The 53767-nt window shown below is 64.8% G+C and carries 61 protein-coding genes and 1 pseudogene (2 of these 62 running past the window's edge); 34 read left to right on the forward strand and 28 right to left on the reverse strand.

The window, feature by feature from the left end; all coding sequences use genetic code 11:
• Positions 1 to 829 carry the 5' portion of an ABC transporter substrate-binding protein gene (locus F7P65_RS04830; protein ID WP_150290622.1) on the reverse strand. It extends 659 nt beyond the left edge of the window, so the window shows 829 of its 1488 coding nt (coding positions 1–829); its start codon is at positions 827 to 829; its stop codon lies beyond the left edge, outside the window.
• A 140-nt stretch (positions 830 to 969) separates the two neighbouring features.
• Here F7P65_RS04830 and F7P65_RS04835 point away from each other — a divergent pair, with 140 nt between their 5' ends.
• The 3 genes from F7P65_RS04835 (at position 970) to F7P65_RS04845 (ending at position 2878) form a co-directional block, all read left to right on the forward strand.
• On the forward strand, positions 970 to 1908 hold the full coding sequence (locus tag F7P65_RS04835; RefSeq protein ID WP_150290623.1) for a right-handed parallel beta-helix repeat-containing protein: 939 nt from the start codon (positions 970 to 972) through the stop codon (positions 1906 to 1908).
• Between the two features lie 47 nt (positions 1909 to 1955).
• Positions 1956 to 2159 (forward strand): hypothetical protein, encoded by a 204-nt coding sequence (locus F7P65_RS04840; protein ID WP_150290624.1) that lies wholly within the window; start codon positions 1956 to 1958, stop codon positions 2157 to 2159.
• Between the two features lie 110 nt (positions 2160 to 2269).
• Positions 2270 to 2878 carry a hypothetical protein gene (locus F7P65_RS04845; protein ID WP_205451925.1) on the forward strand — a complete coding sequence of 203 codons (609 nt, stop codon included), beginning with the start codon at positions 2270 to 2272 and terminating at the stop codon, positions 2876 to 2878.
• A 33-nt stretch (positions 2879 to 2911) separates the two neighbouring features.
• Here the strand turns inward: F7P65_RS04845 and F7P65_RS04850 are convergent, their stop codons facing one another.
• Positions 2912 to 4309 carry a helix-turn-helix domain-containing protein gene (locus F7P65_RS04850; protein ID WP_150290625.1) on the reverse strand — a complete coding sequence of 466 codons (1398 nt, stop codon included), beginning with the start codon at positions 4307 to 4309 and terminating at the stop codon, positions 2912 to 2914.
• Between the two features lie 148 nt (positions 4310 to 4457).
• On the opposite strand from F7P65_RS04850, the gene F7P65_RS04855 reads away from it, so the two are divergent.
• From F7P65_RS04855 to F7P65_RS04895, 9 genes are all read left to right on the forward strand, one after another.
• Complete coding sequence (locus F7P65_RS04855; RefSeq protein WP_150290626.1) at positions 4458 to 6050, forward strand: isocitrate lyase; 1593 nt, start codon at positions 4458 to 4460, stop codon at positions 6048 to 6050.
• Positions 6051 to 6301: 251 nt separating this feature from the next.
• A complete protein-coding gene (locus F7P65_RS04860) occupies positions 6302 to 6988 on the forward strand; it encodes a glutathione S-transferase family protein (protein WP_150290627.1) in 687 nt (228 codons plus the stop codon).
• A 103-nt stretch (positions 6989 to 7091) separates the two neighbouring features.
• Entirely contained in the window at positions 7092 to 8546 is a 1455-nt protein-coding gene (gene leuC / locus F7P65_RS04865) for a 3-isopropylmalate dehydratase large subunit (RefSeq protein ID WP_150290628.1), read from the forward strand.
• Positions 8547 to 8655: 109 nt separating this feature from the next.
• The gene (gene leuD / locus F7P65_RS04870; protein WP_150290629.1) at positions 8656 to 9264 is read left to right on the forward strand and encodes a 3-isopropylmalate dehydratase small subunit; all 609 of its coding nucleotides are present in this window, start codon (positions 8656 to 8658) and stop codon (positions 9262 to 9264) included.
• 57 nt (positions 9265 to 9321) lie between these two features.
• Positions 9322 to 9639 (forward strand): DUF1476 domain-containing protein, encoded by a 318-nt coding sequence (locus tag F7P65_RS04875; protein ID WP_150290630.1) that lies wholly within the window; start codon positions 9322 to 9324, stop codon positions 9637 to 9639.
• A gap of 18 nt (positions 9640 to 9657) precedes the next feature.
• Positions 9658 to 9891 carry a BolA/IbaG family iron-sulfur metabolism protein gene (locus F7P65_RS04880; RefSeq protein ID WP_150290631.1) on the forward strand — a complete coding sequence of 78 codons (234 nt, stop codon included), beginning with the start codon at positions 9658 to 9660 and terminating at the stop codon, positions 9889 to 9891.
• Between the two features lie 57 nt (positions 9892 to 9948).
• The gene (grxD, locus tag F7P65_RS04885; protein WP_150290632.1) at positions 9949 to 10281 is read left to right on the forward strand and encodes a Grx4 family monothiol glutaredoxin; all 333 of its coding nucleotides are present in this window, start codon (positions 9949 to 9951) and stop codon (positions 10279 to 10281) included.
• Between the two features lie 323 nt (positions 10282 to 10604).
• The gene (locus F7P65_RS04890) at positions 10605 to 10973 is read left to right on the forward strand and encodes a BlaI/MecI/CopY family transcriptional regulator (protein ID WP_150290633.1); all 369 of its coding nucleotides are present in this window, start codon (positions 10605 to 10607) and stop codon (positions 10971 to 10973) included.
• Entirely contained in the window at positions 10970 to 12454 is a 1485-nt protein-coding gene (locus F7P65_RS04895) for a M56 family metallopeptidase (RefSeq protein ID WP_150290634.1), read from the forward strand. The genes F7P65_RS04890 and F7P65_RS04895 overlap by 4 nt, the downstream gene beginning before the upstream one ends.
• 3 nt (positions 12455 to 12457) lie before the next feature.
• Here F7P65_RS04895 and hemW read toward each other — a convergent pair whose 3' ends face one another.
• Entirely contained in the window at positions 12458 to 13633 is a 1176-nt protein-coding gene (hemW, locus tag F7P65_RS04900; protein ID WP_150290635.1) for a radical SAM family heme chaperone HemW, read from the reverse strand.
• On the opposite strand from hemW, the gene F7P65_RS04905 reads away from it, so the two are divergent.
• Positions 13632 to 14288: a CAP domain-containing protein gene (locus F7P65_RS04905; protein ID WP_162854535.1), complete on the forward strand. Its 657-nt coding sequence runs from the start codon at positions 13632 to 13634 to the stop codon at positions 14286 to 14288. The two genes, hemW and F7P65_RS04905, sit on opposite strands and share 2 nt — an antisense overlap.
• A gap of 25 nt (positions 14289 to 14313) precedes the next feature.
• Here F7P65_RS04905 and rdgB read toward each other — a convergent pair whose 3' ends face one another.
• Together rdgB and rph are read right to left on the reverse strand one after the other, a co-directional pair.
• Complete coding sequence (gene rdgB, locus F7P65_RS04910; RefSeq protein ID WP_150290636.1) at positions 14314 to 14943, reverse strand: RdgB/HAM1 family non-canonical purine NTP pyrophosphatase; 630 nt, start codon at positions 14941 to 14943, stop codon at positions 14314 to 14316.
• A 1-nt stretch (position 14944) separates the two neighbouring features.
• Positions 14945 to 15661 carry a ribonuclease PH gene (gene rph, locus F7P65_RS04915; RefSeq protein WP_150290637.1) on the reverse strand — a complete coding sequence of 239 codons (717 nt, stop codon included), beginning with the start codon at positions 15659 to 15661 and terminating at the stop codon, positions 14945 to 14947.
• Between the two features lie 193 nt (positions 15662 to 15854).
• On the opposite strand from rph, the gene F7P65_RS04920 reads away from it, so the two are divergent.
• The 5 genes from F7P65_RS04920 to F7P65_RS04940 all read left to right on the forward strand — a co-directional run bounded on the left by F7P65_RS04920 (position 15855) and on the right by F7P65_RS04940 (position 19070).
• Positions 15855 to 16367 carry a DUF6438 domain-containing protein gene (locus F7P65_RS04920; RefSeq protein WP_150290638.1) on the forward strand — a complete coding sequence of 171 codons (513 nt, stop codon included), beginning with the start codon at positions 15855 to 15857 and terminating at the stop codon, positions 16365 to 16367.
• A gap of 44 nt (positions 16368 to 16411) precedes the next feature.
• Positions 16412 to 17455, forward strand: a complete 1044-nt coding sequence (gene hrcA, locus F7P65_RS04925; RefSeq protein WP_150290639.1) for a heat-inducible transcriptional repressor HrcA — start codon at positions 16412 to 16414, stop codon at positions 17453 to 17455.
• A complete protein-coding gene (gene grpE / locus F7P65_RS04930; protein WP_150290640.1) occupies positions 17452 to 18006 on the forward strand; it encodes a nucleotide exchange factor GrpE in 555 nt (184 codons plus the stop codon). Before hrcA ends, grpE begins: the two co-directional genes overlap by 4 nt.
• Before the next feature lie 158 nt (positions 18007 to 18164).
• Positions 18165 to 18788 carry a PadR family transcriptional regulator gene (locus tag F7P65_RS04935; protein WP_150290641.1) on the forward strand — a complete coding sequence of 208 codons (624 nt, stop codon included), beginning with the start codon at positions 18165 to 18167 and terminating at the stop codon, positions 18786 to 18788.
• A 3-nt stretch (positions 18789 to 18791) separates the two neighbouring features.
• On the forward strand, positions 18792 to 19070 hold the full coding sequence (locus F7P65_RS04940; protein WP_150290642.1) for a DUF2218 domain-containing protein: 279 nt from the start codon (positions 18792 to 18794) through the stop codon (positions 19068 to 19070).
• A gap of 23 nt (positions 19071 to 19093) precedes the next feature.
• Here the strand turns inward: F7P65_RS04940 and ruvC are convergent, their stop codons facing one another.
• From ruvC to F7P65_RS04965, 5 genes are all read right to left on the reverse strand, one after another.
• Positions 19094 to 19585 carry a crossover junction endodeoxyribonuclease RuvC gene (gene ruvC / locus F7P65_RS04945; protein WP_150290643.1) on the reverse strand — a complete coding sequence of 164 codons (492 nt, stop codon included), beginning with the start codon at positions 19583 to 19585 and terminating at the stop codon, positions 19094 to 19096.
• A 25-nt stretch (positions 19586 to 19610) separates the two neighbouring features.
• The gene (locus tag F7P65_RS04950; RefSeq protein WP_150290644.1) at positions 19611 to 20354 is read right to left on the reverse strand and encodes a YebC/PmpR family DNA-binding transcriptional regulator; all 744 of its coding nucleotides are present in this window, start codon (positions 20352 to 20354) and stop codon (positions 19611 to 19613) included.
• Positions 20355 to 20450: 96 nt separating this feature from the next.
• Positions 20451 to 20777, reverse strand: coding sequence for a heavy metal-binding domain-containing protein (locus F7P65_RS04955; RefSeq protein ID WP_205451927.1), 327 nt, complete (start codon positions 20775 to 20777; stop codon positions 20451 to 20453).
• Positions 20778 to 20800: 23 nt separating this feature from the next.
• Positions 20801 to 21043, reverse strand: a complete 243-nt coding sequence (locus tag F7P65_RS04960) for a DUF2312 domain-containing protein (RefSeq protein WP_150290645.1) — start codon at positions 21041 to 21043, stop codon at positions 20801 to 20803.
• 39 nt (positions 21044 to 21082) lie between these two features.
• A complete protein-coding gene (locus F7P65_RS04965) occupies positions 21083 to 21382 on the reverse strand; it encodes a DUF1244 domain-containing protein (protein WP_150290646.1) in 300 nt (99 codons plus the stop codon).
• A 117-nt stretch (positions 21383 to 21499) separates the two neighbouring features.
• Between F7P65_RS04965 and pyk the strand changes: the two genes are divergently transcribed.
• The gene (gene pyk, locus F7P65_RS04970; protein WP_150290647.1) at positions 21500 to 22951 is read left to right on the forward strand and encodes a pyruvate kinase; all 1452 of its coding nucleotides are present in this window, start codon (positions 21500 to 21502) and stop codon (positions 22949 to 22951) included.
• Positions 22952 to 22955: 4 nt separating this feature from the next.
• Here the strand turns inward: pyk and F7P65_RS04975 are convergent, their stop codons facing one another.
• Together F7P65_RS04975 and ykgO are read right to left on the reverse strand one after the other, a co-directional pair.
• On the reverse strand, positions 22956 to 23576 hold the full coding sequence (locus tag F7P65_RS04975; protein WP_150290648.1) for an HAD family hydrolase: 621 nt from the start codon (positions 23574 to 23576) through the stop codon (positions 22956 to 22958).
• Positions 23577 to 23702: a type B 50S ribosomal protein L36 gene (ykgO, locus tag F7P65_RS04980; protein ID WP_004210176.1), complete on the reverse strand. Its 126-nt coding sequence runs from the start codon at positions 23700 to 23702 to the stop codon at positions 23577 to 23579.
• A gap of 200 nt (positions 23703 to 23902) precedes the next feature.
• Between ykgO and F7P65_RS04985 the strand changes: the two genes are divergently transcribed.
• Both F7P65_RS04985 and F7P65_RS04990 read left to right on the forward strand, forming a co-directional pair.
• Positions 23903 to 24502 (forward strand): DUF4136 domain-containing protein, encoded by a 600-nt coding sequence (locus tag F7P65_RS04985; protein ID WP_162854536.1) that lies wholly within the window; start codon positions 23903 to 23905, stop codon positions 24500 to 24502.
• Positions 24499 to 25632 carry a M14 family metallopeptidase gene (locus tag F7P65_RS04990; RefSeq protein WP_150290650.1) on the forward strand — a complete coding sequence of 378 codons (1134 nt, stop codon included), beginning with the start codon at positions 24499 to 24501 and terminating at the stop codon, positions 25630 to 25632. The genes F7P65_RS04985 and F7P65_RS04990 overlap by 4 nt, the downstream gene beginning before the upstream one ends.
• Before the next feature lie 27 nt (positions 25633 to 25659).
• On the opposite strand, the gene F7P65_RS04995 is transcribed toward F7P65_RS04990, so the two are convergent.
• The 3 genes from F7P65_RS04995 to F7P65_RS05005 form a co-directional block, all read right to left on the reverse strand.
• Positions 25660 to 26379, reverse strand: coding sequence for a dienelactone hydrolase family protein (locus F7P65_RS04995; RefSeq protein ID WP_150290651.1), 720 nt, complete (start codon positions 26377 to 26379; stop codon positions 25660 to 25662).
• 26 nt (positions 26380 to 26405) lie between these two features.
• On the reverse strand, positions 26406 to 27422 hold the full coding sequence (locus F7P65_RS05000; RefSeq protein WP_150290652.1) for a 50S ribosomal protein L11 methyltransferase: 1017 nt from the start codon (positions 27420 to 27422) through the stop codon (positions 26406 to 26408).
• 62 nt (positions 27423 to 27484) lie between these two features.
• Entirely contained in the window at positions 27485 to 28819 is a 1335-nt protein-coding gene (locus F7P65_RS05005) for a methyl-accepting chemotaxis protein (protein WP_420853304.1), read from the reverse strand.
• Between the two features lie 202 nt (positions 28820 to 29021).
• Between F7P65_RS05005 and sdhC the strand changes: the two genes are divergently transcribed.
• From sdhC to aat, 5 genes are all read left to right on the forward strand, one after another.
• On the forward strand, positions 29022 to 29417 hold the full coding sequence (gene sdhC / locus F7P65_RS05010) for a succinate dehydrogenase, cytochrome b556 subunit (protein WP_150290653.1): 396 nt from the start codon (positions 29022 to 29024) through the stop codon (positions 29415 to 29417).
• Positions 29417 to 29806 (forward strand): succinate dehydrogenase, hydrophobic membrane anchor protein, encoded by a 390-nt coding sequence (gene sdhD, locus F7P65_RS05015; RefSeq protein ID WP_150290654.1) that lies wholly within the window; start codon positions 29417 to 29419, stop codon positions 29804 to 29806. The genes sdhC and sdhD overlap by 1 nt, the downstream gene beginning before the upstream one ends.
• Positions 29806 to 31620, forward strand: a complete 1815-nt coding sequence (gene sdhA / locus F7P65_RS05020) for a succinate dehydrogenase flavoprotein subunit (protein ID WP_150290655.1) — start codon at positions 29806 to 29808, stop codon at positions 31618 to 31620. Before sdhD ends, sdhA begins: the two co-directional genes overlap by 1 nt.
• Positions 31621 to 31789: 169 nt before the next feature.
• On the forward strand, positions 31790 to 32215 hold the full coding sequence (locus F7P65_RS05025) for a UrcA family protein (RefSeq protein ID WP_150290656.1): 426 nt from the start codon (positions 31790 to 31792) through the stop codon (positions 32213 to 32215).
• 106 nt (positions 32216 to 32321) lie between these two features.
• The gene (gene aat, locus F7P65_RS22295) at positions 32322 to 33077 is read left to right on the forward strand and encodes a leucyl/phenylalanyl-tRNA--protein transferase (protein WP_150290657.1); all 756 of its coding nucleotides are present in this window, start codon (positions 32322 to 32324) and stop codon (positions 33075 to 33077) included.
• Positions 33078 to 33112: 35 nt separating this feature from the next.
• Here aat and F7P65_RS22560 read toward each other — a convergent pair.
• From F7P65_RS22560 to F7P65_RS05050, 4 genes and pseudogenes are all read right to left on the reverse strand, one after another.
• Positions 33113 to 33514: pseudogene (locus F7P65_RS22560) on the reverse strand (DUF2155 domain-containing protein); the annotation flags it as partial.
• Entirely contained in the window at positions 33511 to 33909 is a 399-nt protein-coding gene (locus F7P65_RS05040; protein WP_150290658.1) for an NADH:ubiquinone oxidoreductase subunit NDUFA12, read from the reverse strand. The pseudogene F7P65_RS22560 and the gene F7P65_RS05040, both read right to left, overlap by 4 nt.
• 60 nt (positions 33910 to 33969) lie before the next feature.
• Entirely contained in the window at positions 33970 to 34509 is a 540-nt protein-coding gene (locus tag F7P65_RS05045) for a DUF192 domain-containing protein (RefSeq protein WP_150290659.1), read from the reverse strand.
• Between the two features lie 57 nt (positions 34510 to 34566).
• Positions 34567 to 35091, reverse strand: a complete 525-nt coding sequence (locus F7P65_RS05050) for a regulatory protein RecX (RefSeq protein WP_150290690.1) — start codon at positions 35089 to 35091, stop codon at positions 34567 to 34569.
• 200 nt (positions 35092 to 35291) lie between these two features.
• On the opposite strand from F7P65_RS05050, the gene F7P65_RS05055 reads away from it, so the two are divergent.
• Both F7P65_RS05055 and F7P65_RS05060 read left to right on the forward strand, forming a co-directional pair.
• Positions 35292 to 37013 carry a fatty acyl-AMP ligase gene (locus tag F7P65_RS05055; RefSeq protein ID WP_150290691.1) on the forward strand — a complete coding sequence of 574 codons (1722 nt, stop codon included), beginning with the start codon at positions 35292 to 35294 and terminating at the stop codon, positions 37011 to 37013.
• A gap of 118 nt (positions 37014 to 37131) precedes the next feature.
• Complete coding sequence (locus F7P65_RS05060) at positions 37132 to 39423, forward strand: putative bifunctional diguanylate cyclase/phosphodiesterase (protein ID WP_150290660.1); 2292 nt, start codon at positions 37132 to 37134, stop codon at positions 39421 to 39423.
• On the opposite strand, the gene F7P65_RS05065 is transcribed toward F7P65_RS05060, so the two are convergent.
• The 4 genes from F7P65_RS05065 to cysS form a co-directional block, all read right to left on the reverse strand.
• On the reverse strand, positions 39420 to 40172 hold the full coding sequence (locus F7P65_RS05065; protein ID WP_150290661.1) for a ParA family protein: 753 nt from the start codon (positions 40170 to 40172) through the stop codon (positions 39420 to 39422). The genes F7P65_RS05060 and F7P65_RS05065 overlap by 4 nt on opposite strands.
• Before the next feature lie 147 nt (positions 40173 to 40319).
• Positions 40320 to 41690 carry a class II 3-deoxy-7-phosphoheptulonate synthase gene (locus F7P65_RS05070; protein WP_150290662.1) on the reverse strand — a complete coding sequence of 457 codons (1371 nt, stop codon included), beginning with the start codon at positions 41688 to 41690 and terminating at the stop codon, positions 40320 to 40322.
• 123 nt (positions 41691 to 41813) lie between these two features.
• Positions 41814 to 42173, reverse strand: coding sequence for a Rap1a/Tai family immunity protein (locus tag F7P65_RS05075; protein ID WP_240334208.1), 360 nt, complete (start codon positions 42171 to 42173; stop codon positions 41814 to 41816).
• Positions 42174 to 42291: 118 nt separating this feature from the next.
• A complete protein-coding gene (gene cysS, locus F7P65_RS05080; RefSeq protein WP_150290663.1) occupies positions 42292 to 43809 on the reverse strand; it encodes a cysteine--tRNA ligase in 1518 nt (505 codons plus the stop codon).
• 308 nt (positions 43810 to 44117) lie between these two features.
• Between cysS and F7P65_RS05085 the strand changes: the two genes are divergently transcribed.
• From F7P65_RS05085 to F7P65_RS05095, 3 genes are all read left to right on the forward strand, one after another.
• The gene (locus F7P65_RS05085) at positions 44118 to 44810 is read left to right on the forward strand and encodes a Bax inhibitor-1/YccA family protein (protein ID WP_162854538.1); all 693 of its coding nucleotides are present in this window, start codon (positions 44118 to 44120) and stop codon (positions 44808 to 44810) included.
• Positions 44811 to 44813: 3 nt separating this feature from the next.
• The gene (locus tag F7P65_RS05090) at positions 44814 to 45086 is read left to right on the forward strand and encodes a TFIIB-type zinc ribbon-containing protein (RefSeq protein WP_150290665.1); all 273 of its coding nucleotides are present in this window, start codon (positions 44814 to 44816) and stop codon (positions 45084 to 45086) included.
• Between the two features lie 127 nt (positions 45087 to 45213).
• Positions 45214 to 46662, forward strand: a complete 1449-nt coding sequence (locus tag F7P65_RS05095; RefSeq protein ID WP_150290666.1) for a mannose-1-phosphate guanylyltransferase/mannose-6-phosphate isomerase — start codon at positions 45214 to 45216, stop codon at positions 46660 to 46662.
• A 42-nt stretch (positions 46663 to 46704) separates the two neighbouring features.
• Here the strand turns inward: F7P65_RS05095 and polA are convergent, their stop codons facing one another.
• Positions 46705 to 49491, reverse strand: a complete 2787-nt coding sequence (gene polA, locus F7P65_RS05100; protein ID WP_150290667.1) for a DNA polymerase I — start codon at positions 49489 to 49491, stop codon at positions 46705 to 46707.
• A gap of 124 nt (positions 49492 to 49615) precedes the next feature.
• Between polA and F7P65_RS05105 the strand changes: the two genes are divergently transcribed.
• A complete protein-coding gene (locus F7P65_RS05105) occupies positions 49616 to 49906 on the forward strand; it encodes a hypothetical protein (protein ID WP_150290668.1) in 291 nt (96 codons plus the stop codon).
• A 39-nt stretch (positions 49907 to 49945) separates the two neighbouring features.
• Positions 49946 to 50689: an energy transducer TonB gene (locus F7P65_RS05110; protein WP_150290669.1), complete on the forward strand. Its 744-nt coding sequence runs from the start codon at positions 49946 to 49948 to the stop codon at positions 50687 to 50689.
• Positions 50690 to 50701: 12 nt separating this feature from the next.
• Here the strand turns inward: F7P65_RS05110 and arsC are convergent, their stop codons facing one another.
• The 4 genes from arsC to aroQ all read right to left on the reverse strand — a co-directional run bounded on the left by arsC (position 50702) and on the right by aroQ (position 53429).
• Entirely contained in the window at positions 50702 to 51055 is a 354-nt protein-coding gene (arsC, locus tag F7P65_RS05115; RefSeq protein WP_150290670.1) for an arsenate reductase (glutaredoxin), read from the reverse strand.
• Positions 51052 to 52404 carry an acetyl-CoA carboxylase biotin carboxylase subunit gene (accC, locus tag F7P65_RS05120; RefSeq protein ID WP_150290671.1) on the reverse strand — a complete coding sequence of 451 codons (1353 nt, stop codon included), beginning with the start codon at positions 52402 to 52404 and terminating at the stop codon, positions 51052 to 51054. The genes arsC and accC overlap by 4 nt, the downstream gene beginning before the upstream one ends.
• Positions 52405 to 52418: 14 nt before the next feature.
• Complete coding sequence (accB, locus tag F7P65_RS05125) at positions 52419 to 52904, reverse strand: acetyl-CoA carboxylase biotin carboxyl carrier protein (RefSeq protein WP_150290672.1); 486 nt, start codon at positions 52902 to 52904, stop codon at positions 52419 to 52421.
• An 84-nt stretch (positions 52905 to 52988) separates the two neighbouring features.
• Positions 52989 to 53429: a type II 3-dehydroquinate dehydratase gene (gene aroQ / locus F7P65_RS05130; protein ID WP_150290673.1), complete on the reverse strand. Its 441-nt coding sequence runs from the start codon at positions 53427 to 53429 to the stop codon at positions 52989 to 52991.
• 98 nt (positions 53430 to 53527) lie between these two features.
• Here aroQ and thiS point away from each other — a divergent pair, with 98 nt between their 5' ends.
• Positions 53528 to 53767, forward strand: the beginning of a protein-coding gene (gene thiS / locus F7P65_RS05135; RefSeq protein WP_150290674.1) for a sulfur carrier protein ThiS. 762 nt of this gene lie beyond the right edge of the window; 240 of the gene's 1002 nt are visible here — the first part of the coding sequence; its start codon is at positions 53528 to 53530; its stop codon lies beyond the right edge, outside the window.

Raw genomic sequence — 53767 nt, forward strand, 5'->3', positions numbered from 1 at the left:
GCAGCTTGGCCCTGTCCCCATTCTGGCCCATCACTGCCAGCCCCAGCAGCCCCTGCACCGGATCGATCCGTACATCGTCGCGATCCACCCCCGCCGGGACGAGCAGCGGCAGGTCGGCAAAGCGTCCGCCCAGCACCAGCGCCGCCTTGCCCTGCTGGAAGCGCACGATGGCGAGCGCGGGCCGCTCGGCGCGCAGGATGCGGGTCTGCCAGGCCGGCACCGGCAGTTCGTCGCCGGATTCGTTGGTCGCCCGCTCGACCGGCACCAGCTTCAGCGCCTTGCCCTGCGCCAGCCGCCGATAGGGACCGGTCCCGCCGTCGCGCGAGAGTACCGCCATTTGCGGCTGGGCCAGCATCTGGAGCAGATAGGGCCGGGGCGCGGCCAGCCGGATTTCGATCACCTCTCCGGTCATCGCCACCACATCCTGCACCGCGTCGAGCGGTCCGTCCGGGTCCAGCCGCCGCAGCATGTCGATGCGCGACATCAATATCCGCCCGACATCCTTCGCCGTCACCTTGTTTCCATCGGGCCAGAAGGCGCGGCGCAGGCGGAAAATATAGCTGCGCCCCTCATCCTGTACGATCCAGCGCTGGGCGAGGGCGGGCAGGATCTCCCCGCTGGCGTCGAAGGCGACCAGTCCCTGCGCCGTTGCCTCCAGGAACAGCTTCGATCCGGGATCGGGCAGATAGTCCAGAGGTTTGGCGAAATCGGCGGGCGTGCCGACGACGCTCACCGTCACCGGCCCGCTCCCCTCGTCCGAGCAGCCGCCGAGGGCTGCGCCAAGCAGGGCGAAACAGGCGAAAGCGTTGCGGGGAAGTGGCAAGGACATGTCCTTACAGGGCTTAACGCGCATCTGCATTCCCGCCAACCGTTCATCACCTTCCACCGCAATGTCCCATAGCGAAACAGCTTTTTGTTAACCATGAGTCCGCCTTGGCCGGACTGCGCAACATGCCTATAACTTTGGTTATGCGCGTCTTTTCGACCATTTTGCTGCTGTCCGCCGCCGTGACGGCCACTGCGCTGGCGCAGGGCGTGGCGTCGCCCTTCACCGTGGCGGAAAGCGGACGCAGCTATGCGACGCTCAATGAGGCGATCCGCGCCATCGGCGACGGTCGCGGCACCGTCATCGTGGCGCCGGGCCGTTACGCCCAATGTGCGGTGCAGCAGGGCGGCGACGTCACCATCCGCGCGCAACAGCCCGGCAGCGCGATCCTCGATGGGGTGGCCTGCGAACAGAAGGCGGCGCTGGTGCTGCGCGGTCGCGCGAGTTCGGTCGACGGCCTGATCTTCCAGAATCTGCGCGTCCCCGACGGCAATGGCGCGGGCATCCGGCTCGAAAGCGGCGACCTGACCGTCACCAACAGCCTGTTCCGCAACAGTGAGCAAGGCATATTGACCGGCGATGCGCCGGGCAACGGCATCCGCATCGACAGATCGACCTTCCGCCATCTGGGCCGCTGCGACCGCGATCTCGCCTGTGCGCACGGCATTTACACGGGCCGCTATGCCAGTCTGGCCGTCACCCGTTCGCGCTTCGATCAGGGCGATGGCGGCCATTATCTGAAAACCCGCGCCCGCCGGGTGGCCATTACCGACAACAGCTTCGACGACAGTGCGGGGCGCCTCACCAATTATATGATCGACCTGTCCAACGGCGCGAGCGGGACGATCAGCGGCAATGAAATGGTGCAGGGCAAGGATAAGGATAATTACAGCGCCTTCATCACCGTCGCGCCCGAAGGCCGGGAGCAGGACAGCGCGGGCCTGACGATCGCCCATAACAGCGCGTCCTTCGTGCCGGGCTTGCAGCGCAGCAGCAGCTTCGTCGCCAATTTCACCGACGATGCGGTGAGGATCGGCCCGAACCGTCTCGCCACCGGGATCAAGGTTTCGGACCGGCGTTAAGCCGGGCGTGCTTGCATCCCTTCGTGCACAGGCCGATAATCCGGCCCATGCGCACAACCTACAGCTCGGCGACCGTCCGCCTTTATTACCTCAGCGACGCCGATGGCGGCGGCGCGGCGACGACGCTCTTCTACGGCCCGCTGAACGAGGCTTTGGCGATCGCGGAGCAACAGCCGCAGGATGTGCAGGACGGCCTGTTCCTCGCCACCGACAATGATGTGGTGGCTTATCTCGATCTCATCGAGGGTTAGCGTCCTCCCGCCTCCGCAGCCGGAACCAACCCCGCCGAAGCCGGTTTGATCCGGCATGGGCGGCGGGCGCCGATGGCGGCTGGGTTTGAGGCCGCGAGGAGAGAGATGCCATGGTCACATTGACCCCGCTGGAAGTCGGTCTGGCGCTTCTGGCCCTTGTTCTGATCGTGGCGATCGCGATCATGATCGTCAACAACCGCCGCCGCGCCGATCTTCGCGCCAAATTCGGACCGGAATATGGGCGGACCGTCGAAATGGCCGGCAGCGCGCGCAAGGCCGAGGCCGAATTGCATGAGCGCGAAAAACGGGTCGCGGCGTTCACGATCCGCCCGCTGTCGCCGCCGCAGGCCGACGCCTTCACCGATGCCTGGGTGCGGGTGCAGGCGCAATTCGTCGACGATCCGCAGGGCGCGGTGTCGCGGGCCGATGCGTTGCTGACCGAAGTGATGGAGGTGCGGGGCTATCCCATCTCCGATTTCGAACAGCGCTCGGCCGATCTGTCCGTGGATCATCCCGAAGTCGTCCAGAATTACCGGACCGCTCATGACATCGCCGTCCGCCATGCGCGGGGCGAGGCGGATACCGAAGATTTGCGCCGGGCGATGATCCATTATCGCGCGCTGTTCGACGATCTGGTGCATGAGCCGGTGGACCATCGCATGGCGCCCCCGGTTTCACGGCTCCGGCAGGACGATGCGCGCCGTTCCGATCCGCGCTGAAGCCACGAAGGCGCGAGCGGGTCGGCGCACCCTTCATCCGTCCGCGAAGCCAAAGGGCGCATGGGTCCGCCGGAAATCGTCCGGCAGCATATCCCGGCCGATCGGCGGCGCGGAACGGGCCATGCACTGGCTGCGGTGGCAAAGGCGGCAGGTGACGCCAATGGGGGTCGGCTCCCCAGGCGTCGATCCCGCCGCATAGATCAGCCGGTGGGCATGTTCGGCGGCGCAGGCCAGCGCGATGGCGCGCTCGATCCGGGGCGCGGCCCAGCCGCCGCCGCCCGCCGTCACCGTCCGCGCGATGGAAAAGAAGCGCTGGCCGTCGGGCAGTTCCAGCCATTGGGTCCGCACCTCGCGCGGGCGTTCGAAAACATGGTGCACCGACCAGAGCGGGCAGGAGCCGCCATGGCGCGCAAAGGGAAAGCCGGCGCTGTCCAGCCGCTTGCTGACATTGCCCGCCTGATCCACCCGCAGGAAGAAGAAGGGCACGCGTTCCTGCCCCGGCTTTTGCAGGGTGGTCAGCCGGTGCGCGGTCTGTTCGAAACTGGCGCCGAACTGCCGGGCCAGCGCCTCCACATCATAGCGCCGCGCCTCCACCGCCTTGGCGAAGGGGCCGTAGGGCATCAGGATCGCCGCCGCCGCATAGTTGGCGAGCGCCCGGCGTGTCAGCCGCCGCCCGCTTTCGCTGGCGAACTGGCTGTCCTTCAGCAAGGCCTCGAAATCGCGGCGCATTTCCAGATAGGCGATCTGGAGCGCCAGTTGAAAGGCGGTGCTCGCCCCATCCAGCGCATCGTCCAGCAGCACCGCGTCTCGATGGCGATCGAGCCGCCGCATCGACCCCGCCATCACCTCGGTCGGGAGCCGCCGCACGCGCAGATTATGTTTCGTTTTCAGCCATCCGGCGAGGCCGCCCGCAGCCTCGGCCTCCGCCGCCAGTTTCTCGCCCGCATCGTCCAGCAGCGGAAAACTGTTGCGCCTCGCCCCCAGGAAACGCCGCGATTCGGCCACGGGGTCGGGGGCTTCGATGACATGCTGACGATCCACGCCCTTGTCGGCCAGTGCCAGTTGCTCCTCGCGATACGCCGTGTGCAGCCGCAGCAAAGCCTCGGTTATTCCCGGATAATTGACCGCGACGTCTCCCGTCGCCAGCGCGGGCAGGTCGATGTCCGCGAACATCGGGTCCTTGAGCACGGCCTGCAACCGGGCGGTGTGCTCCGCGCCGCCATCCCCGGCCAGTTCGCTCATGTCCATCTTGTAGGTGCGGGCGAGACGGAGCAGCATGTCGGCGGTCAGGGGGCGTTGGTTGCGTTCAAGCAGTGCGACATAGCTGGCGGAAATTTCGAGGTCCGCCGCCATGTCGGCCTGGGTCAGTCCCAGTTCGCGCCGCAGCCTGCGCAGGCGTGGTCCCATGTAAACCGGACGATCCTTGGCCATCTGTAAAGCGCTCCTGTGCAGCCTTTACAACTTTACACGCAAATCTTGTAAATTTCTACAACTGAACTTCGCGCCCTCTGCCGCACCCGCTGACAGCCCCGTAAACCGGCTCCATCAGTTCGCCTCTCATTGGATGGAATCGACGCTCATGACCTACAGCCAGGAAATCACGAAGGCCGGCACGACCATTGGCGGCCAGGGCCATTGGGACGGCATCGCGCCCGAATCGGTCGCCCGCATGCGCCTTCAGAACCGTTTCCACACCGGCCTCGACATTGCCCGCTACACCGCTGGCATCATGCGCCGCGACATGGCGGCCTATGACGCCGATCCGGCCAACTACACCCAGTCGCTGGGTTGCTGGCACGGCTTCATCGGCCAGCAGAAGATGATCAGCATCAAGAAGCATTTCGGCACGACCAAGGGCAAATATCTCTATCTGTCCGGCTGGATGGTCGCCGCGCTGCGCAGCGAATTCGGTCCGCTGCCCGACCAGTCGATGCATGAGAAGACCAGCGTTCCGATGCTGATCGAGGAACTCTACACCTTCCTCAAGCAGGCCGACGCCCGCGAGCTGGGCATGATGTTCCGCGACCTCGACGCCGCCCGCGAAGCCGGTGACGAAGTCAAGGCGCAGAAGATTCAGCACGACATCGACAATTACGAAACCCATGTCGTCCCGATCGTCGCGGACATCGACGCGGGCTTCGGCAATGCCGAGGCGACCTATCTGCTGGCCAAGAAGTTCATCGAAGCGGGCGCCTGCTGCATCCAGATCGAAAATCAGGTCTCGGACGAAAAGCAGTGCGGTCATCAGGACGGCAAGGTCACGGTCCCGCATGAGGACTTCCTCGCGAAGATTCGCGCGGTCCGCTACGCTTTCCTAGAACTGGGCATCGACGACGGCATCATCGTCGCGCGCACCGACTCGCTGGGCGCCGGTCTGACCAAGCAGATCGCCTACAGCAAGGAAGATGGCGATCTGGGCGACCAGTATAACAGCTTCCTCGACGTCGAGGAGGTCACCGACATCACCACCCTGCGCGGCGATGTCGTTCTGGCCCGCGACGGCAAGCTGTTCCGCCCGAAGCGCCTGCCGTCGAACCTGTTCCAGTTCCGTGCCGGAACCGGCGAGGATCGCTGCGTTCTCGACTGCATCACCTCGCTCCAGAACGGCGCGGATCTGCTGTGGATCGAGACGGAAAAGCCGCATATCGAACAGATTGCGGGCATGGTCGACCGTATCCGGGACGTCATTCCCAATGCGAAGTTGGTCTATAACAACTCGCCGTCGTTCAACTGGACGCTCAACTTCCGCCAGCAGGTCTTCGACGCCTGGTCCGCGGCAGGCAAGGATGTCGGCGCCTATGATCGCGCCAAGCTGATGAGCGCCGATTATGACGCGACCGATCTGGGTCGTGAAGCCGATGAGAAGATCCGCACCTTCCAGAAGGATGCGGCGGCGCGGGCCGGTATCTTCCATCATCTCATCACCCTGCCGACCTATCACACGGCGGCCTTGTCGACGGACAATCTGGCCAAGGACTATTTCGGCGAGGCGGGCATGCTCGGCTATGTCGAGGGCGTCCAGCGCAAGGAAATCCGTCAGGGAATCGCTTGCGTCAAGCATCAGAACATGTCGGGTTCCGACATTGGCGACGACCACAAGGAATATTTCGCGGGTGAAGCCGCGCTCAAGGCCGGCGGCGTCCACAACACGATGAACCAATTTGCAGCCTAAAGGCTGCGGGGGAACCAATTTGCAGTCTAAAGGCTGCGGGGGAACCGGTTTGCGGCTTGAAAGCTGCTGACGAGATCTGGTCGCGGGGGTGCATGCCCCGCCTCAGGGTGGAAGGACTGGACGGCCCGGAATTGCACGCTCCGGGCCGTTTTTTTCATAAGCGCAGCTTGTGAAGCCCTCGGCCGTTCCGGCTTTTGTCCCGATGCGGAGACGTCTATCCTCCATGCGTCTTGCAGCCAGGGGAGAAGCCGATGCCCTACACCCTCATCACCGCCAACCGCAATTATTCGAGCTGGTCGTTGCGCCCCTGGGTGCTGATGAAGGCGCTCGGCATCCCCTTCACCGACCGGATCGAGCCGTTCGCCGCCGCCGAAAATTATGCGGCCTTCCGCGATTTTTCGCCTACGGGACAGGTGCCTGTGCTGATCGACGGCGACCGGACAGCGTGGGATTCGCTCGGCATCACCTTGTATCTGGCGGATCGTCACCCCGCTGTCTGGCCGCAGGACGAAGCCGCGCGGGGCTGGGCGCAATGTGCCGTTGCCGAAATGCACAGCGGCTTTGCGGCGCTGCGCAACGATTGCCCGATGAATGTGGGTGTGCGGGTGGAAACGCATCTGCCCTCGTCCGCCCTCAACCGCAATATTGCCCGGCTGGTTGAATTGTGGGGCGAGGGGTTGTCCCGGTTCGGCGGGCCGTTTCTGGGCGGGTCGGCCTTCACCGCCGCCGATGCCTTTTATGCGCCGGTGGTGTTTCGGGTGCGGACCTACGGGTTGGACGTCGGCCCGGTCGCCATGGCCTGGGTCGATCATATGCTGGCGCTGCCTGCGCTGCGCGAATGGGAAGCAGCGGCGCTGGCCGAAACATGGCGCGAGGACAGCCATGAAGCGGAGGTCGGCGCGGCTGGTCGCATAATCGAGGATCATCGGGCCGTATAAGTGTCTGGCGCTGCGCGATCCCAGGGCGGCTATCGGCGAAAACAGGAAATATTGGCCGCTTTCCCCCTTTTCCGCTGTCCTGTCTGGGTCTAGGGGGAGGGCTATGACCCAGCTCCGCACCTTGTATGAGAAGATTTGGGACGCGCATGTCGTTGAGCGTCGTCCTGACGGAACCTGCCTGATCTACATCGACCGCCACCTTGTCCATGAGGTGACGTCGCCGCAGGCGTTCGAGGGGCTTCGCCTTGCGGGGCGCAAGGTGCGCCGGGCCGACCTGACGCTGGCGGTGCCGGATCATAACCTGCCCACGACCCCGCGACGCGACGCGGCGGGCAACCGTATCCCGATCGCCGATCCCGAAAGCGCGCAGCAACTCGCCGCGCTGGAACGCAATGCGCCGGAATTCGGCGTCCGCCTGATCGGTGACGCGGACGTCGAACAGGGCATCGTCCATGTCGTGGGACCGGAACAGGGCTTCACCCTGCCGGGCACGACCCTGGTGTGCGGCGACAGCCATACCAGTTCGCATGGTGCGCTGGGCGCGCTGGCCTTCGGCATCGGCACGTCGGAGGTCGAGCATGTGCTCGCCACCCAGACGCTGCTCCTGAAGCAGTCGAAGACGATGGAAGTCGTGGTCGAGGGCGAACTGGGCTTCGGCGTCACCCCCAAGGATGTGGCGCTGGCGATCTGCGGCCGCATCGGCACGGCGGGCGGCACTGGCTATGTCATGGAATATCGCGGCTCCGTCTTCCGCGACATGTCGATCGAAGGTCGCCTGACCGTCGCCAACATGTCGATTGAGGCGGGCGCGCGATCGGGCCTGTTCGCGCCCGATGAAAAGACCTTCGCCTATCTGGAAGGTCGTCCGATGGCGCCCAAGGGCGCCGAATGGGATGCCGCCGTCGCCTATTGGAAGACGCTGGCGACCGACGAAGGCGCGGTGTTCGACAAGACCATCGTGATCGACGCGGCCGAAATCGTTCCCAATGTCACCTGGGGTACCAGCCCCGAGGATGTCGTGCCGGTGACGGGCGTTGTCCCCGATCCAGAGAGCTTTGCCGACGCCTCCAAGCGCGCCGCCGCGCAGAAGTCGCTCGACTATATGGGCCTCACCGCCGGTCAGCGGATGGAGGATGTCGCCATCGAGCATATCTTCATCGGCAGCTGCACCAACAGCCGGATCGAGGATCTGCGCGCCGCCGCCGATCTGCTCAAGGGGCGCCATATTGCCGCCGGCATCAAGCACGCCATGGTCGTCCCCGGCTCGGGTCTGGTCAAGCGCCAGGCCGAGGCCGAAGGGCTGGACCGCGTCTTCACCGACGCCGGTTTCGAATGGCGTGAGCCGGGCTGTTCCGCCTGCCTTGGCATGAACCCGGACAAGGTGCCAGCGGGCGAGCGCTGCGCCTCGACCAGCAACCGCAATTTCATGGGCCGTCAGGGGCCGGGCTCGCGGACGCATCTCGTCTCGCCCGTCATGGCCGCTGCCGCCGCGATCACCGGACACCTCACGGACGTGCGCGAACTGATGGGTGAAAAAAGGGGAGAGATGGTCGCATGAAGAAGGTTTTCTGGCTGCTGGCGCTGGGTGCGCTGGCGAGTGCCGCCATGGCGGCAACCCTGGGGCGCGCGGAAGAAAAGTCCCATTTCCAGATCAAGCAGGCGCATTGATGGAAAAGCTGAATATCGTTGACGGCCGGGCCTATCCGTTCGGGATGAAGAATGTCGACACCGATATCGTCATTCCGGCGCATTGGCTCAAGACGATCAGCCGCTCAGGGCTGGGCAAGGGCGCGTTCGAAGTGCTGCGCAAGGAACCGGGCAATGTCTTCGACGATCCCGAATATGCCGGTAGCCCGATCCTGATCGCGGGCGACAATTTCGGCTGCGGTTCCAGCCGCGAGCACGCCGCCTGGGCACTCGCGGACCTCGGGATCAAGGTGGTGATTGCGCCGAGCTTCTCGGACATTTTCTCCGGCAATGCGTTCAAGAACGGCATTTTGACCGTGGTGCTGCCGCAGGAAGCGATCGACCGGCTGATGGAGGTGGCCCAGGGGCTCAATGGCACTCCCGATCCGATCCATGTCGATCTGGAGCATCAGACCGTCACGACGCAGTTCCAGGACCGTTTCCAGTTTGAGATCGATCCCTTCCGCAAACACTGCCTGCTGGGCGGTCTGGACGAGATCGGCCTGACATTGGGGCAGGCGGATACGATCAGCGCTTTCGAGGCCAGGGACGGCGGAGCGCGGCCATGGCTCGTTCCCGCCGTTGCGTAAGCGGCCCGATCTTCCTATTTCGGACGAAACGATCCAATTTCTTTACAGGGCACAGGCATGACGACCTTCGACGACCGCGAAAAGGCCTTTGAAAATATGTTCGCGCACGACCAGGAGATGCAGTTTCGCATCCAGGCGCGGCGCAACCGTCTGCTCGGTGAGTGGGCCGCGGCGAAAATGGGCCTGACACCGGAAGAAACCGACGCCTATGCCAAGGCCGTCGTGCAGGCCGATTTCGAGGAAGCGGGCGACGAGGACGTCATCCGCAAGCTGGTGGGCGACATGACCCAGGCGGGCGTCGAGATTGACGAGGCCGATGTCCGCGCCGCGCTGGACGAGCAGCAGGTCATCGCCCGCCGCATGTTCATCGAATAAGTACGAGGACCCCTGACCGTGCCGATGGCTGCCGATGACATTGCGGAGATGATCCGCGCCGCGATCCCCGATGCGGAGGTCGAGATCACCGACCTTGCCGGGGATGGCGACCATTATGCGGCGCGCGTCGTGGCGGAAAGCTTCCGGGGCATGAGCCGCATCGCGCAACAGCGGGCGGTCTATGCGGCGCTGGGCGGGCGCATGGGCGGCGTGCTCCATGCCTTGCAACTGACGACCGCCGTTCCCAACTAACCGCGATCAGACATAGTGTGCGCCCTTGCATGGCGCCTGACAGGAATGGACCATAGAATGACCGACGCCGTGCAGCAGCGGATCGCCGAAATCGTCAACAGCAATGATGTCGTGCTTTTCATGAAGGGCACGCCGCTCTTCCCGCAATGCGGTTTTTCCAGCCGGGCGGTAGCGATCCTGGATCATCTGGGCGTCGCCTATGAAAGCGTCGACGTCTTGCAGGATCAGGGCGTGCGGCAGGGGATCAAGTCCTTTTCCGACTGGCCGACCATTCCGCAGCTTTATGTGAAGGGCGAATTTGTCGGCGGCAGCGACATCATGATGGAAATGTATGAAGCCGGCGAATTGCACCAGCTGATGACCGATCAGGGTGTCGCTCCGGCGAACTGAGACGGTTCGAGATCCGCAAAGACAAGCGGTCCGGTATTCCGGGCCGCTTTTTTTGTGTGGGATGAAAAGCCGGGTGGGAGGATGCGGCGGAGACTGGTGCCTGCATCCTCCCGGATCGTTGAACGGCTTGGGAACGCTCCAAGCGTCGCAAGCCCCGTGCCAGCTTCGGGAAAGACCGAAAATCCGTTCCTGCGAGGGTTAATGCGGCTTCAACGGCAGCGCGCCTCGTAAAAGATGCCGACAGTGCGCGCCTGGCTTCTTGACTACAGGCGTAGTCAATGCGATTACATCTGTAGTTGTCGAGTCCCTGGGTTGAACGCGCCATGACCGAAAAGATCAGCGAAGCGGAACTGGTGGTGATGGAGGCGCTGTGGGAACGCGCGCCCCAGACGGCCGCCGATGTGGCGGAACGTGTCGCCGCCGGACGCGACTGGAGCGTCCAGACCGTCAAGACGCTGTTGTCCCGCTTGATGGCGAAGGATGTCATCGCCGCCGATCAGGACGGCCGCCGCTTTTTATATCGCCCGCTTGTCGCGCGAGAGGCGTATGTTGCCAGTGAGTCGGGACGGCTGGTGAACCGTCTGTTCGGCGGGCGCGTCTCGCCGCTTGTGGCCCAACTCGCCAGCCAGGACCAGTTGACGGCTGAGGATATCGCCGAACTTGAGGAAATCCTGAGAGGATTGAAATCATGAGCGTCTGGATCGCCGAAACGCTGATTGCCACGACCCTGCTGATGGCGCTGGTCATGCTGTTGCGGCGACCGGTGGCACGCTGGCTGGGGGCGGGGGCGGCCTATTGGCTGTGGGCGCTGCCTCTGGCGCGCATGGCGCTGCCCGCGCTGCCGCAGGAAGTCGCCAGCCCTTCGCCCCTGCACAGGGCGGCGGAGCAGGCGGGGCTTCCGAGCTTGCTCGACGCGGCGCCTGCACTGGCAATCCAGCCCCAATCGAGCATCCCCTGGCTGGAGATCGGCGCATCGATCTGGCTGGTGGGCGTCGTCCTCTTCCTCGCGGTGCAGGCGGTGGGCTATGTGCGCTTCCGCCGCTTCATCCTGACGGGTGCGACGCCCATCGGAGAGGACGGACGCCTCCGCATCGTCACCAGCCCCCAGGCGGGCGGACCGCTCGCTTTCGGGGTGCTGCGGCCTTATGTCGTGCTGCCCGCCGATTTCGTCCTGCGCTTCGACAGTCAGGAGCAGGCCATGGCGATCGCCCATGAACGCGCCCATCATCAGGGTGGCGATCTGGCCGCGAATATGGCCGCGTTGCTGCTGCTTGGTCTGCACTGGTGCAATCCCATCGCCTGGATCGCCTATCGCGCCTATCGGGCCGATCAGGAACAGGCTTGCGACGCGCGCGTGCTGGCGCTTTACGGGCAGGATCAGGCCCATGTCTATGGCCGCGCCATATTGAAGGCCGCCGGTGGGCGCCAGTTCGCCGGGGCCTGTCATCTCAATCGCATCACTGCGTTCAAAGGGAGGCTGAAAATGCTGTCTGCCCATGAAATGTCGCTGCGCCGGATCAGTTGGGGCATGGCGGCGGTCGCTCTGCTGATTGTGTCGGGCCTGGTCCTGACGGCCTCGGGCAGCCGCGCGGTGCAGCAGGTCGCGGCGATGACCGGCAAGGTCGATTCGATGGATTTCGGCCGCCTGACCGATCTGGTCGCGCAGCCCGCCTCCGCCAGTGAGATGGCGGTGCCTGAAAGGCAGTCGACGCCCCAACCCGCTTCGCCTGTCAAGGTGGCGGCGGAAGCCGACAGCCTGCCGCCGGCGCCTCCTGCTCCGCCAGCGCCTCCGTTGCCCGCCGCCGACATGGCGCCGCCCGCGCCGCCGGTTCCGCCCATCCCGCCGGTCGGCGTGCGTGATGAGGGCTGGTCGCGCGCCATACCGACCGATGCCGAAATCCGCCGGATGGTGCCGCATGTCGATGTCGCCAATGGCTGCGAGGACGGCAGGAACGTGACCCGGCGGGAGACGGTGGATGCCGATGGCCAACGCCATATCCGCGTCCGCATCTGCGAAGCGCAGATTTCCGCGCAGGCCCACCGCGCTGCCCGCGCGGGACTGATCGCCGCACGGGCGCAGGTCGCCGCCGCCGCCAGGATGTCGGACAAGATCAGGGCCGACGTGCTGCGTGACCTCGACAGGGAAATCGCGCAGATGGATGGGGAGGAGTAGGGGTTAGACCGCCACGATCTCCGGCAGGATGGCATCGAGCAGCAGCATCCCTGCCGGTTCGACGGTCAGCCTCTGTCCCCGCTGCCGGACGAGGCCATGACCCGTGAGCCGCGTGACCGCTCCGCCGTCGACCAGGGCCTCGACCGTCAGGCCCGACATCCGCGCGATTTGGCCCAGGTCCACGCCTTCCGCCAGCCGTAATCCCATCAACAGCGCTTCCCGCGCCCGGTCTTCGGCCGCAAGCGGCTCCTCGCTTTGAAGTCCATGGCCGTTGCGGGTGACGGCCTTCATCCAGTTTTCCGGCTTTTTGTGCCGCAGCGTCGCCAGCCCGCCGCGCCGGCCATGCGCGCCCGGTCCCACACCCGCATAGTCGCCATAGCGCCAATAGGTGAGGTTATGGCGGCTTTCCTGCCCCGGCCGGGCGTGGTTGCTGATCTCGTAGGCGGGAATGCCCGCCGCCGCCGTCATCGCCTGCGTCTGCTCATAGAGGGTGGCGGCATGATCCGGGTCGGCGGGGGTCAGCTTGCCCTGCGCCACCAGCGTCGCGAAACGGGTGCCCGGCTCGATGGTCAGTTGATAGAGCGAGAGATGATCGGTGCCGAAGGACAGGCCCTGCGCCAGTTCCGCTTCCCAATCCGCCTCGCTCTGGCCGGGACGCGCATAGATGAGGTCGAAATTCACCCGCCCGAACACCGATTGCGCGACGTCCAGCGCCGCCAGCCCTTCGCGCACATCATGGGCGCGGCCCAGAAAATGCAGCGCTTCATCCTCCAGCGCCTGAAGGCCGAGCGACACCCGGTTCACGCCCGCCGTCGCCAGATCAGCGAAGCGCGCGGCCTCGACCGAGCTGGGATTGGCCTCCAGCGTGATCTCGATGTCGCTGGTGGGACGCCAGTAGCGTCCCGCCGCGTCGATCAGCGTTTCCACGATCCGGGGCGGCATCAGTGAGGGCGTGCCGCCGCCGAAAAAGATCGAGGAGAGCGGCCGTCCGCCGTTCAGCGCCGCTTCATGGGCCAGATCGTCTAGCAGCGCATCGCGCCAGCCATCCTCGTCAATGTCCGCCCGAACATGGCTGTTAAAATCGCAATAAGGACATTTGGAAACGCAAAATGGCCAATGCACATATAGGGCTATGGGATCGGCCGAAGGCGCAGCAGGTTTAAAAGGGGTCGGGGACATGAGTGGGGGGCTTCTTAACCGGTTTGGACCGGCGCGGCTAGCGTGGGCAGGCGTTTTGCTGGCGGTTGCGGGTCAGGGCGATGCGGCGCCGTCGCGTGGGGCAGGTCCCCTGCCGCCCGCCATGCCCGCCTCCTATTATGGAATGGAGGAAGCGGCGCGCGACGACAGCCTACTGCGCGAGGTTGCGCTGGGCATGCAGAATGAGGAGCGTGAATCGCTGGGACTCGCCCCATTGGCATGGGACAGCGCCTTGGCGGCGGACGCGGCGCGCTATGCGCGGGAGATGGCGCGGACCAATATCTTCCGCCATTCGGCCCGGACCAGCCGCGCGGTTCCCAGCGGCGAAAATCTCTGGATGGGGTCAAGGGGCCTTTATGATTATGAGGTGATGCTCGGCTCCTTCCTCGATGAGAAGCGCTATTTCCGGCGGAGCGGGAAGCTGCCCGATCTCAGTTCGACCGGGCGCTGGGAAGATGTGGGCCATTATACCCAGATCATCTGGCGCGGCACGCGCAAGGTCGGCTGCGCGCTCGCCGAAGGGCCGAGCTACGACTATCTCGTTTGTCGTTATTTTCCGGCGGGCAACCAGTTCGGCATGGGGCCGCTGGATCGCGATCCGGCAACGCCGCCGCAATTTGCCGGGGGTGAGGAGTAGGGCGCCTGCCCCTCACCCGCGCAATTTAGAATATCGCCGCCACCAGCTGCGCGAACGCATCGGCACGGTGGCTCATGGCATGTTTTTTCGCCGGCTCCATTTCGCCGAAGCTGATGGCGTGGCCATGCGGCTGGAAGATCGGATCGTAACCGAAGCCCTTGTCGCCGCGCGGTGGCCAGGTGATCGTGCCGTCCACCCGGCCTTCGAACGCCTCGACATGACCATCGGGCCAGGCGAGGGCGAGGGCGCAGACGAAATGCGCGCCATGGCCCGCTTCCGGTCCCTGGGCCTCGATATTGTCCCAGACCAGCTGCATGGCGAGGCCGAAATCCTTGGTTTCCCCAGCCCAGCGGGCGGAGAAGATCCCCGGATCGCCGTTCAGCGCCTCGACGCACAGGCCGCTGTCGTCGGCCAGCGCGGGCAGGCCGGACAGGTCGGCCGCCTGCATCGCTTTCAGCTCCGCATTGGCGATGAAGGTCGTGCCGGTCTCGTCGGGTTCGGGCAGGTCCAGCGCGGCGGCGGACACCGTTTCAATGCCATAGGGCGCCAGCAGCTCCCCAATCTCGCGCACCTTGCCGGGATTGTGGCTGGCGATCACCAGCTTGCCCGGCCCCAGCTTGCGGATCGCCTGTTCCTGTCCGAACTCGTCGCTCATCTTATCGTCCCGTAGCCTTATCCTGCGCCGCGAAGATCTGCGCGCAGCCGATACGGGCGAGGCGCAGCAGGCGGAGCAGCTCTTCCTCATCATAGGTAGCGCCTTCTGCGGTCGCCTGCACTTCCGCAAATTTGCCATCGCCGGTCAGGATCAGGTTGGCGTCGGCCTCCGCATTGCTGTCCTCGGCATAATCGAGGTCGAGGACCGGCGTGCCGTTATAGATGCCGCAGCTGATCGCCGCGACCTTCTGCACGATGGGGTCTGCCTTCAGCGCGCCCGACGCCAGCAGCTTGTCGATGGCGATGCGCAGCGCGACCCAGCTTCCCGAAATGGCGGCGGTGCGGGTGCCGCCATCGGCCTGGATCACGTCGCAATCGACCACGATCTGACGCTCGCCCAGCTTTTCCAGGTCGACCACGGCGCGCAGCGAGCGGCCGATCAGGCGCTGGATTTCCTGGGTGCGGCCGGACTGCTTGCCCTTGGCGGCTTCGCGGCTGCCGCGGGTGTGGGTGGCGCGGGGCAGCATGCCATATTCCGCCGTGACCCAGCCCGACCCCTTGCCGCGCAGGAAGGGGGGCACCTTCTCCTCGATGGAGGCGGTGCACAGGACACGGGTGTCACCGAAGCTGACGAGGCAGCTGCCCTCGGCATGGATGGTGAAGCCGGGTTCCATGGTGATTTCGCGCATCTGGTCGGGCGCGCGGCCGGAAGGACGCATAAATTTTCTTCTCCGAAGCGTTGTATGGGTGCGGCTTAGAGCATCGCGCAAAAAAGTGGGAACCGGTTTTTTGCAAAAAGCGATGCGAGGATCAAAAAAATGCATCGCAAAAAGCGATGCGACGACGAAATAAACGCGGCAGGCGCGCAGTCTTGCCAGTGGCGATATACGCCAAAGATGCTAGGGGATGGGCATGGGGACGAAAGCGATCATGATTTTGGCGGCCACGGCGCTGCTGGGCGCTTGCGCGACGGAGCAGGCGGAGCTGGAAAAGCCGAAGGCTGCCGGCGACACGATCAAATTTTCCGCGGGCCCCTGTTTCGGCGCCTGCCCCAGCTATAGCTTGCAGGTGACGCCGGACGGGTCGGGCCTGATCGAGCCGCAGCGTTTTACCGCCATTCCGGGACCGACACGCTTTACCGTGACCCCGCTGCAATATCGCCGTTTTCGCGCGGCGCTGGCCCAGTTCCGGCCCGCGCAGGGTACGTCGAAGCGGATCGGGCATGGCGAGAATTGCGCCCGCTTCGCCACCGACATGCCGGGCTATGTGATCGAATGGACGCGCGGCGATGCGGAGCCGACGCGGCTGGAATTCCAGTCGGGCTGCATGGACGCGGGCTATGGCAAGCTGCGCGCGACCATCGCGTCCATCCCCAAAATGCTGGACATCGCCGCGATGGTGAAACCCACCGCGAAGGGCAAGTGACGGGCGGGCTTGAGCGCGCGGCGATGCTTGCCTAGATAAGCCCCATGGCGATCACCCCGATCACTGAGCTGAACGAGCGGGCGCGCGACGTTTTCCGCCTGGTGGTCGAGAGCTATCTCGGGACCGGGCTGCCCGTCGCCTCGCGCACGCTCAGCAAGATGGCGAGCCTCAGCCTGTCGCCCGCCTCGATCCGCAATGTGATGCAGGATCTGGAGGAACTGGGCCTGCTCGCCGCGCCGCATACCTCTGCGGGACGGATGCCGACCGAGACCGGCCTCCGGCTCTTCGTCGACGGCATGATGCAGGCGGCGGAGCCTTCGATGGAGGAACGGCGCGCGATCGAGGCGGGGATTTCCGAAGGCGGACCGATCGAGGAGGCCCTGTCGGCGGCGACGGCGGCGCTGTCGGGGCTGTCCGCCTGCGCGGGGATCGTGATGGTGCCCAAGCGCGAGCCGGTGCTGCGGCAATTCGGTTTCGTGCCGCTGAACGAGCGGCAGGCTTTGGCCGTGCTGGTGGGGCAGGACGGGTCCATCGAGAATCGCATGGTCGATCTGCCCGTCGGCGTGACGCCGATGATGTTGAACGAGGCCGCCAATTTCATGTCGGCGCGCTTCGGCGGTATGACGCTGGCGCAGGCGGGCGAGACCCTCCAGCGCGAACTGGAGAATGAGCGTCACGCGCTTCAGGGCGCGGCGCGGGAACTGGTGGCGCGCGGCATAGCCATCTGGTCGCAGGATGCCGGTGAGCGTCCCGTGCTGATCGTCCGCGGGCAGGCGCATCTGCTGGATGATGGCACCGCCGCCGATCTGGAGCGGGTGCGCCAGCTGCTCGAACAGCTTGAGGGCAAGCAGGAGATTTCGCACCTGCTGGAAAGCGCGCTGGCGGGCAGCGCGACCAAAATCTTCATCGGCTCGGAAAACAAGCTCTTTTCCCTGTCGGGTTCTTCGGTCATAGCCGCGCCATACCGGGGCGGTGACGGCCGGGTGGTGGGCGTTGTCGGCGTAATCGGGCCGACGCGCTTGAACTATGCGCGGGTGATCCCCATGGTGGACTTCACTGCCCAGACGCTTTCGAGATTGATGAGATGAGCGAAGAAAAACGGAATATCGAAAATACCGAAGTCGTGGACGAACTGCCCGAGGATGCGGCGCCGGCTGGCGACGCGGCGGCGGAAAAGATCGCTGCGTTGGAAAGCGAGCTGGCGACGGCCAAGCAGGACGTCCTCTACGCCCATGCCGAGACGCAGAATGTGCGGCGCCGGCTGGAAAAGGAGCTGGCTGACGCGCGTTCCTATGCCGCGACGTCCTTCGCCCGCGACATGCTGTCGGTGGCGGACAATCTGGGGCGCGCGCTCCAGGCGATTCCCGCCGACCTGCGCGAGGACGAGAAGTTCAAGGGGCTGGTCGCGGGGCTTGAAGCCACCGGCCGCGAGCTGGAGGCCGTTTTTGGCCGCAACGGCATTGAGAAGCTGGAGTCGGTCGGCCAGCCGCTCGATCCCAACAAGCATCAGGCGATGATGGAAGTGCCCTCCGCCGATGCGGAGCCGGGCACGGTGCTGGTCGAGATGCAGGCAGGCTACACGATCAAGGATCGGCTGCTGCGCCCTGCGCTGGTCAGCGTGGCGAAGAAGCCCGACTGACCGCCTGCCGATTTGAAAATGTGAAGGCCCGCCGGACCCTGTGCCCGGCGGGCCTTCTTCTTTGGGTAGCCGCGGCAGAAAAGATATATCGTAAATCTTGACGACGACATTTTTAAGATATATCTAAATGCGTCATGAGCCAATTAAGAGAGTTTCATATGCATTTTCATCATCATCATCGCGGCGGACGTCGCGGTTTCGGCCACGGCCGCTTTTTCGGGCCGGAAGGTTTCGAGCGCGGTCCCTTTGGCGGCGGTTTTGGCGGGCGTTTCGAAGGCGGGCCTTTCGGGGGCGGCGGTCGGGGCGGGCGTAGCGGCGGGCGTCGGCGCCTGTTCAGCAACGATGCGCTCAAGCTCCTCCTGCTGAAGCTGATCGCGGACAGCCCGCGGCACGGCTATGACCTGATCCGCGAGATCCAGGCTCTGTCGGGCGAGGTCTATGCGCCCAGCCCGGGCGTGGTCTATCCGACGCTGACATTGCTGGCGGAGATGGAACTGATCGCCGAGCAGCCGGGCGAAGGCAGCCGCAAGCTCTTCGCTATCACCGACGCGGGCACGGCCCATCTCGCCGAGCATGACGCAAGCGTGCACGAGGTCATGGACCGGCTGCAATCGCTGGCGCAGAAGGCCGATCGCGTCGACGGCGCGCCGATCCGGCGGGCGATGCACAATCTGGGCATGGCGGTCCGGGCGCGGCTTGAAAAGGAAGGGGCCGATGCCCAGACCATGTTCGATGTCGCGTCGTTGATCGATGAGGCCGCCAGCAAGATCGAAAGGCTGTAACCCATGAATTTGACCGCGCATGTGCCGACGCCCAATGCCAGCCGCTATCTCCAGCAACTCTGCAAGCATTGGGGGCACAAGTTCGACACGCAGTTCGATGCGGAACAGGGCGTGATCGCCTTTCCGATGGGACCGATCCGCATGGCGGCAGGAACTGAGGCCCTGACCGTCACCATCGAGCCAGGGGAGGGCGCCGATGTCGAACGCTTCAAGCAGGTGGTCGCGGACCATCTCGACCGCTTCGCCTTCCGCGAAGCGCCGCTGACCTTCGACTGGCAATAAAATCGGGGGGGACTGCGCTCGTCCTATTTGCGCGGGATTCGCCGGGCGCTCGCCAGATGATGGGCATGGGTGATGGCGACGGCCAGCGCGTCGGACGCGTCCGGCCCGGCCACCTTCGCGCCGGGGAGAAGGCGGGATACCATGGCGTGGACCTGATCCTTGGACGCGTTGCCGACGCCGACCACCGATTTCTTGACCAGCCGGGCGGCATATTCGCCGACTTCCATGCCGGATCGGGACGCCGCCAGCAGCACGACGCCGCGCGCCTGGCCCAGTTTCAGCGTCGATTGCGGGTTCACATTGACGAACACCTCCTCGACCGCCGCGCCATTGGGCTGATGTTCAAGGATGAGGTCGGTCAGCGCCAGGTCCAGCACCAGCAGGCGGCTGGCCAGCGCCATGTCGGAATCGGTCTTGATCTGCCCATTGGCGATATGGGTCAGACGGTTGCCGTCCGCAGCGATCAGACCCCAGCCGGTGGTGCCAAGGCCGGGGTCCAATCCCAGGATAATCATGGTCTGATCCTGTGGGCCGGGATTTTCAGCCCAGCTTCTCCATGACCTCGTCGGAGACTTCGTAATTGCCCCAGACGGTCTGGACGTCGTCATCGTCTTCCAGCGTGTCGACCAGCTTCATCAGCGTCGCGGCGTTGCTTTCGTCGACCTCGACGGTGGTCTGCGGCTTCCAGGCGAGCTTGGCGCCTTCCGCCGGGCCGAGCTTGGCTTCCAGACCCTTGGCGACTTCGTGCAGTGCGTCCATGGCGGTCCAGATTTCATGCTCGTCTTCGTTGGAGGACACGTCCTCCGCGCCCGCTTCCAGCGCCGCTTCGAAGATCGCGTCGGCATCGCCCGCGCTCGCCGGATAGGTGATGAGGCCCATCCGGTCGAAACCATGGCTCACCGCGCCCGACGCGCCCATATTGCCGCCATTCTTCGAAAAGGCGGTGCGCACATTGGTCGCGGTGCGGTTGCGGTTGTCGGTCAGCGCCTCGACGATGATGGCGACGCCGCCGGGGCCATAGCCCTCATAGCGGATTTCCTCGTAATTCTCCGTGTCGCCGCCGATGGCCTTGTCGATGGCGCGCTGGATATTGTCCTTGGGCATGGACTGCGCCTTGGCGGCGTTGACCGCCAGGCGAAGGCGCGGGTTCATGTCCGGGTCGGGCATGCCCATCTTGGCCGCCACGGTGATTTCGCGGCTCAGCTTGGAGAACATCGAGGAGCGCTTCTTGTCCTGCGCGCCCTTGCGATGCATGATGTTCTTGAATTTGGAATGGCCTGCCATGGATCCTGAATTCTTGTCTGCCGGTTGAAGATCGATGGGCGCCCTTACACCAGCGGGCGCCCAAAGGGCAACTGCCAGAGGGTCAATAGCAGAGGATCAATAGAGGATGGCCGTGCCCGAAGCCGTGACCATCAGCATCGATCCGCTTGACCCCACCGTCTCATAATCGAGGTCGACGCCGACCACGGCATTGGCGCCCAGCGTGGCGGCGCGCATCCGCATTTCCCCGATCGCCTGTTCGCGGGCGCGCTGAAGCACATCCTCATAAGCGCCCGAGCGCCCGCCGACGATGTCGCGGACGCTGGCGAACAGGTCGCGGAAGAGATTGGCGCCCACGATCACCTCGCCGGTGACGATGCCGAGATATTCCTTCGCAGGACGCCCCTCCAAAGTGGGCGTGGTGCTGACGATCATCTCGGACATGGGCACTCTCCTTTGTCGTGGGGTTATTCCAGGCCCAAAGCGCTTTTGTAGGTTTCCAGCAGCGCTTCGGCTTCCATGCGGGCGTTGCGCTCCATCTTGCGCAGGCGCACGATCGACCGCATCGTCTTCACATCATAGCCATTGGCCTTGGCTTCCAGATAGACGTCCTTGATATCGTCCGCGATGCCCTTCTTTTCCTCTTCCAGGCGTTCGATGCGCTCGATGAAAAGGCGTAGCTGTTCGGCGGCGACATTGCCATCGCTCATGAGAATCTCCAGTCAGTGTGAATCGGTCGGCACAGGCTCCTAATGATTGTCGGCGTTCTTCGCCACACTCTCCTGCATTCTTGCGATCTGTTCGGGCGTCGCCTCGCCCTGATAGCGGGCCTTCCACTCGGCAAAGGGCATGCCGTGGATGATCGCCCGCGCTTCATCCCTGCCGAGCGTTCCGTCGGCCTCGGCGATCCAGTCGGCCAGGCAATTGCGGCAAAAACCCGCCAAGCCCATCAGATCGATATTCTGAACGTCGGTGCGGTGCTGCAAATGCGCCACCAGTCGTCGGAAGGCGGTTGCGGCGACTGCGTCGCTGAGTATGGTGTCGCTCACGGCGGAACCCTTTCGCTGATCTACATCATCCTGTCTTGCAGTACGGATAATCGAAAACCGCGCCCTGGCAAACCAGAGGCGGCCATGAGGGTCAGGAGTTTGGGCAGGAGTTTGGGAATGACAAGATTACCGCCCCGTTCGCGCAAGGTCCGCATCCTCGCGACCCTTGGCCCCGCGAGCGACAGCCCGGACATGATCCGGGCGCTGTTCGTCGCCGGGGCCGATGCCTTCCGCATCAATATGAGCCATGGCGCGCATGAGGATCATGCCGCGCGCATCGCCGCGATCCGGGCGCTGGAAAAGGAATTCGGGCGCCCGACGACGATCCTGGGCGACCTTCAGGGACCGAAGCTGCGTGTCGGGACGTTCGAGCGCGAACAGGCGGTGCTGGAGACGGGGGCGTCCTTCGTGCTGGACAGCGATCCCGCGCCGGGCGACGCCAGGCGGGTCAACCTGCCCCATCCGGAAATCTATGCGGCGCTGGTCCCCGAAACCCGGCTTTTGCTGGATGACGGCAAGATGGTGCTGCGCGTCAAGAAGGTGGCGGACGACCGCATCGATACGGTGGTCGAGGTCGGCGGCACGCTTTCCAACCGCAAGGGCGTCAATGTGCCCGATGTCGTCGTGCCGGTCCCGGCGCTGACCGAAAAGGACCGGCGCGACCTCAGTTTCGCGGTGGAGCACGGCTGTGACTGGATCGCCTTGAGCTTCGTGCAACGGCCGGAGGATCTGGCCGAGGCGCGCAAGCTGATGGGCGGCTATGGCGCGCTGATGGCGAAGATCGAGAAGCCCGCCGCCGTGCAACGGCTGGAGGAGATCATCGAACTGGCCGATGGCGTGATGGTGGCGCGCGGCGATCTGGGCGTGGAATTGCCGCCGCAGGCGGTGCCGCCGCTCCAGAAGCAGATCGTCGCGGCGGCGCGGCGCATGGGCCGTCCGGTCGTGGTGGCGACGCAGATGCTCGAATCGATGATCAAGGCGCCGACGCCGACCCGCGCCGAAGTGTCGGACGTGGCGACGGCGGTCTATGACGGGGCGGACGCCATCATGCTGTCGGCCGAAACGGCGGCGGGTGACTGGCCGGTGGAAGCGGTATCGATGATGGACAGCATCGCCCACAGCGTCGAGCGCGATCCGGGCTATTTCGGGCGGCTGCATTATACCGAGACGAAGCCCGATCCGACCACCGCCGACGCTCTGGCGGAGGGTGCGGGCAGCATCGTGTCCGTGGTCGGGGCGAGCGCGATCACCTGCTTCACCTCCTCGGGCAGCACGGTCCGGCGCGTGGCGCGCGAGCGGCCCATGACGCCGATCCTGGCGCTGACGCCGCGTCAGGATACGGCGCGCAAGCTGGGGCTGACCTGGGGCGTCTACGCGGTGCGGACCAAGGATATCGGCACGTTCGAGGAGATGATCGGCAAGGCCCGGCGCATGGCGCTGCGGCACGACATGGTCGAGAAGGGCGGCAAGATCGTCGTGTTGGCGGGCGTGCCGTTCGGGACGCCGGGCTCGACCAATGTGCTGCACGTCGCCGCGATTCGCGGGGATGAGCTGCGAGGCCGGGACTAAACACCTAGGGCTGAATCAGGTCGAGCGCGGTCAGTTCGCGGCGCAGCGTGGCTGCGTCGCGGAAAAGGTGGCCGCGCAGTCCCTCGGCCTGCGCCGCGACGATGTTTTCCGCGCGGTCGTCGATGAACAGCGCCTGTTCCCCGCGCAGTCCGAACCGGTCGAGCGCGAGTCGGTAGATGGCAGGATCGGGCTTCACCAGCTTTTCCACGCCGGAGACGACGATGTCGCGAAAGGGCGCGAACATCGCTGCTTCCCGGGCCTGGAACGGCGGCCAGAATTCCGCACTGAAATTGGTGATGGCGAAGAGCGGAATGCCGCTATCGCACAGGTCGCGCACGATTTCGGGCATGCCCTCGACCGCGGGACCGACGCTGTCGATGAATGTTTCGCCCCACAGGCGAATCAGGTCGGCGCGCTCGGGGTGGCAGGCGATCAGTTCGGCGCTGGTTTCGGCGAAGGGACGGCCCTGGTCATGCTGGAAATGCCAGTCCAGCGTCACCACATCGCGAAGAAACGCGTCGAGCGCCCGATCGTCGTCGATCAGGCGCTCGTACAGAACCCGAGGGTTCCAGCGGTACAGGACATTGCCGACGTCGAAGATGACGGCGGCAATTTCCGCCGTCAATTAACCCTGGCGGGCCTTGAAGCGGCGGTTGGTCTTGTTGATGACATAGGTGCGGCCGCGACGGCGGATCACGCGGTTATCCCGGTGACGGCCCTTGAGCGACTTGAGCGAATTGCGGATCTTCATGGAACCAGCCTTATGAATGAATCTTGCGTGATCGAAAAATCGAAGCGCAGCCCCTATGGGCGAGGCGGCTGAAAGTCAAGGGTGACTACCCGCATTTTGCCGCCGTTCATCCCCCGTCCAGCAAATCCATGGCTTCAAAGCTTTTAGGGGATTAGCGTTTCGGTGTCGTGTAGAGGATGTCACCCCCTGGAGTTTCGTCCATGTTGAAAAAGATCGTCTTTCCTTCCCTGCTTGCCTTGGGCTTGAGCGCCTGCGCCACGGCCGTTCCGCCTGTGGAGGTCACGCGTTTCCATATCGATAATCCCGCGCGCAGCGGCACCATCGCGGTCGAGGAAATGGCCGGAAATCCCGATGTCGGCCTGGAATTCCGCACCTATGCCGCCGCCGTCGACCAGGAATTGCAGCGGGCGGGCTTCACCGCAGCCGGGGAGGGCGCGAAGAGCGACTATGTCGCGCTGGTGGGCTTCCGCCGGACCTTCCGGGAACCCAACGACTATGGCAATAATGGCAAGCCGGTAAGCGTCGGCATGGGCGGGGCTGTGGGCAGCCACGGCTATTCCGGCCTTGGCCTTGGGATCGGCATCAACCTGTCGGGCAAGCCCAAGGGACAGGTGGTCACCGAATTGCAGGTGCAGATCCGTCGCCGCGCCGATTCGACGACCGTCTGGGAAGGCCGCGCCCAGACGCAGGCGCGGGAAGGCACGCCCGCTTCGCAGCCGGGGCTGGCGGCGCAGAAGCTCGCCGCCGCGCTCCTCGGGGGCTATCCGGGGGAATCGGGCCGGACTATAACCGTCCGATGACCATCTCGATCACAAGCGCTTTCGATAGCGGCAATATTCGCCTTGTTTCCCTGAACGATAGCCCGTCCGGCGTCCGCGCCGAGCTGGAGATCGTCAAGGACCGGCAGAGCGACTTCTACCAATGGTTCCACTTCCGCGTGGCGGGCGTGGCCGGGCGGGAGGTCGAGCTGGCGATCACCAATTGCGGCGCGTCGGCCTATCCCGATGGCTGGGCAGGGTACAAGGCGCGGTTCAGCGAGGATCGCGAGAACTGGATGCTGGCCGACACCCGCTATGCTGACGGCACGCTGACGATTCGCCTGTCGCCGGACGCCAATGCGGTGTGGTTGGCCTATTTCGCGCCCTATTCGATGGAACGACACCATGATCTGGTCGCCTGGGCCGCGTCGCAGCCGGGGGTGGAGCATCGGGAACTGGGGCTGACGCTCGACAAGCAGCCGCTTGACCTGCTGGTGCTGGGCGACGGGCCGAAGAAGGTCTGGCTCTATGCCCGCCAACATCCGGGCGAAACCATGGCCGAATGGTGGATGGAAGGGGCGCTGGAGCGGCTCTGCGACGAAGAGGATGCCGTGGCCCGGCTGCTGCGGCAGAAGGCGACCTTCTACATCGTGCCGAACATGAACCCCGACGGCAGCCGCCGCGGCCATTTGCGGACCAACGCGGTGGGCATCAACCTCAACCGCGAATGGCATGAGCCATCGATGGAGAAGAGCCCGGAAGTCCATCTGGTGCGCGCCGCGATGGACGAGGCGGGCGTGGATTTCGCCATGGACGTGCATGGCGATGAGGCGATCGCGGCCGTGTTCCTGGCGGGGTTCGAGGGGATTCCCTCCATCACCGAACGGCAACTGGGCCTGTATCGCCGCTACCGCGACACGCTGGCCGCCAGGACGCCCGACTTCCAGACGAAGAAAGGCTATCCCGTGGCGTCAGAGGGCAAGGCGAACCTGTCCATGTCGACCAATCAGTTGGCCGAGCGTTTCGGCGCGGTGGCGATGACGCTGGAAATGCCGTTCAAGGATAATGACGACCTGCCCGACCCTGATTTCGGCTGGTCGCCGGCACGGTCGATGCAACTCGCCAAGGATTGCCTGGCGGTGCTGGCGGAGATGGTCGACGAGATCGGATAGGGGGAGGGGGATCAATCCCCCTCCCCCTCAGGCGAACAGATCGCCCAGAAAATCCACCATGGAGCGGAAGCTGCGGCGGTCGGCGTCCGGCTGATAGGCCAGCCCCTTTTCCGGCATGTCCACGTCATGGTCGGTGAAGGCGTGGCCGGTATGGCCATAGGCGTGGATCTGCCAGTCGCAGCCGGCGTCGGTCAGTTCCTTCGCCAGCGCGACGGTGGCCTCGGGCGGGGCGATGGGGTCGTTCCAGCCATGGCAGACCAGCAGCTTCGCGCCGATCTTCGCAGACGGAAAGGGCGGCGCGTCATAAACGCCGTGGAAGCTGACGCCGCCCGCCATGTCGGCGCCCGAACGGGCAAGATCGAGCACGCATTTGCCGCCGAAGCAGAAGCCGATGGCGGCGGTCCGGCGCTCATCCGCCTCGGCCAGCGATTTCAGCACGGCATGGACGGCGTTCACCCGGTCGCGCAGCAACCCACGGTCTGCGTTCAGTTCGGCCATGTAGCGGCCCATATCGGGGTCGGCGCGGGTGGTGCGTTTGCCCTGACCGAAAACATCCGCGACGAGGACGGCGTAGCCCAGCGCCGCGACCCGTTCCGCATAAGCGAAATCGGCGTCCTTGGTGCCCAGCACGTTGGGGAAGAGCAGGATGCCGGGGCGCGGCGCGGAGCCGGCGTCGTCGAATATGGCCATGCTTTCGAACAGGCCGCCGGGGCCTTCATGGACGGTGGTGCGACGGGTGATGGTCATGGATCGGCTCCGGTTCGTGGGCGAAATTACAGGCTGCCGAAGCCGGGGGCTTCGCCGCGCGCGTGGCTGTCGATGCGGCGGGGGCGCTTCCAGCCGATTTGCGGCCGCTTGCGCAGGCGCAGCGTCGGCCAGTCACCCCGGTCGGTGCGTTCAGCGAGGCGCATGCCCTGCGCGCGATAGGCGGCCAGCACCGCATCGGCCTGTTCCCGAAGCAGCCCGGCGAGGACGATGGTGCCGCCTTCCTCCACCAGCGCGCAGAGCGAAGGCGCGAGTTCGATCAGCGGACCGGCGAGGATATTCGCGATCAGCAGGTCATAGGGCGCGCGGGTGGCGATGGCGGGATGGTCCACGCCCGCCGCCGTGTAGAGCGCGAGCTGGCCCTGGCCCTTGCCGGTCGGAATCCTGTTGGCCGCGGCGTTTTGCGCGCTGATCTCGACCGCGACGGGATCGATGTCCGACGCGGTGGCATAGGCGCGGGGCCAGAGATGCAGCGCGGCGAAGGCGAGCAGGCCGGTGCCGGTGCCGATGTCCGCGACATTGCCGAAGCGCATGCCGACGCGGCGCATCCGGTCGAGCATGGTCAGGCAGCCCGCCGTGGTTTCGTGCTGGCCGGTACCGAAGGCGCGACTCGCCTCGATCAGGAAATTGACATGGCCGGGCTGCTGCGGGTCGCTGGCAAGGTTGCGGACATGGAAACGGCCGGCAGTGACGGGTTCCAGCCCCTGCTGGCTCAAGGTCACCCAATCTTCGTCGGGCAATTGTTCGACCAGCGGTTTCGTGCCCGCCGCACTGGGCACCAGCGATCGTAGCAGCTTGATCGCGGCGGGGCTGGGCTGGCCTTCGAAATAGGCATCGAGGCGCCAGCTATCCTCATTGTCGGGTTCCGCCTCGCTCGTCATCAGCACGGGCGGGCGATCCATCAGGGCGAAGGCGGCAATGTCCCCGTCCAGCGCCTCGGCTTCGGCGCGCGTGCAGGGCAGGGTGACTTTCCAGCTTTGTGCAACTGGTTCTGTCGAAATGGGGGGAGTTGCGACGTCGTTCATGCCGCCGCCTTTAGACCTTTGGGGGAGGAAGGGGAAGCGGTCCGGCCGTCCCCTTCGGCCCGTCAGGCGACCTGCTTGCCGAAGTCCGACGAAGCCGCCCGCAGGCTGGAGAGCTTGCCTTCCACGCTCATGAAGCCGCGTTCGAGCTGGTCGATTTCCGACGCCACCACTTCGGTATCCTGTCGGATCGCGCTGATCGTCGAGGACATGGAGTCGGCGGCGAGCGCGGTTTCGTCCACCGCCGCCGTGATCATCGTCACTGTCTGCGCCTGCGCGTCCATGGCGTGGCGGATGCGTTCGGCGCTCGCCTGAACTTCGCCCACCGTGTCGCGAATGCGCTCATTGGTTTCGACCGAAAGGCGGGTGGATGCCTGAATGTCGGCGATCTTGCCCGCGATCTCGTCGGTGGCGCGGGCCGTCTGGTTGGCGAGGCTCTTCACCTCCTGCGCGACGACCGCGAAGCCCCGTCCGGCGTCGCCCGCGCGGGCGGCCTCGATCGTGGCGTTGAGCGCGAGCAGGTTGGTCTGGCCCGCAATGTCGCGGATCAGGCCCAGGATCGATTCGATGGATTTGGCATGTTCCGAAAGGGTCGTGGACATGGCGACGGCATCGCCCGACTGCCGCGCGGCGCGCTGGGCGACGTCGGCGGCGCCTTCCACTTCGGTGCGGGCATCCTCGATGGCGCGGATCAGGCCGGCCGAGGTGCGGGCGGCTTCGCGCATCGCCAGAGCGGACTGTTCGGCGGCGGCGGCGACTTCCGACGCCTTGCCCAGCATGCCGCGGGTGGCGGCGGAGGCGTCCTTCGCCTGTTCGCGCAGCGATTCGCCCAGTTGCGATGCGCCGTCGATCTCACCCACGATCCGCTGTTCGAACATGGTGCCGAAGCGCTGGCGTTCTTCCCGCTGGGCCGCGGCTTCGTCGAGCGCGATGGCATTGGTCATCAGCCCCGAATCGATCATGCTGACCCGCATCACGACATGGATGAGGCGGCGGCGGATCGCTTCGTCGACGTCGCTCCGCTGCCAGATGAGGTCAATCAGCTTTTCATTGGCCGCCGCAACCGGCCTCAACACCGCGCGCAACGGCGCGTCGTGCTTGCGCGCGTGACGGACGCAGGCGACCGAAGACAGCGCCCATTCGCCCGCTTCGAAAAAGCCGAGTTTCTGACGCACATATTCATGCGCTTCGGTTTCGATCTTGGCGAGCGTGGCAAGGCCGAGCTTCGCCTGGAGGCCGCTCTGCTCGATATAGGAATCGTAGAAGGTGCGGGCTGCCCCGGTCGCATGTTCGCCCACCAGGTCGCGAATCTCCCGCATGCCGGGCGCCAGTTCCCCATGCGGGTCGACCTCCTTCATCATCGCAAGAATGCTGTTCTTGGTCATGGCGTCTGAAGGCATGTTCGGCAGAACCCCAAATTTTGTCTCTTTGTCCGGGCGGGTGATAACGCCATTTGGTTAATCACTTCTTAGTCGGCACCGGATCGACGCAGGCGCGTTTGCAAGCATCGTTCCGTCGCCGGGGCGAGGCGGCTTGCCCTCTTGCGCGTTCGCTCCTAAGGGGACGGGACTCGAGGGACAAACATCAGGGACGTAGGTAGATATGGCGCGAACCACGAGCCGGCCGCTCTCGCCGCATTTGACGATCTGGAAATGGGGACCGGCAATGGCCGTTTCCATCATGCACCGCGTGACCGGCAACGGTCTGGCCACCGCCGGCGCACTGGGTCTGGTCTGGTGGCTGCTGGCCGCCGCTTCCGGGCCGGAGGCCTATGCGACTTTCGTGGCGTGCGCGACGTCGCCCATCGGCTATCTGGTGATGGCGGGACTGAGCTGGTTCTTCTTCCAGCATCTGTTTTCCGGGCTGCGCCACTTCGTGCTCGACATGGGCGCGGGCTATGAACTCAAGAACAACAAGATGTGGTCGTTGCTGACCTTCGTCCTGTCGACGCTTGCCACGCTGGCCTTCTGGGCCGCCATCTGCACGGGGAAATTCTGATGGGAACGGGAACCGGAATCGGCCGCGTCCGTGGTCTTGGCTCAGCCAGGCATGGCGCGCATCACTGGCTGGCGCAGCGTTACACCGCCATCGGCAACCTGCTGCTGGTGCTGTGGCTGCTGTTCAGCCTGATCGCGCTGCCCGGCCTCGATTATCAGAGCGTCGTGCACTGGATCCACAATCCGCTGGTCGCCGTGCCGCTGATGCTGATGGTCGTCAGCATCTTCATGCACCTGCGCCTCGGCATGCAGGTGATGCTGGAGGATTATGTCCATGACAAGGGTCTGGCCTTCCTTTCCATGCTGCTGCTGAACTTCTATGCCTTTGGCGGCGCGGCCGCGGGCGTCTTCGCGATCGCCAAGATCGCCTTCACGGGGATCGTCAAATAATGAGCGAAGCCTATAAGATCATCGATCACACCTACGACACCGTCGTGGTGGGTGCGGGCGGCTCCGGCCTGCGCGCGACCATGGGCAGCGCGGAAGCGGGCCTCAAGACCGCCTGCATCACCAAGCTGTTCCCGACCCGCAGCCACACGGTCGCGGCGCAGGGCGGCATCGCGGCTTCGCTGGGCAACAATTCGCCCGACCACTGGACCTGGCACATGTACGACACCGTCAAGGGGTCGGACTGGCTGGGGGATCAGGACGCCATCGAATATATGGTGCGCGAGGCGCCCGCGGCCGTGATCGAGCTGGAACATGCCGGCGTGCCGTTCAGCCGTAACGAGAATGGGACGATCTACCAGCGTCCGTTCGGCGGCCACATGCAGAATATGGGTGCCGGCCCGCCGGTGCAGCGCACCTGCGCCGCCGCCGACCGTACCGGCCATGCCATGCTGCACGCTCTGTATCAGCAGAGCCTGAAGTATGACGCCGACTTCTACATCGAATATTTCGCCATCGACCTGATCATGGAAGACGGCCCGAACGGCAAGGAATGCCGCGGCGTCATCGCCATCTGCATGGAGGATGGCTCGATCCATCGCTTCCGTTCGAAGGCGGTCGTGCTGGCGACGGGCGGCTATGGCCGCGCCTATTTCTCCGCCACCTCGGCGCATAGCTGCACCGGCGACGGCGGCGGCATGGTGCTGCGCGCAGGGCTTCCGCTCCAGGATCTGGAGTTCGTGCAGTTCCACCCGACCGGCATTTACGGCGCGGGCGTGCTCATCACCGAGGGCGCGCGCGGCGAGGGCGGCTACCTCACCAACTCCGAGGGCGAGCGTTTCATGGAACGCTATGCCCCCTCGGCCAAGGATCTGGCGTCGCGTGACGTCGTGTCGCGTTCGATGGCGATGGAAATGCGCGAAGGGCGCGGCGTGGGCCCGAACAAGGACCATATCTACCTGCACCTCGACCATATCGATCCCAAGGTGCTGGCGGAGCGTCTGCCGGGCATCACCGAAAGCGGCAAGATCTTCGCGGGCGTCGATCTCACCCGCCAGCCGCTGCCGGTGACGCCGACCGTCCACTATAATATGGGCGGCATCCCCTGTAACTATCATGGCCAGGTGGTGACCAAGGTCGGCGACGATCCCGAAGTCGTGGTGCCGGGCCTCTATGCGGTCGGCGAAGCGGCCTGCGTGTCGGTCCATGGCGCGAACCGCCTGGGTTCCAACTCGCTGATCGACCTTGTCGTGTTCGGCCGCGCGACCGGCCTGCACCTCAAGGAAACGATCAAGCCGAACGGCTCGCATCGTCCGCTTCCGGCGGATGCGGCGGATCTGGCGCTCTCGCGCCTCGATCACTACCGCAATGCCAAGGGCGGCTCCGCGACGGCGAAGATTCGCCTCGAAATGCAGCACACCATGCAGAAGCATGCGGCCGTGTTCCGCGACAGCGCGCTGCTGGCCGAGGGCGTCGCCAAGATGACCGAGGTGAATGCGCGGATGCAGGATGTCGGCGTGTCGGATCGCTCGCTGATCTGGAACACCGACCTCATCGAGACGCTGGAACTGGACAATCTGATGTCGCAGGCGGTATGCACCATGGTCAGCGCGGAAAATCGCAAGGAAAGCCGTGGCGCCCATGCGCATGAGGACTTCCCGAACCGCGACGACGAGAACTGGATGAAGCACACCGTCAGCTGGTTCGAGGGCTGGGGCGGCAAGGGCGGCAAGGTGTCGCTCGATTACCGTCCGGTGCATGATTACACGCTCACCGACGAGGCGGAATATATCAAACCGAAGGCGCGCGTTTACTAAGACGCGCCGTCAGGTGGAAAAAGCAAAAAGGGCGGAGCCGCAAGGTTCCGCCCTTTTTGCTTTGCATCCGGCAAGGAACGAAGCTCATGGCTTCTCGTTGGGTTGTCGGGCCGCGTTGACGCGATACGAAACGGCGCGGCCGTCTCCATGAAAATAAGGAGGATGTCCGATGAAACTGTCGATGATATCAGGCCCTGGCCTAGCCATAGCCGGGCTGATGCTTGCCACGATCACGCCTGCTTTCGCGCAGAGCGATGAGGAAATTATCGTCATGGGCCGCTATGGCCGGGTTCCGGATAATGTCCAGTCGCTGTCGCAGGCGGTCAGCTACGCGGATCTCGATCTGAGCACGGCGGGCGGCAAGGCCGAATTGCGCCATCGCGTGGCCCTGACCGCGCGCTATCTGTGTGAAAAGATGGGTGAATCCGACAGCTCCGCTCCGCCCGTGCCGAGTTGCCGCGATGCTGCGGTCAAGGATGCCATGGCGCGCGTGGGCACGGTCGAGGAGGGATTTGCGCCGCGCGGCACCGCCTGGGCGCCCAAATCGCGGTGGCAGGCGCCTTATCCCGCCGATTGGACGCACAGATACCCCTGATCTGCGGACGGGAGAGAGCGGGCTCCCCCCGGCGGAGGCGGGCAAGGGGCCGCCATGTACAGAGCCTCTGGCGCGCCGGGCGCTGAACGGTTAAGTCTTTCTCTTGATGACCATTGATCCGCTGGTGCTGTTGCAAGCTTACGCTATCGGCGTGTTTCCCATGTCCGACGATCGCGAGGCGGAGGACGTTTATTGGATCGAGCCGAAGCGGCGGGCGATCATGCCGCTCGACGGCTTCCACATCTCCCATTCGCTGGCCAAGACGATCAGGCGGGATCGGTTTCGCGTGACCGCCAATCGCGACTTTGCCGGCATCGTCCGGCTTTGCGCGGAGGCGGCGGACGACCGGCCATCGACCTGGATCAATCATCCCATCGAACGGGCCTATCGCCACCTGCATGAGATCGGTTTCGCCCATAGCGTCGAGGTGTGGGAGGATGAGGAACTGGTCGGCGGGCTGTATGGCGTGGCGCTGGGCCGGGCCTTTTTCGGCGAAAGCATGGTGTCGCGCCGGACCGACGCGTCGAAGGTGGCGCTGGCCTGGCTGACGGCCCGGATGCGCTTTGGCGGCTTCACCCTGCTGGACTGCCAGTTCATGACCGAACATCTGCGGTCGCTCGGCGCGATCGAGATCAGCCAGCGCGACTATCTTCAGTCGTTGGCGGGCGCGCTCGACGGCGTGGAACTGGGCGCCGGGCGCGGTGTGCTCGCGGCCGGTTCCGGGGTCTGGGCGGAGCGGGCATTTTCGCCGCTGGCCGGCGATGCCTTGACGGCGGGAACGTCTCCCTTGTCGCCGAGCTTTACCGTATCGGGTCCGGTTTCAGGCCAGGACATCGTGCAGCTTCTCACCCAGACGTCATAGATCGGGTGCTGCACCACATTGCGGTCGGGCCGATCCTTGAACAGCCAGCCGGAAAAATTGCGACGCCATTTATTGTCGGCGGTGCTGCGCACGTCCAGTTGCACGAAGGCCCCGGTTTCCTGCACATTTTCCCAGGGCGCGGTGGTTTCGCAGGCCTGGAGGCGGACGATGGCATCGCCCACGCGCAACGCTTCGCCCGGCTTCATCTTAAGGTCGGTGGTGATGCCGTTGCGCTTGTTGAGCAGGCCGATCACGGCGACCCGTTCGTTCATCGGCGTGCCGGACAGCGCGCCGGCATCGCCGCTGCGGATCTTCTGCCCTTCGATGCGGACGGGGCCGGACCGGTTCGCGGTGGGCATGTCGTCGCCCCCGCAACCGGCCAGCAGCAGGGTGCAGCCGAGAATCGGCAGGAAACGTCCCGCCGGACGCGGAATCATGACGCCTCGGGGCTCCACGCTTCATAATCGCCGGTCGCCTTCTGGCGCTGGCCGCCCTTTTCGAGCGCGCCCGAGGGACGATAGGCCTGGACCGTGCCGGTGGCGTTGGGGGTGAAGTCCTTTTCCCAGATGCGCGGCGGCGGCAGGAAGCTTTCCGGCGCGCCCTCGATCGAATGATGCAGCCAGCCATGCCATTCGGCGGGCACGCGGCTCGCATCATTGGGGCCGTTATAGATGACCCAGCGGCGGGTCAGGCCGTTCACGTCCTTGCCGCCTTCATAATAGACATTGCCCTGATGGTCTTCACCGACCTTGCTGCCCTTGCGAGAGGTGTAGAGCGAGGTGCCGATGGTCGCGCCATCCCACCAGGTGAAGATCTTGCCAAGGAGTCCCATGGCCCAAGCGCTTAGCCGCTGGGGCTGGCGCTTGGCAAGCGCTTGTATGCGTCGGGCGGTCTAATCGGGGCAGAAATCGAGGGGGTCGCCAGGGGCTTTCGCTGTTTCGCCGGCAGTGCATTTGCCCCAGGCGACGCGATCCCCCTCCCTGATGCCGAGTTGGGCGGCACGACCCCCCGCCAGTTCGAGGACGGCGGCGACGGGCACGCCCGCCGAAACGGGCTCGCGGGAATAGGGGACGGCGTTCGCCTTCAGGAAGGCGATGCTGCCGTCGGTATGGATGAACAGCATGTCGAGCGGGATCAGCGTGTTCTTCATCCAGAAACTGGCCGTGCGCGGCGGGTCCATCGGGAACAGCATGCCGGAATCGGGGGCGAGCGACTTGCGGAACATGAGGCCCTGTTCCTGCTCTTGCTCGGTGCGGGCAACCTCGACGGAGAAGCGGTGGGTGGCAGCCCGGGTGCGGATGGTGAGGGGGAGGAGAAGAGGGCGTTGCGCGGCCGTCGGGGAGGCGCTGTTTTCGGCGCCGGGCGCGTGCTGGAAGCAGCCGGTCAGGATGGCGGTCAGGGCCAGGAGCGGGAGGAGGGAGAGGCGCTGCATGGGAAAGGGTTAGCCTATTGGAAGGGGGTGGCGCCATACCACTTGCGATGCGGGGAATCAGTCCTGGGGTTCGGGCATTTCGCCCGGCGCGGCGTCGATCCAGCGGCGGGCGGTGGCATAGCTGTGCCCCGCGCGCAGGAAGGCGGCGATGGCTTTTTCACGCTGCTTGGGATCGGGCGGCGTCTGCGCATAGGGGCCAAGGCGTTTGCGGCGGGCGAAGCGTTCGGCCGCCTGCCAGCTTTCGGATGCGGTGTGGGCATCGGCTTCCTCACGATCCGTTTCGGTGATGCCGTCGGCGCGCAGGCTCTCCGCGACGCGGCGCGCGCCATAGCCGCGGCGGGCGAGCGAGGCGCTTTTCATCGTCGCATAGCCCGCATCGTCGACATAACGCAGTTCGCTCAGGCGATCGACCAGCGCTTGCGGATCGGCGGGAGCCTCGCCGCCCCAGCCGCGTTCCTTGATCTTGCGATTGAGATAAGCGAGCAGCTTTGCCCGGCTGGTCGCGAAACGGCCGACATAGCGCAGCGCCAGCTCGCGCAGAGCCTCTTCATCCAGCGGAGGGGGGATGCGTTTGCCGGTCATGTCCTGCTTCATGCCTGCTGCGCCTTGATTATGCCACAGTCGAGCCGGAATTTTACCGCCCCTTGTGGAGTAAAAGCCCAAGCTGGAATGCAACTATCCGGTGCAAAGTCGCGTGAAAGCTGTTAGCGGCGCGCCCGGATATGACGATGATGATGACAATTAAGACATTGGGTGACACCAATATGACGGGTTCGCAAAGCATGATGGCACCGACGCCGACTACCGACGATCTTCCCCGCCGCTTCTCGGATTTCGAGACGCTGGGCGAAGCGCTGGACTATGCTGCGACCGGGCGGCGTGGCCTGAATTTCCACGATGCGCGCGGGAATCTCGCGCGGCCCTATCCGTTCAGCGAACTGCGCGCCGACGCCCTGGCCTGCGCTCACCGGCTGATCGCCCACGGGGTGAAGCCGAAGGACCGCGTAGCGCTGGTGGCGGAGACGGGCGCGGATTTCGCGATGCTCTTCTTCGGCATCGTCTATGCCGGCGCCTGGCCGGTGCCGCTGCCGCTGCCGACCAGCTTCGGCGGCAAGGAAAGCTATATCGATCAGTTGAACGTCCAGCTGGATAGCTGCGACCCGATGCTGTTCCTCTTCCCCAAGGAACTGGAAGAGATGGCGGGCGAATCCGGCCGTCAAAAGGCTGTCGAGAGCATCGCGTTCGAGGATTTCATCGCCCGCGAGGCAATTTCCTGCGATCTGCCGCAGGCCAGGGGCGAGGAAATCGCCTATCTGCAATATTCGAGCGGTTCGACCCGCTTCCCCCATGGCGTCGCGGTGACGCATCATGCGCTGCTGAGCAATCTCGCCGCGCACAGCCATGGCATGGAATTGCGGGACAGTGACCGCTGCATCAGCTGGCTGCCCTGGTATCATGACATGGGACTGGTCGGCTGCTTCCTGTCGGTCGTCGCCAATCAGGTGTCGACCGATTATATGAAGACCGAGGATTTCGCCCGCCGCCCGCTGGCATGGCTGGACCTGATCAGCCGCAATGAGGGCACGTCGATCAGCTATTCGCCGACCTTCGGCTATGACATTTGCGCCCGCCGCATGTCGAGCCAGACGAAGGCGCAGGACCGGTTCGATCTTTCCCGTTGGCGGCTCGCGGGCAATGGCGCGGACATGATCCGCCCCGACGTGATGCAGAGCTTCGTCGATGCCTTTGGCGATGCGGGGTTCAGCCCCAGGGCCTTCCTGCCGAGCTATGGCCTGGCCGAGGCGACGCTGGCCGTCACCATCATGCCGCCGGGCGAGGGCATCATCGTCGAACTGGTCGAGGAAACCGACCTGTCGGGCGGCGACGCGACCGAGGGCCGTCCGCAGCGTTTCCGCTCCATCGTCAATTGCGGCAAGCCCGCGCGCGACATGGTCGTGGAAATCCGCGACGAGGATGGCGGCGTGCTGAACGAGCGCCAGATCGGCAAGGTGTGGACCACCGGGCCGAGCCTGATGGTCGGCTATTTCCGCGATCAGGAGGCGACCGACGCCTGCATGGTCGATGGCTGGCTGGACACCGGCGACATGGGGTATCTGAGCGACGGCTATCTCTACATTGTCGGCCGCGCCAAGGACATGATCATCATCAACGGCAAGAACCACTGGCCGCAGGACATCGAATGGGCGGTGGAACAGCTGCCCGGTTTCAAGCAGGGCGACATCGCCGCCTTCGCCATCACCACGCCGGGCGGGGAGGAAGCGCCCGCCGTGCTGGTGCATTGCCGGACCTCCGACAATGATGAGCGCACGCGCCTGCGCGACCAGATTCGCGAGCGGGTGCGGGCCATCACCGGCATGAACTGCGTCGTGGAACTGGTGCCGCCGCGCACCCTGCCGCGCACCAGTTCGGGCAAGCTCAGCCGGTCGAAGGCGCGCAACCTCTATCTGACGGGAGAAATCCGGCCCTATGACATCGCGGCCTGAAATAGGTCGCGCCAGGGTTACGGATTGATAACCGCTTGCTGTTAAGCCCGGACGGGTGAGACGCGGGCAAAGTCCATCCTCTGATCAAATATCCCAGGAACGCCTGCCGCTGCGGGCGATGATGGGGTTTGCCGCCCTGTCCGGCGATGCGGCGGAGCGTGTCCTGGCCGCGCAATTGCGGTCGGCCGATGAGGTCGCGCTGTTGCGGCAGGCGATGAACGTCTTCGGCCTCATCTTCCTGTGGCAGGTTTTCGGCCCGCACGGCGACGCGGTCCGGCTGGCGCTGTGGAGCGTCGGGCTGGTGGCAGCGATGCTGGCCGGTGTCTTGCTGGATCGCCGCCGCCGCGCCGCGGCGGCCGTGACGGTGGCGGACCTGCGTATCCATGGCTTTGCCGGGCTGCTGCATGGACTGGTCTGGGCGTGCTGCATGATGCTGCTGTCCCTGGATCATGGGGCCGCACAACTGGTGGCCTATTGGACGCTGATCAGCTGCATCATGGTGTGCGGGGCGATCAGCTATGCGGCGACGCCGCTGGCGGCGGCGGGGTTCCTGGCGCCGTGCATCGCCGGGCTGACCTTCATGTTCGACGAGCCTGACGAACTGCCGCTGCTGGCGCTTGCCACCAGCTATGCGCTGTCCTTGCTGGTTGGCTGCTTCATCTATGCGCGGACCTTTGCCCGCCAGCATAGCGCCAGCGTGCAACTGGAGGAAAAGAGCGAGGTCGTGAGCCTGCTGCTGCGTGAATATGAGCATGGCGCATCGGACTGGCTGTGGCAGACCGATCCCGCGCGGCGGCTGAACGGCGTGTCGCCGCGCATGGCGGAGATGCTGGGGCGAAGCCCCGCCGCAGTCGAGGGCGTGCCGCTGGTGCAGCTGTTGGCTGGCAGCGCCTGGGACAGCGGGCTGTTCCCGGCCGAATTGCATGCGCTGGCCGGTCATCTGAAGCAGCGGGAGAGTTTCAGCGCCATCGTCCTGCCGGTCGAGGTGCCGGATGGGGTGCGGTGGTGGGAATTGTCGGCGTCGCCCCGTTATGACGAGGCCGGCGCCTTTCTGGGTTTTCGCGGCGTGGGGTCGGACATTACCCAACAACGCGAATCGGCCGACCGCATCGCGCAACTGGCGCGGTTCGATCCGCTGACGGGCCTGCCCAACCGGGCGCATCTCCATGAGGTGCTGGACCAATCCATGGCGATGGCGCGCGGCGGGGCGGCGGGCTGTGCTTTCCTGATGATCGACCTGGATCGGTTCAAGGGGATCAATGACACGCTGGGCCATCAGGTCGGCGACATGCTGTTGACGCAGGTGGCGCGGCGGCTGCGGCATATATTTTCGGATAGCGAATTTTGCGGGCGTATCGGCGGCGACGAATTCGCCGTGGTGATCCCGCAAGTCGCGGCCAATCGCGGCATCGACACGCTGGCCGCGGCGATCATCAGCGGCCTTTCCGCGCCTTATCAGGTGGATGAGCATCTGCTCTATGTCGGGGCGTCGGTCGGATCGGCGCTGTCGCCGCAGGATGGCAAGGAAGCCGAGGCGCTGATCCGCAGTGCCGACCTCGCGCTCTATCGCGCGAAGAGCGAAGGGGGCGGGCTGCATTGCGCCTATGAACCGCAGCTTCACGCCCGGGCGGAGGAGCGGCGGCAATTGGAGCTGGCGCTGCGCGATGCGCTGGAGAAGGACCAGCTTCATGTGCTGTTCCAGCCGGTGGTCGAGGCTGAGGAAGGTCGTGTCGTCGGGTTCGAGGCACTGGCGCGCTGGACGCATCCGGACATGGGGCCGATCCCGCCCGCCAAATTCGTGCCCGTGGCCGAAGAGGCGCGGTTGATCGGGCCGATCGGGGAATGGGTGTTGCGCACCGCCTGCATGGAGGCGGTGCGCTGGCCCGCGCCGGTGCGGATCGCGGTCAATGTGTCGGCGGAGCAGCTGACGCATCCAAGCTTCGTCAGCGCCGTGGTGTCCGCGCTGGCGCAAAGTGGGCTGGAAGCCGGACGGCTGGAACTGGAAGTCACCGAAAGCGCGTTCATCAACGCCGATACCGGGGCGCTGAAGGTCCTCGACCAGTTGCGCGCGCTGGGCATTCAATTGTCGCTCGACGATTTCGGGACGGGCTATTCCTCGCTCGGCTATCTCAGTCGCACGCGGTTCGACACGATCAAGATCGACCGCAGTTTCGTGGTCGGCGCCGCGAACCGGAAGCCGGAGAGCCTGGCGATCATCCGCGCCGTGGTGACGCTGGCGGAGAGCCTGGGCATGGCGACCACCGCCGAAGGAGTGGAAACCGAGGTGGAACTGGCGATGGTGCGCGAGCTTGGGTGCCGCAAGGTGCAGGGCTATTATTTCGGGCGGCCCATGCCCGCGGCGGAGGCGGCGGCGTTGTTTCCGGCGGATCAGGTGCGCGCGCGGGCCTAAGCTCGCGCCTGTACCTGCCGCTCGATGGAGGTCCAGAGGCCGGAAAAGGCCTGCGCCGGGGGCGAAGTCGCCGCGAAGCTGCCCAGCGGCTTGCGACGGACGGCCATTTGCTCGACGGCGCTGGCCATGGGAATGGCGGGCCAGTCGGGCTGGCCCTCCAGCGCGGCGCGGTGCAGGGCGCGGCGGCGGTCGACCATGGAATAGACCGGCATGATCGGCGGGTGGCTGCCGCCGCGCTGCACCAGATAGCGGGCCACCTCGCCCATGGCGCGCTGGGCGAGAGGGGAGGGGATGACCGGGATGACGATCATGTCCGCCGCGCGCAGCACCTGTTCGCTGGTTTCGGTGAGCCCGGGCGGGCAGTCGAGGATGATGCGATCATAATCCTTCCCCAGACTTTCGATCAGCTTGGCGAGGCGTTTTTTCTTGTCCATCTCGCGGAACAGATGGTCGAGGCTGCGCAGCGATGTGTCGGCGGCGATCAGGTCCAGCCCCGCCACCGTCGAAGGCTGGATCAGCTTGCGGACCTCGACATCCTTGCTGAAGATCGCCTGCGCGGCATCGCGGCTTTCCGTGTCGGTGGAGATCAGCCAACTTGCCGCCGCCTGCGGATCGAGATCCCAGAGCAGGGTGCGGCGCTTCGAAATGCTGGCGGACGCCCAGGCGAGGTTGATCGCGAAGGTGGTTTTGCCCACGCCCCCCTTGAGGCTGTAAACGGCGATGCTCGCCAATGCCGGTTCCTTTGCCATGAACGGAGGCTATCTTGTGCGCCTGCGAAAGCAAGCGCCCAATCACGGCACTGTTACATCGGTGTGACGATGGTCGCGGGGTGCCCATAAAAAATCCCGCCACGAGCCGGTCGTGGCGGGATTTCTGCTAGGCTTCGCGTCGAAGGATCAGGCCGCGGCGCGGCGTTCCTTCAGTTCCTCGTTCAGCATTTCCGCGAGCAGGAAGGCCAGTTCGAGGCTCTGCGCCGCATTGAGGCGCGGGTCGCAATGGGTGTGGTAGCGATCCGCCAGACCTTCATCGGTGATGGCGATGGCGCCGCCAGTGCACTCCGTCACATTCTGGCCGGTCATTTCGGCATGGATGCCGCCGCCGAAACTGCCTTCGGCGCGGTGGACCGCGAAGAAGCCACGCACTTCGGCCAGAATGCGGTCGAAGGGACGGGTCTTGTAGCCATTGGCCGCCTTGATGACATTGCCGTGCATCGGGTCGCAGGACCAGACCACCGGATGGCCTTCGCGCATCACGGCGCGGACCAGCTTGGGCAGGCCCGCCTCGATCTTGTCATGGCCGTAGCGGGTGATGAGCGTGATGCGCCCGGCTTCCCGCGACGGGTTCAGGATGTCCAGCAGGCGGATGAGGGCGTCCGGCTCCAGGCTGGGGCCGCACTTCATGCCGATCGGATTGCCGATGCCGCGCAGATATTCGACATGCGCAGACCCTTCGAACCGCGTGCGGTCGCCGATCCAGAGCATGTGCGCGGAGGTGTCGTACCAGTCGCCGGTCAGCGAATCCTGCCGGGTCAGCGCCTGCTCATAGGGGAGCAGCAGCGCCTCATGGCTGGTGTAGAAGCTGGTTCCGCCCAGCTGTGGCACGGTGTCCGGCGACAGGCCGCAGGCGCGCATGAAGTCCAGCGCCTGGCCGATCTGGTCCGCCATCGCCTCGAACTTCGCGGCCCAGGGCGAGCGGCCCATGAAATCCAGCATCCAGCCATGGACGCGATCCAGGCTGGCATAGCCGCCGGTCGAGAAGGCGCGCACCAGATTGAGCGTCGCCGCCGACTGGTTGTAGGCGCGGACCATGCGCTGGGCGTCGGGTTCGCGGGCTTCGGGCGTGAAGGCGATGTCGTTGACATTGTCGCCGCGATAGCTGGGCAATTCCACGCCGCCGATCGTCTCGGTATCGGCCGAACGCGGCTTGGCGAACTGACCCGCCATGCGGCCGACCTTCACCACCGGCAGCTTCGACGCGAAGGTCAGCACCACCGCCATCTGGAGCAGCACGCGGAAGGTGTCGCGGATATTGTTCGGATGGAACTCCGCGAAGCTTTCGGCGCAATCGCCGCCTTGCAGCAGGAAAGCCTCCCCGGCGGTGACCTTGGCAAGATCGTGCTTCAGATTGCGCGCTTCGCCGGCAAAGACGAGCGGGGGAAACTGGCTGAGCTGTGCCTCCACCGCGCCAAGCGCCTGGGCATCCCGATAGACGGGCATCTGAATGCCCTTATGCTCCCGCCAGCTTTCCGGCGTCCACTTCGCCGCCACTTTGAATCTCCTAAAAAGTCTAAAATAGGGGCCGCACCTACGCTGTTGCAGGGGGCGGCGCAAGTTTATAGCGGTCGGGGGCGGGATTTGCCTAATGCACGGTTTCGATCGGCCCGATCGGCGTTATTTTTCGCAAGGATATTGTTCGTTCAGCGCGACGCTGACCAGGACGGAGGCGGGCGCCTTGCGCTGGTCGGGGTAGCGGACCAGATAGGCGACGACGACGTCGCGGACCTTGTCGGCGTCGAGTTGCGCGGGCCAGCAATTGGGCTTGGCGCGGCCGATGAAGACGTCCTTCTTGATGCCGTCCACCGCGCCGACGATATAGGCGGTGCAGGCCAGCGCATATTCGGGCGCCTTGTTCCGGCATTTTGCCAGCAGAGTCGTGCCGGTTTCAAACATATAGGTCTGAGCAGGCGCGGCAACGGGAAAGGCCGTCAGGCCGCCGAGCGCGAATATCGCCGCGATTGCATATTTGAGCATGTGCGGAATCTGCCCGTTTCAGGACGGTCTGTCCAAACGGGCGGACCTGTCCCGCGCACACTTTGCCTTAGTTCGCGGAATTTTTCCAGCGTAGCGAAAAGCTGCCCCCGCGGCGGATTCAGCTCAGGTTCAAACGCCAGTCCCAGCGGAGCGGATCGCCGTCCATCACCTCCACGCCACGAGCGATCAGGGCGTCCCGAATGTCGTCGGACAGCGCGAAGTCCTTTTCGGCGCGGGCGGTCTGGCGGCGGTCGAGTTCGGCTTCGATTTCGTCCGGCGTGATTGCCGCCTCTTTGGGCTGAACGCGCAGGTCGGCGCGGCTGATCGTCAGCAGGTTGAGGCCCAGCGCTTGATCGAACGCGGCGAGCAGGCAGAGCTTTTCGTCCACCGGCACCTTCTTCATCGCAATCGTCTCTTCCAGCAGCGGAAGGGCGCGTGGGGTCATCAGGTCGTCGCTGATCGCGGCATCGAACTGTTCGAGCAGGGGCGCAAGCCTGGGGTGCAGATTGGCGCGGAGATACTCCAGGCGCGGCGATTGCCAGGTGACGCCTTCCGCACGGGACTTGAGATTTTCCACGCCCATGACGAGGCGCTTCAAACGGGTGAGGGCGGCGGCGACGCTGTCCGCGCTGAACTCCAGTTCGCTGCGATAATGGGCGCCCAGGCACAGCAGCCGATAGGCCAGCGGATGCACGCCCGCGTCGATCAGCGAGAACAGGGTGGTGAAGCCGCCCTTCGATTTGCTCATCTTGCCCTGCCGGTCGACCAGGAAATTGTTGTGCATCCACCATTGCGCGCCAGTGAAGCCAGGCTGCGCGTCATGGCAGCCGCAATAGGCCTGATTCTGCGCGATCTCGTTCGGGTGGTGGATTTCGCGATGGTCGATGCCGCCGGTGTGGATGTCGAAGGGGTGGCCGAGGCGCGCCTCGCTCATCACCGAGCATTCCAGGTGCCAGCCCGGCGCGCCCTTGCCCCAGGGCGAATCCCATTCCATCTGGCGTTGCTCGCCGGGAGGGGACTTGCGCCAGATGGCGAAGTCGGACGGGTTGCGCTTGCCCGCGACCGGATCGATGCGCGCATGAGCGGCGTCATCGTGGCCGCCCGCCAGCGCGCCATAGTCCGGCACGCTGCTGCTGTCGAAATAGAGACCGGTTTCCAGTTCGTAGCAATGAGCGGGCGCGATCTTCTCGGCAAAGGCGATCATCTGCGGCACATAGTCGGTGGCGACCGTCCATTCGCTCGGCGCGAGGATGTTGAGGTCCGCGATATTCTGCTTGAACGCCTGGGTATAATGGGCCGCGATGTCCCAGATGCTTTTCGCCTGGGCGCGGGCGGCGGCCTCCATCTTGTCGTCGCCGGCGTCGGCGTCGCTGGTCAGATGGCCGACATCGGTGATGTTGATGATGTGGGTGACGGCAAGGCCCTTCCACAGCAGCGTGCGGCGCAGAGTGTCGGTGAAGACATAGGCGCGCAGATTGCCGAGATGGGCGTAGTTATAGACCGTCGGGCCGCAGCTGTAGACGCGCGCATGATCGGGTTCGATGGCCGTGAACGGCTCGACCGTGCGGGTGAGGCTGTTGAACAGGCGCAAGGGCGCATCGGCATGCTGCTGGGCGGGGGTGAACTGGTCGCTCATGGGGATGCCATGCGGCGGTTGGGCGAAGGCGTCAACCGTCCTGCGCGATTGTAACAAATTGTTGCTGACGGCTCTGTCCCTTGCACTTGGGCGTTGGTCCGCCGATATTGCTTGTGCGGGCCGGGCCCCTCTGGCGGCAAGGATGGTGTGACATGATCCTTGCCGTGATGTCGGACCGCATCGAGTGTGCTCGGTGCAGGTTCTTGAGTGTTTGTCCCCCCCTTTAAACCTCATGATGACCGCGCCGGGCCACTCGATCCGTCAGTGATTTTGGATGGAGTAATGACGCCGTGAACAATCCCGTTCGTATGCCGGGCTATGGTGCGAGCCAGACGGCGCAGACCGACGCCGGGCTGCGCGCGCACATGCTGGGCGTTTTCCGCAATATGGGCCTTGGCCTGGTCATCACCGGCCTGGTGGCGGCATTTGTCGGCAACACGCCGGTGCTGGCCGCCGCGATCTTCGGCACGCCGCTCAAATGGGTGGCGATCTTTGCGCCGCTGGCCTTTGTGTTCTTCTTCAGCTTCCGCATCGAAAAGATGACGACGGCGGGCGCGCGCATGGCCTTCTACGCCTTTGCGGCGGTGATGGGCGTGTCGTTGGCCAGCATCTTCCTGGTCTTCACCGGCGGGTCGATCGCGCAGGCATTCTTTTCCGCAGCGGTGATGTTCCTGGCCATGGCTCTGTGGGGCTATACGACCGGGCGTGACCTGTCGAAATTCGGGTCTTTCCTGGTGATGGGCCTGATCGGCATCCTGGTCGCGAGCCTCATCAACATCTTCATCGGCTCGTCGGCCATGGCGATGGTGATCTCGATCATCGGCGTGCTGGTCTTCACCGGCCTGACCGCCTGGGACGTGCAGCGCATCAAGTCGGAATATTTCGCCTATGCCGGTCATGAGGTCGCGGAGAAGATGCAGGTCATGGGTGCGCTGTCGCTGTACCTGAACTTCGTCAACCTGTTCCAGATGCTGCTGAACCTGACCGGCGAGAGGGAGTAACCGATGCGGGATCAGGCGGCGGTTTCCGCGATGCTTTGCCCGGTCTGTCATGTGGGCCTCTCCATGACGGACCGTCAGGGGGTCGAGATCGACTATTGTCCGCAATGCCGGGGCGTATGGCTGGACCGGGGCGAGTTGGACAAGATCATCGAACGATCCTCCGGCCCGGCGCCCGCTCCGCAGGTCAGCTATCGGCCGGACCGGGACTATCGGGACGACGGACGATATCATCAGAAAAAGCGCAAGAAGAGCTTTCTGGAAGAGCTGTTCGACTGAGGAAAAGCGGCCCCGGCGTGGGTCGCTTTTTTTATGCCTGCGCGGTAGGTGCTTTCATCAAATGACGATATGAGAGGCCGTCACGGTCCCTTGGGATCGGTTTGCCTTTCATTGCTAAGTGGGTTGCATGTCGGATTTGAACGCGAAAGTGACGCCGGTGATTTTGGCGGGGGGATCGGGAACGCGGCTCTGGCCGCTGTCGCGCAAATCCTATCCCAAACAGTTCGTGCCCTTGCTGGGCGAACAGACGCTGTTCCGTTCGGTGGCGCAGCGTTTGTCGGGCGTGGGTGAGGGCTTTGCCTTCGGGCGGCCGGTGGTGCTGACCAATGCGGCATTTCGCTTCATCGTGGCCGAGCAATTGGCCGAGGAGGGCGTGGACGCGGAGGCGATCATGATCGAACCTTCCGTGCGGAACACGGCGCCCGCGATCTTGGCGGCCGCATTGCATCTGGTGGCGGGCGATCCCGAGGCCGTGATGCTGGTCGCGCCTTCCGATCAGGTGGTGCCGGATGTGGAGGCGTTTCGGGCGGCCGTGGGCCGTGGACTGGGCGCCGCGCGGGCGGGGGACCTGGTGACGTTCGGTATCCAGCCGACACGGCCGGAGACGGGCTATGGCTATTTGCAGGTCGTCGCCAGGCCCGATGGGTCGGGCGCGCCGATCAAGCTGGCACGCTTTGTCGAGAAACCCGATGCGGAGCGCGCGGCGGAGATGCTGACCAGTGGGGATCATCTCTGGAATGCGGGAATTTTCCTGTTCGCCGCCAAGGATCTGATCGCGGCATTCGAACGGCATGCGCCGGAATTGCTGTCGACTGTCGGTGCCGCGGTCGAGCAGGCCGAGGCCGATCTGGGCTTTTTGCGGCTCGCGGCGGAGCCGTGGGGGCAGGCGCAGGATATTTCCATCGACTATGCGATCATGGAGCGGGCCGAGAATCTTTCGGTGGTGCCCTATGAATCTGGCTGGTCCGATCTGGGCGGCTGGGACGCGGTGTGGAGCCATGCCGGGCCGGACGCGGAAGGGGTGACGGTCAGCGGCGGCGCGACGGCAATCGATTGCCGGGACACGCTGCTGCGATCGGACAGCGATGGGATGGAACTGGTCGGCATTGGGCTGGACAATATCATCGCCGTGGCGATGAACGACGCCGTGCTGATCGCGGATAAGTCACGCTCGCAGGATGTGAAGCTGGCGGTCGAGGCACTGAAGGCCAAGGGCGCGGTGCAGGCGGAGAATTTTCCCAAGGATCACCGGCCCTGGGGCTGGGGGGAAAGGCTGCTGACGGCCGAGCGCTTCCAGGTGAAGCGGATCATGGTGCAGCCGGGGCAGTCACTCAGCCTCCAGAGCCATTTCCATCGGTCAGAACATTGGATCGTCGTCGAAGGGACGGCCAAGGTCACCGTCGGTGACGAGGTGATGCTGCTGAACGAGAACCAGTCGGTTTATGTGCCCGCCGGCGCGAAGCACCGGATGGAGAATCCGGGGCGGATTCCAATGGTCCTGATCGAAGTGCAGACGGGCACCTATCTCGGGGAAGACGATATCGTCCGTTATGAGGATCGCTACGCGCGGACGTAAAATACCGCCATCCCGGTTTTGGCCGGGATGACGGAATGCAACTCAGTGCGCCGCCCCCCAGCTTGGGCCATGGCCGATTTCGACGCCCAGCGGGACGCTCAATTTCACGATCGGTTCGGCGGCGCTTTCCATGACGCGGCGGATGACGGCGCTGGCTTGTTCGACATCGCCTTCGGGCAGTTCGAACACCAGTTCGTCATGCACTTGCAGCAGCATCTTGACGCCGTGCAGCCCTTCGGCGGCGAGCGCGGGTCCCATGCGGGCCATGGCGCGCTTGATGATGTCGGCGCTGGTGCCCTGGATCGGGGCGTTGATCGCGGCGCGTTCGGCGCCCTGCCGTTCGTGCTGGACCGATGCCTTGATGCGCGGGAACCATGTCTTTCGGCCGAAAAGGGTTTCAGTGTAGCCCCTGGAGCGCGCCTTTTCGATGGTGTCGGTGATGTAGAGGCTGATGCCGGGGAAGCGTTCATAATAGCGGCTGATCATATCCTGCGCTTCGTCGGCGCTGATCTCCAGCCGTCCGGCAAGGCCCCAGCGGCTGATGCCGTAGAGGATGGCGAAGTTGATCGTCTTGGCGCGGCCGCGGGTGTCGCGATTGACCTCCCCGAACAATTGCTGTGCGGTGGCGGCGTGAATGTCCTCGCCGTTTGCAAAGGCTTCCTTGAGCGCGGGGACGTCGGCCATATGCGCGGCGAGGCGCAGTTCGATCTGGCTATAGTCCGCCGCCAGGATGACATTGCCTGGCTCGGCCACGAAGGCGTGGCGGATCTGGCGGCCGACTTCGGTGCGGATCGGGATGTTCTGGAGATTGGGGTCGGTCGAAGACAGGCGGCCGGTCTGCGCGCCGGACAGGCTGTAGCTGGTGTGGACGCGGCTCGTGTCCTTGTTGATCTGGGCCTGGAGCGCGTCGGTATAGGTGGATTTGAGCTTCGACAGTTGGCGCCAGTCGAGTATCTTTCCGGCGATTTCCGCGCCTTGGGCCTTCAATTGTTCGAGGATGGTCACATCGGTGGAATAGGCGCCGGACTTGCCCTTCTTGCCGCCTTTATACCCCATTTTGTCGAACAGGATGGCGCCCAGCTGCTGGGTCGATCCGATGGCGAAGGGCTGGCCCGCCAAGCCATGGATTTCGGTTTCCAGCGCGGCGATCCCCGCCGTGAACTCGGCGGAGAGGCGGGAGAGGGCTTCGCGGTCGACCTTGATCCCTTCATGCTCCATCTTCGCGATGACGCCGACCAGCGGGCGGTCGACCAGTTCGTAGACGCGGCTGGCGCCTTCGTTCGCCACGCGGGTCTTGAACAGCTTCCACAGGCGTAGCGTGACGTCCGCATCCTCGGCGGCATATTCGGTCGCCTTGTCGAGTGGGACTTCGGCGAAGCTGATCTGGTTCTTGCCGGTGCCGCAGACGTCCTTGAAGCTGATGCAGATGTGGTTGAGGTGGGTCTTGGCTGCCTCGTCCATGCCGTGGCCCGCAAGGCTCTGGCCCGCGTCGAGGTCGAAGCTCATGACGATGGTGTCGTCATAGGGCGTGATCTCGATACCGTGCCGACGCATAACCGTCAGGTCATATTTGAGGTTCTGGCCGATCTTGAGGACGCTGTCATCCTCCAGCAGCGGCTTCAGCCTGGCGAGAACAAGGGCGAGCGAAAGCTGGTCGGGCTTCTCCGCGAACATGTCCTTTCCGCCATGGCCGACGGGGATGTAGCAGGCGGCGTTGGGGCCGACGGCGAGGCTGACGCCAACCAGCGCGCAGGATACGCAGTCCAGCATGTCGGTTTCGGTATCGACCGCAACCAGCCCTTCCGCATGGGCGGCGGCGATCCAGCGGTCGAGCGCTTCCTCCGTCACCACCGTTTCGTAGAGGCTGCGGTCGATGGGCGGTTCTTCCTCATGGACCGGGGCCGCGGGGGGCGTGGCGGTGCTGACGGCGGCGGCTGCGGTCGCGACGGCCACGGCAGCAGCGGGCGCGCCCGCGCGGGCAAGCAGCGATTTGAAGCCATGATGGGCGAGGAAAGCTTGCAGCGGTTCGGGCGGGATGCCCTTTAGCGTCAGGTCATCCAGGGGTTCGGGCAGGTCCATCGCGTCATGCAGCGCGACGAGGCGGCGCGAGAGGCGCGCCATGTCGGCATGGGCGATGAGATTTTCCTGCATCTTCGATTTCTTCATCGACGGCGCGGCCTCGAGCGCGGCTTCCAGCGTGCCATATTCGGTGATGAGCTTGGCGGCGGTCTTGGGACCGATGCCGGGGATGCCGGGCACATTGTCGACGCTGTCGCCCATCAGCGCGAGGACGTCGCCCAATTGTTCGGGGAGGACGCCGAACTTGGTCATGACATAGTCCGCGCCGCGCCGCTCATTCTTCATCGTGTCGTACATGTCGACGCCGGGCTGGATGAGCTGCATCAGATCCTTGTCGGAACTGACGATGGTGACGTGCCAGCCCGCCGCGACGGCGGCCTTGGTGTAGCTGGCGATGATGTCGTCGGCCTCGAAGCCCGCTTCCTCGATGCAGGGGAGGGAGAAGGCGCGGGTGGCGTCGCGGATCATCGGGAATTGCGGGACCAGATCCTCCGGCGCGGGCGGGCGGTTCGCCTTATACTGGTCGTACATGTCGTTGCGGAAGGTGTGGCTGCCCTTGTCCAGCACCACGGCGAGATGGGTCGGGCCCTCGGCTTTGCCCAACTCGTCAGCCAGCTTCCAGAGCATGGTGGTGTAGCCATAGACCGCGCCGACCGGCTGGCCATGTTTGTTGGTGAGCGGCGGAAGCTGGTGATAGGCGCGGAAGATATAGCCGCTGCCGTCGACAAGGTAGAGATGATTCTGAGGCATGGGGCAGGGGATAGCGGGTTATGCGGGGTGGCTCCAGTGCGGTTGTTTGGGTCGCTGCGGATGAAATAATCGAACCAACTGGCGTCTGCGTCGTTTCCATAGTCTGCAGATGTGGAGATGAACCATGCGTAACACAGTTTTACTGATTGCAGGGTTGGCTGCGGCCGTCAGTGTCGGCGGCTGTACACGGGACGAAACCCGTCACGGCCTGCGCGGCGCCGGCATTGGTGCGGTTGGCGGCGCGGTCGCCGGGGCGATCGTACCGGGACTTGGCGTGGCTGAAGGCGCGGCCATTGGCGCGGCAGGCGGTGCGGCAGTCGGTGTCGCCACATCCGACCATGATCGCAATTGGCGGCGCGACAGTCGCGGCCGCGAATATTATATCGATCGCAACGGCAATCGCGTTTACCGTTAATGCGACGCCGCCGTGCCAAGGCACGGATATCCTTGAGACATGATACCTCTCTGGGCGCAGCGATGGCGGGGGTCGAACAGAATCGCTCCCGCGGTTGCTGCGCTGCTGGTCAATGCTCTGATCGGTTATGGGCTGATGATCGGCTTGCGGGCCTCCCCTTTGTTGCAGGCGGTGGCGGATAACCCGCTAGCACTGTTCGATTTGAAGCCTCCGGAGAAGGACAGGCCCGCCCCTCCCAAACCCGAAAAAACGGAGCAGAGCCGGAGCGAGGGCGGCGGGTTGCCCCATTCCAGACCGCGCGATGTGGAGAAAAGCGCCATTTCCCCGCCTTCTCCCGCCATCGCTGCGCCTGCGCCGATAATTGCGGTGCCCGCGCCCGTTGCCGCCGCGCCGCTTCCCGCAGGTGGACCTGCCGTTTCGGGAGATGGCGATGGCAATGGATCGAACGGAAGCGGGAGCGGTACGGGATCAGGCGCTGGGCAAGGCGAGGGTGATGGGGGCAAATTCTCCCGGGCTCGGCAAACGGGAGGGCGTTTCCGCAATTCCGATTTCCCCGACTGGTTGCGTGGCGTCGGTTCCGTCAAAATCGGAGTCCGCTATGCCATTGGCCCATCGGGCCATGTCGATCGTTGCGAGATCATCGAAAACAGCGGCTATCCGGAGGTGGACGCCATGACCTGCCGGATCATCATCGACCGCTATCGCTTCCGTCCCGCGAAGGACCCCGACGGCTATGCCGTTACCGAAGTGCGGGAGGAAGATTATCGGTGGCGGGTGCGATAGCGGCTGCCGACCTCAGGCGTCGAGAACTTCGCTCAACCGTTCCGGCGGACGGGCGATGACTGCGCCCTTGTCCGTGATGACGATGGCGCGCTCGATCAGGATCGGGTGCGCGGCCATCGCGTCCAGGACCGCCTTGTCGTCCTTCACGTCGAGGCCGATGTCCTTGACCACGCTCTCGCCCTTGCGGACGGCTTCAGACGGGCGGAGACCCGCCTTGGCCAGCACCGTTTCGATCTCGGCGCGGCTGGGCGGGGTCTTGAGATAGTCGACCACCTCGACCTCAACCCCCGGCGTGGCTTCGAGGATCGCCAGAGCCTGCCGCGACTTGGAGCAGCGGGGGTTGTGCCAGATGGTCGCCTTGGTCACTTCGCCTCGTCCTTCGCCAACCAATCCTCCAGCCACTTGATCGTATAGTCGCCGTTCAGGAAATCCGGGTCGGTCAGCAGCTTTTGGTGGAGCGGAATCGTGGTCTTCATGCCCTCGATCACATATTCCTCCAGCGCGCGCTTCAGCCGCATGATGCAGCCTTCGCGGGTGCGGCCATAGACGATCAGCTTGCCGATCATGCTGTCATAATAGGGCGGCACGCGGTAGCCCTGATAGAGACCGCTATCGACGCGAACGTGCATGCCGCCCGGAACATGATAGCTGGTGACGGTGCCCGGCGACGGCGCGAAGGTCCGGGGATCTTCGGCGTTGATGCGGCATTCGATGGCGTGGCCGTGGAATTCGATGTCTTCCTGCGCGACCGACAGCGGCTTGCCCTCCGCCACGCGGATCTGTTCGCGGACCAGGTCGACGCCGGTGATCATCTCCGTCACCGGATGCTCCACCTGAAGGCGGGTGTTCATCTCGATGAAGTAGAATTCGCCGTCTTCCCACAGAAATTCGATCGTGCCCGCGCCGCGATAGCCCATGTCGGCCATCGCCTTGCGCACCACTTCGCCCATCCGGTCGCGCTCGGCGGCGGAGAGGACGGGGGAGGGCGCTTCCTCCAGCACCTTCTGGTGGCGGCGCTGGAGCGAGCAGTCGCGCTCGCCCAGATGAATGGCCTTGCCATTGCCGTCGCCGAACACCTGGAATTCGATATGCCGGGGGTTGCCCAGATATTTTTCCATGTAGACGGTGTCGTCGCCGAAAGCGGCCTTGGCTTCGCTACCGGCCTGCTTCATCGAGGTTTCGAGCAGATCTTCGGACGGCACGACCTTCATGCCGCGACCCCCGCCGCCCGAGGCAGCCTTGATCAGCACCGGATAGCCGATCTTCGCGGCGACTTCCTTGGCTTCCTCGACGCTGGAGAGCGCGCCGTCGGAGCCGGGGACGAGAGGCAGGCCGAGCGCGCCAGCGGTGCGCTTGGCCTCGACCTTGTCGCCCATGATGCGGATATGTTCGGGCTTCGGCCCGACGAAGGCGAGGTTATGCGCCTCCACGATCTCCGCGAACTGGGCGTTTTCCGACAGGAAGCCATAGCCGGGATGGATCGCGTCCGCGCCGGAGATTTCGGCGGCGGAGATGATCGCGGCGATGTTGAGATAGCTGTCTTTTGCGGCCGGAGGGCCAATGCAGATCGCTTCGTCGGCAAGGCGCACATGCATGGCGTCGGCGTCGGCGGTCGAGTGGACCGCCACCGTCTTGATGCCCATTTCATGGCAGGCGCGGTGGATGCGGAGCGCGATCTCGCCCCGGTTCGCGATCAGCAGCTTTTCGATGGCCATGGGTGCAGCGGCCCTTATTCGATGACGATCAGCGGCTGGTCATATTCGACCGGCTGGCCATTATCGACCAGCACGGCCTTGACCGTCCCTGCGTTGGGCGCGGTGATCGCGTTCATGACCTTCATGGCTTCGACGATCAGCACGGTGTCGCCCGCCTTTACGGTCGAACCGACGGCGGCGAAAGGCGCGGCGCCGGGCTCGGCCGACAGATAGGCGGTGCCGACGATGGGCGAGCGGATCGCGTTGGCGGAAATCGCGGCGGGCGCGGCGGCTTCGGCCGGGGCGGCGGCAGGCGCGGCAGCGGCGGCAACCGGAGCCGCCGCGAGAGGAGCGGGCGCATAGGCGACGGGGGCGCCGCCACCGACCTTGCGTGCGACGCGGATCTTCCGGTCGCCGTCCTCGACCTCGATTTCCGTCAGGTTGGTGTCATCGAGCAGTGCCGCGAGATCGCGCACCAGTTGTACGTCCACCTGCATTGCGCCCTTTTCCTTGTCGTTCATTGTCTGTCCCTGGACGGTGAAATTTCGGTTCTGACGCCCGCGCCTATGCGTATTTACGGCAAAGCGCAACTTATGTGCGTCGAGTTACAGTTCGAGCGCCGCTTCCAGCGCCAGCATATAGGACATTGCGCCGAAGCCCGCGATGGTTCCCTTCGCCGCCATGCCGACATAGCTTTTATGACGGAAATCCTCTCGTTTGTGCGGGTTCGACAGGTGGATTTCGATCACCGGGACGGCGATGCCCTTGATTGCGTCGTGCAGTGCGACGGAGGTGTGGGTGAGGCCGCCGGGATTGAGGATCACGGCATGGGCGCCCTCAAAATGCGCTTCCTGCAACCAGTCGACCAGATGGCCTTCATGGTTGGACTGGCGGAAATCGATCTCGACATGGGCGCGGGTGGCGGCGTCCTCCATGCGTTCGGCAATGTCGTCCAGCGTGTCGTAACCGTAGATTTCCGGCTCGCGCGTGCCCAGCATGTTGAGGTTTGGACCGTTCAACACATAAATCTTGCGCGTGTCGGTCATGACTGTTCCCTTGAATGGTTGCGGGGCGCGTGTCGCTGACCCTATATGCGGCGCGCGGACATGAAAGCCTCTTAGCCGCATCAAGGAAGGTTTGCATAGTGAGCGTCGACGGAACCATCTCCATCCATATCAATGGTGAGCATCGCCGCGTGCGCGACGGTCTGACGCTGGCCGAGCTGGCCAGCGAACTGGGCTTCGCACCCGAAAAGGTGGCGGTGGAGCGCAATCTGGAGGTGGTGCCGCGCTCGACCCTGGCCCATGTGTGCGTCGAGGATGGCGATGAGCTGGAGATCGTGCATTTTGTTGGAGGCGGCGACGTGTCGGCGGTCGATGCGGAC

Source organism: Sphingobium estronivorans, assembly GCF_008692605.1.
GTDB lineage: Bacteria > Pseudomonadota > Alphaproteobacteria > Sphingomonadales > Sphingomonadaceae > Sphingobium > Sphingobium estronivorans.

Excerpts from the sequence above, each read along its gene's own strand:
- F7P65_RS04985 (WP_162854536.1), top strand. The coding sequence starts at position 23,903 with ATGTTGAAAAAGATCGTCTTTCCTTCCCTGCTTGCCTTGGGCTTGAGC.
- F7P65_RS04840 (WP_150290624.1), top strand. The coding sequence starts at position 1,956 with ATGCGCACAACCTACAGCTCGGCGACCGTCCGCCTTTATTACCTCAGC.
- hrcA (WP_150290639.1), top strand. The coding sequence starts at position 16,412 with ATGGCGATCACCCCGATCACTGAGCTGAACGAGCGGGCGCGCGACGTT.
- hemW (WP_150290635.1), bottom strand. The coding sequence starts at position 13,633 with ATGTCCCCGACCCCTTTTAAACCTGCTGCGCCTTCGGCCGATCCCATA.
- F7P65_RS05040 (WP_150290658.1), bottom strand. The coding sequence starts at position 33,909 with ATGGGACTCCTTGGCAAGATCTTCACCTGGTGGGATGGCGCGACCATC.
- F7P65_RS05095 (WP_150290666.1), top strand. The coding sequence starts at position 45,214 with ATGTCGGATTTGAACGCGAAAGTGACGCCGGTGATTTTGGCGGGGGGA.
- cysS (WP_150290663.1), bottom strand. The coding sequence starts at position 43,809 with ATGAGCGACCAGTTCACCCCCGCCCAGCAGCATGCCGATGCGCCCTTG.
- ykgO (WP_004210176.1), bottom strand. The coding sequence starts at position 23,702 with ATGAAGATCCGCAATTCGCTCAAGTCGCTCAAGGGCCGTCACCGGGAT.
- F7P65_RS05110 (WP_150290669.1), top strand. The coding sequence starts at position 49,946 with ATGATACCTCTCTGGGCGCAGCGATGGCGGGGGTCGAACAGAATCGCT.
- leuD (WP_150290629.1), top strand. The coding sequence starts at position 8,656 with ATGGAAAAGCTGAATATCGTTGACGGCCGGGCCTATCCGTTCGGGATG.
- accC (WP_150290671.1), bottom strand. The coding sequence starts at position 52,404 with ATGGCCATCGAAAAGCTGCTGATCGCGAACCGGGGCGAGATCGCGCTC.
- F7P65_RS04835 (WP_150290623.1), top strand. The coding sequence starts at position 970 with ATGCGCGTCTTTTCGACCATTTTGCTGCTGTCCGCCGCCGTGACGGCC.
- F7P65_RS04995 (WP_150290651.1), bottom strand. The coding sequence starts at position 26,379 with ATGACCATCACCCGTCGCACCACCGTCCATGAAGGCCCCGGCGGCCTG.
- F7P65_RS05090 (WP_150290665.1), top strand. The coding sequence starts at position 44,814 with ATGCGGGATCAGGCGGCGGTTTCCGCGATGCTTTGCCCGGTCTGTCAT.
- F7P65_RS04855 (WP_150290626.1), top strand. The coding sequence starts at position 4,458 with ATGACCTACAGCCAGGAAATCACGAAGGCCGGCACGACCATTGGCGGC.
- F7P65_RS04940 (WP_150290642.1), top strand. The coding sequence starts at position 18,792 with ATGAATTTGACCGCGCATGTGCCGACGCCCAATGCCAGCCGCTATCTC.
- F7P65_RS04845 (WP_205451925.1), top strand. The coding sequence starts at position 2,270 with ATGGTCACATTGACCCCGCTGGAAGTCGGTCTGGCGCTTCTGGCCCTT.
- grpE (WP_150290640.1), top strand. The coding sequence starts at position 17,452 with ATGAGCGAAGAAAAACGGAATATCGAAAATACCGAAGTCGTGGACGAA.
- leuC (WP_150290628.1), top strand. The coding sequence starts at position 7,092 with ATGACCCAGCTCCGCACCTTGTATGAGAAGATTTGGGACGCGCATGTC.
- F7P65_RS04955 (WP_205451927.1), bottom strand. The coding sequence starts at position 20,777 with ATGTCCGAGATGATCGTCAGCACCACGCCCACTTTGGAGGGGCGTCCT.
- aat (WP_150290657.1), top strand. The coding sequence starts at position 32,322 with ATGACCATTGATCCGCTGGTGCTGTTGCAAGCTTACGCTATCGGCGTG.
- sdhA (WP_150290655.1), top strand. The coding sequence starts at position 29,806 with ATGAGCGAAGCCTATAAGATCATCGATCACACCTACGACACCGTCGTG.
- F7P65_RS04950 (WP_150290644.1), bottom strand. The coding sequence starts at position 20,354 with ATGGCAGGCCATTCCAAATTCAAGAACATCATGCATCGCAAGGGCGCG.
- grxD (WP_150290632.1), top strand. The coding sequence starts at position 9,949 with ATGACCGACGCCGTGCAGCAGCGGATCGCCGAAATCGTCAACAGCAAT.
- F7P65_RS04935 (WP_150290641.1), top strand. The coding sequence starts at position 18,165 with ATGCATTTTCATCATCATCATCGCGGCGGACGTCGCGGTTTCGGCCAC.
- F7P65_RS05085 (WP_162854538.1), top strand. The coding sequence starts at position 44,118 with ATGCCGGGCTATGGTGCGAGCCAGACGGCGCAGACCGACGCCGGGCTG.
- F7P65_RS04960 (WP_150290645.1), bottom strand. The coding sequence starts at position 21,043 with ATGAGCGATGGCAATGTCGCCGCCGAACAGCTACGCCTTTTCATCGAG.
- F7P65_RS04860 (WP_150290627.1), top strand. The coding sequence starts at position 6,302 with ATGCCCTACACCCTCATCACCGCCAACCGCAATTATTCGAGCTGGTCG.
- F7P65_RS05105 (WP_150290668.1), top strand. The coding sequence starts at position 49,616 with ATGCGTAACACAGTTTTACTGATTGCAGGGTTGGCTGCGGCCGTCAGT.
- sdhD (WP_150290654.1), top strand. The coding sequence starts at position 29,417 with ATGGGAACGGGAACCGGAATCGGCCGCGTCCGTGGTCTTGGCTCAGCC.
- sdhC (WP_150290653.1), top strand. The coding sequence starts at position 29,022 with ATGGCGCGAACCACGAGCCGGCCGCTCTCGCCGCATTTGACGATCTGG.
- F7P65_RS04920 (WP_150290638.1), top strand. The coding sequence starts at position 15,855 with ATGGGGACGAAAGCGATCATGATTTTGGCGGCCACGGCGCTGCTGGGC.
- polA (WP_150290667.1), bottom strand. The coding sequence starts at position 49,491 with ATGCCTCAGAATCATCTCTACCTTGTCGACGGCAGCGGCTATATCTTC.
- F7P65_RS05065 (WP_150290661.1), bottom strand. The coding sequence starts at position 40,172 with ATGGCAAAGGAACCGGCATTGGCGAGCATCGCCGTTTACAGCCTCAAG.
- rdgB (WP_150290636.1), bottom strand. The coding sequence starts at position 14,943 with ATGAGCGACGAGTTCGGACAGGAACAGGCGATCCGCAAGCTGGGGCCG.
- F7P65_RS05060 (WP_150290660.1), top strand. The coding sequence starts at position 37,132 with ATGATGGGGTTTGCCGCCCTGTCCGGCGATGCGGCGGAGCGTGTCCTG.
- F7P65_RS04875 (WP_150290630.1), top strand. The coding sequence starts at position 9,322 with ATGACGACCTTCGACGACCGCGAAAAGGCCTTTGAAAATATGTTCGCG.
- pyk (WP_150290647.1), top strand. The coding sequence starts at position 21,500 with ATGACAAGATTACCGCCCCGTTCGCGCAAGGTCCGCATCCTCGCGACC.
- F7P65_RS05075 (WP_240334208.1), bottom strand. The coding sequence starts at position 42,173 with ATGCTCAAATATGCAATCGCGGCGATATTCGCGCTCGGCGGCCTGACG.
- F7P65_RS04895 (WP_150290634.1), top strand. The coding sequence starts at position 10,970 with ATGAGCGTCTGGATCGCCGAAACGCTGATTGCCACGACCCTGCTGATG.
- F7P65_RS04890 (WP_150290633.1), top strand. The coding sequence starts at position 10,605 with ATGACCGAAAAGATCAGCGAAGCGGAACTGGTGGTGATGGAGGCGCTG.
- F7P65_RS05050 (WP_150290690.1), bottom strand. The coding sequence starts at position 35,091 with ATGACCGGCAAACGCATCCCCCCTCCGCTGGATGAAGAGGCTCTGCGC.
- F7P65_RS04850 (WP_150290625.1), bottom strand. The coding sequence starts at position 4,309 with ATGGCCAAGGATCGTCCGGTTTACATGGGACCACGCCTGCGCAGGCTG.
- aroQ (WP_150290673.1), bottom strand. The coding sequence starts at position 53,429 with ATGACCGACACGCGCAAGATTTATGTGTTGAACGGTCCAAACCTCAAC.
- F7P65_RS04990 (WP_150290650.1), top strand. The coding sequence starts at position 24,499 with ATGACCATCTCGATCACAAGCGCTTTCGATAGCGGCAATATTCGCCTT.
- F7P65_RS04905 (WP_162854535.1), top strand. The coding sequence starts at position 13,632 with ATGAGTGGGGGGCTTCTTAACCGGTTTGGACCGGCGCGGCTAGCGTGG.
- F7P65_RS05045 (WP_150290659.1), bottom strand. The coding sequence starts at position 34,509 with ATGCAGCGCCTCTCCCTCCTCCCGCTCCTGGCCCTGACCGCCATCCTG.
- ruvC (WP_150290643.1), bottom strand. The coding sequence starts at position 19,585 with ATGATTATCCTGGGATTGGACCCCGGCCTTGGCACCACCGGCTGGGGT.
- F7P65_RS05000 (WP_150290652.1), bottom strand. The coding sequence starts at position 27,422 with ATGAACGACGTCGCAACTCCCCCCATTTCGACAGAACCAGTTGCACAA.
- F7P65_RS05025 (WP_150290656.1), top strand. The coding sequence starts at position 31,790 with ATGAAACTGTCGATGATATCAGGCCCTGGCCTAGCCATAGCCGGGCTG.
- rph (WP_150290637.1), bottom strand. The coding sequence starts at position 15,661 with ATGCGTCCTTCCGGCCGCGCGCCCGACCAGATGCGCGAAATCACCATG.
- accB (WP_150290672.1), bottom strand. The coding sequence starts at position 52,904 with ATGAACGACAAGGAAAAGGGCGCAATGCAGGTGGACGTACAACTGGTG.
- F7P65_RS05055 (WP_150290691.1), top strand. The coding sequence starts at position 35,292 with ATGATGGCACCGACGCCGACTACCGACGATCTTCCCCGCCGCTTCTCG.
- F7P65_RS05005 (WP_420853304.1), bottom strand. The coding sequence starts at position 28,819 with ATGCCTTCAGACGCCATGACCAAGAACAGCATTCTTGCGATGATGAAG.